At 30.1% G+C, this 57,671-nt stretch carries 55 protein-coding genes and 3 pseudogenes (2 of these 58 cut by a window edge); 35 read left to right on the plus strand and 23 right to left on the minus strand.

The window, feature by feature from the left end; genetic code table 11:
• Nucleotides 1-648: the 3' portion of a tetraacyldisaccharide 4'-kinase gene (gene lpxK, locus PG912_RS04690; protein ID WP_275688668.1), read on the plus strand. The gene continues 390 nt to the left of window position 1, outside the view; only the last 648 of its 1,038 coding nucleotides appear in the window; its start codon lies beyond the left edge, outside the window; its stop codon occupies nucleotides 646-648.
• Here lpxK and PG912_RS04695 read toward each other — a convergent pair.
• The 6 genes from PG912_RS04695 to PG912_RS04720 all read right to left on the minus strand — a co-directional run bounded on the left by PG912_RS04695 (nucleotide 641) and on the right by PG912_RS04720 (nucleotide 5,814).
• Nucleotides 641-2,626, minus strand: coding sequence for a GTP-binding protein (locus PG912_RS04695; RefSeq protein ID WP_275688669.1), 1,986 nt, complete (start codon nucleotides 2,624-2,626; stop codon nucleotides 641-643). The two genes, lpxK and PG912_RS04695, sit on opposite strands and share 8 nt — an antisense overlap.
• 26 nt (nucleotides 2,627-2,652) lie before the next feature.
• Nucleotides 2,653-3,714 (minus strand): mannose-1-phosphate guanylyltransferase, encoded by a 1,062-nt coding sequence (locus tag PG912_RS04700; RefSeq protein WP_275688670.1) that lies wholly within the window; start codon nucleotides 3,712-3,714, stop codon nucleotides 2,653-2,655.
• Nucleotides 3,715-3,753: 39 nt separating this feature from the next.
• Complete coding sequence (locus PG912_RS04705; protein WP_275688671.1) at nucleotides 3,754-4,353, minus strand: SprT-like domain-containing protein; 600 nt, start codon at nucleotides 4,351-4,353, stop codon at nucleotides 3,754-3,756.
• Nucleotides 4,354-4,401: 48 nt separating this feature from the next.
• Nucleotides 4,402-4,590 (minus strand): hypothetical protein, encoded by a 189-nt coding sequence (locus PG912_RS04710; protein WP_275688672.1) that lies wholly within the window; start codon nucleotides 4,588-4,590, stop codon nucleotides 4,402-4,404.
• Nucleotides 4,591-4,678: 88 nt separating this feature from the next.
• Nucleotides 4,679-5,122 carry a hypothetical protein gene (locus PG912_RS04715; protein WP_275688673.1) on the minus strand — a complete coding sequence of 148 codons (444 nt, stop codon included), beginning with the start codon at nucleotides 5,120-5,122 and terminating at the stop codon, nucleotides 4,679-4,681.
• Nucleotides 5,123-5,133: 11 nt separating this feature from the next.
• Nucleotides 5,134-5,814 carry an SDR family NAD(P)-dependent oxidoreductase gene (locus tag PG912_RS04720; RefSeq protein WP_275688674.1) on the minus strand — a complete coding sequence of 227 codons (681 nt, stop codon included), beginning with the start codon at nucleotides 5,812-5,814 and terminating at the stop codon, nucleotides 5,134-5,136.
• A 72-nt stretch (nucleotides 5,815-5,886) separates the two neighbouring features.
• On the opposite strand from PG912_RS04720, the pseudogene PG912_RS04725 reads away from it, so the two are divergent.
• Nucleotides 5,887-7,169: pseudogene (locus PG912_RS04725) on the plus strand (amidohydrolase family protein).
• 72 nt (nucleotides 7,170-7,241) lie between these two features.
• The gene (locus tag PG912_RS04730; RefSeq protein ID WP_275688675.1) at nucleotides 7,242-8,270 is read left to right on the plus strand and encodes a hypothetical protein; all 1,029 of its coding nucleotides are present in this window, start codon (nucleotides 7,242-7,244) and stop codon (nucleotides 8,268-8,270) included.
• Here PG912_RS04730 and PG912_RS04735 read toward each other — a convergent pair.
• Both PG912_RS04735 and PG912_RS04740 read right to left on the minus strand, forming a co-directional pair.
• Nucleotides 8,257-9,759 (minus strand): hypothetical protein, encoded by a 1,503-nt coding sequence (locus PG912_RS04735; RefSeq protein WP_275688676.1) that lies wholly within the window; start codon nucleotides 9,757-9,759, stop codon nucleotides 8,257-8,259. The genes PG912_RS04730 and PG912_RS04735 overlap by 14 nt on opposite strands.
• 46 nt (nucleotides 9,760-9,805) lie before the next feature.
• Complete coding sequence (locus tag PG912_RS04740) at nucleotides 9,806-10,846, minus strand: glutaminyl-peptide cyclotransferase (protein ID WP_275688677.1); 1,041 nt, start codon at nucleotides 10,844-10,846, stop codon at nucleotides 9,806-9,808.
• A 184-nt stretch (nucleotides 10,847-11,030) separates the two neighbouring features.
• Here PG912_RS04740 and PG912_RS04745 point away from each other — a divergent pair, with 184 nt between their 5' ends.
• The 4 genes from PG912_RS04745 (at nucleotide 11,031) to PG912_RS04760 (ending at nucleotide 14,539) form a co-directional block, all read left to right on the plus strand.
• Entirely contained in the window at nucleotides 11,031-11,282 is a 252-nt protein-coding gene (locus tag PG912_RS04745; protein ID WP_218772987.1) for a type B 50S ribosomal protein L31, read from the plus strand.
• 93 nt (nucleotides 11,283-11,375) lie between these two features.
• On the plus strand, nucleotides 11,376-12,890 hold the full coding sequence (locus PG912_RS04750) for an FMN-binding glutamate synthase family protein (protein ID WP_260584706.1): 1,515 nt from the start codon (nucleotides 11,376-11,378) through the stop codon (nucleotides 12,888-12,890).
• 44 nt (nucleotides 12,891-12,934) lie between these two features.
• Nucleotides 12,935-14,023, plus strand: coding sequence for a class I SAM-dependent methyltransferase (locus tag PG912_RS04755; protein ID WP_275688678.1), 1,089 nt, complete (start codon nucleotides 12,935-12,937; stop codon nucleotides 14,021-14,023).
• Between the two features lie 231 nt (nucleotides 14,024-14,254).
• Nucleotides 14,255-14,539, plus strand: a complete 285-nt coding sequence (locus PG912_RS04760; protein WP_275688679.1) for a hypothetical protein — start codon at nucleotides 14,255-14,257, stop codon at nucleotides 14,537-14,539.
• Nucleotides 14,540-14,605: 66 nt separating this feature from the next.
• Here PG912_RS04760 and PG912_RS13785 read toward each other — a convergent pair whose 3' ends face one another.
• Both PG912_RS13785 and gcvP read right to left on the minus strand, forming a co-directional pair.
• The gene (locus PG912_RS13785; protein ID WP_408648408.1) at nucleotides 14,606-15,166 is read right to left on the minus strand and encodes a hypothetical protein; all 561 of its coding nucleotides are present in this window, start codon (nucleotides 15,164-15,166) and stop codon (nucleotides 14,606-14,608) included.
• On the minus strand, nucleotides 15,153-17,453 hold the full coding sequence (gene gcvP, locus PG912_RS04765) for an aminomethyl-transferring glycine dehydrogenase (RefSeq protein ID WP_408648409.1): 2,301 nt from the start codon (nucleotides 17,451-17,453) through the stop codon (nucleotides 15,153-15,155). Before gcvP ends, PG912_RS13785 begins: the two co-directional genes overlap by 14 nt.
• A gap of 131 nt (nucleotides 17,454-17,584) precedes the next feature.
• Between gcvP and PG912_RS04770 the strand changes: the two genes are divergently transcribed.
• Together PG912_RS04770 and serA are read left to right on the plus strand one after the other, a co-directional pair.
• Entirely contained in the window at nucleotides 17,585-18,397 is an 813-nt protein-coding gene (locus tag PG912_RS04770; protein ID WP_275688680.1) for a hypothetical protein, read from the plus strand.
• A 98-nt stretch (nucleotides 18,398-18,495) separates the two neighbouring features.
• Nucleotides 18,496-20,385, plus strand: a complete 1,890-nt coding sequence (serA, locus tag PG912_RS04775; protein ID WP_275688681.1) for a phosphoglycerate dehydrogenase — start codon at nucleotides 18,496-18,498, stop codon at nucleotides 20,383-20,385.
• A 43-nt stretch (nucleotides 20,386-20,428) separates the two neighbouring features.
• Here serA and PG912_RS04780 read toward each other — a convergent pair whose 3' ends face one another.
• Nucleotides 20,429-21,166 (minus strand): IclR family transcriptional regulator, encoded by a 738-nt coding sequence (locus PG912_RS04780; protein WP_275688682.1) that lies wholly within the window; start codon nucleotides 21,164-21,166, stop codon nucleotides 20,429-20,431.
• 153 nt (nucleotides 21,167-21,319) lie between these two features.
• Here PG912_RS04780 and kynU point away from each other — a divergent pair.
• The 12 genes and pseudogenes from kynU (at nucleotide 21,320) to PG912_RS04840 (ending at nucleotide 31,509) form a co-directional block, all read left to right on the plus strand.
• Nucleotides 21,320-22,578, plus strand: a pseudogene (gene kynU / locus PG912_RS04785) (kynureninase).
• 1 nt (nucleotide 22,579) lies between these two features.
• Nucleotides 22,580-22,954, plus strand: a complete 375-nt coding sequence (locus PG912_RS04790) for a hypothetical protein (RefSeq protein ID WP_275688683.1) — start codon at nucleotides 22,580-22,582, stop codon at nucleotides 22,952-22,954.
• The gene (locus tag PG912_RS04795; RefSeq protein ID WP_275688684.1) at nucleotides 22,938-24,362 is read left to right on the plus strand and encodes an FAD-dependent oxidoreductase; all 1,425 of its coding nucleotides are present in this window, start codon (nucleotides 22,938-22,940) and stop codon (nucleotides 24,360-24,362) included. The genes PG912_RS04790 and PG912_RS04795 overlap by 17 nt, the downstream gene beginning before the upstream one ends.
• Before the next feature lie 52 nt (nucleotides 24,363-24,414).
• Nucleotides 24,415-24,936 (plus strand): DUF1697 domain-containing protein, encoded by a 522-nt coding sequence (locus PG912_RS04800; RefSeq protein ID WP_275688685.1) that lies wholly within the window; start codon nucleotides 24,415-24,417, stop codon nucleotides 24,934-24,936.
• A 77-nt stretch (nucleotides 24,937-25,013) separates the two neighbouring features.
• Entirely contained in the window at nucleotides 25,014-25,415 is a 402-nt protein-coding gene (locus tag PG912_RS04805; protein ID WP_275688686.1) for a RidA family protein, read from the plus strand.
• Nucleotides 25,416-25,808 carry a cupin domain-containing protein gene (locus PG912_RS04810; protein WP_275688687.1) on the plus strand — a complete coding sequence of 131 codons (393 nt, stop codon included), beginning with the start codon at nucleotides 25,416-25,418 and terminating at the stop codon, nucleotides 25,806-25,808. It abuts the gene before it with no gap.
• Between the two features lie 17 nt (nucleotides 25,809-25,825).
• On the plus strand, nucleotides 25,826-27,265 hold the full coding sequence (locus PG912_RS04815) for an aldehyde dehydrogenase (protein ID WP_275688688.1): 1,440 nt from the start codon (nucleotides 25,826-25,828) through the stop codon (nucleotides 27,263-27,265).
• Between the two features lie 97 nt (nucleotides 27,266-27,362).
• Entirely contained in the window at nucleotides 27,363-27,581 is a 219-nt protein-coding gene (locus PG912_RS04820; RefSeq protein ID WP_275688689.1) for a DUF6500 family protein, read from the plus strand.
• Between the two features lie 76 nt (nucleotides 27,582-27,657).
• Nucleotides 27,658-28,427: pseudogene (locus PG912_RS04825) on the plus strand (SDR family oxidoreductase).
• A gap of 366 nt (nucleotides 28,428-28,793) precedes the next feature.
• Nucleotides 28,794-29,321 carry a 3-hydroxyanthranilate 3,4-dioxygenase gene (locus PG912_RS04830; RefSeq protein WP_275688690.1) on the plus strand — a complete coding sequence of 176 codons (528 nt, stop codon included), beginning with the start codon at nucleotides 28,794-28,796 and terminating at the stop codon, nucleotides 29,319-29,321.
• Nucleotides 29,322-30,404, plus strand: coding sequence for an amidohydrolase family protein (locus tag PG912_RS04835; RefSeq protein ID WP_275688691.1), 1,083 nt, complete (start codon nucleotides 29,322-29,324; stop codon nucleotides 30,402-30,404). It abuts the gene before it with no gap.
• A gap of 4 nt (nucleotides 30,405-30,408) precedes the next feature.
• Nucleotides 30,409-31,509, plus strand: a complete 1,101-nt coding sequence (locus PG912_RS04840) for a hypothetical protein (protein ID WP_275688692.1) — start codon at nucleotides 30,409-30,411, stop codon at nucleotides 31,507-31,509.
• Here PG912_RS04840 and PG912_RS04845 read toward each other — a convergent pair whose 3' ends face one another.
• From PG912_RS04845 to PG912_RS04860, 4 genes are read right to left on the minus strand one after another with little or no spacing between them, the layout of a single operon-like run.
• Nucleotides 31,510-32,907: a TolC family protein gene (locus PG912_RS04845; RefSeq protein WP_275688693.1), complete on the minus strand. Its 1,398-nt coding sequence runs from the start codon at nucleotides 32,905-32,907 to the stop codon at nucleotides 31,510-31,512.
• Nucleotides 32,907-34,262 (minus strand): HlyD family secretion protein, encoded by a 1,356-nt coding sequence (locus tag PG912_RS04850; RefSeq protein ID WP_275688694.1) that lies wholly within the window; start codon nucleotides 34,260-34,262, stop codon nucleotides 32,907-32,909. The genes PG912_RS04845 and PG912_RS04850 overlap by 1 nt, the downstream gene beginning before the upstream one ends.
• 10 nt (nucleotides 34,263-34,272) lie before the next feature.
• Nucleotides 34,273-35,937: a peptidase domain-containing ABC transporter gene (locus PG912_RS04855; protein WP_275688695.1), complete on the minus strand. Its 1,665-nt coding sequence runs from the start codon at nucleotides 35,935-35,937 to the stop codon at nucleotides 34,273-34,275.
• Nucleotides 35,927-36,607 (minus strand): TetR/AcrR family transcriptional regulator, encoded by a 681-nt coding sequence (locus PG912_RS04860; RefSeq protein WP_275688696.1) that lies wholly within the window; start codon nucleotides 36,605-36,607, stop codon nucleotides 35,927-35,929. Before PG912_RS04860 ends, PG912_RS04855 begins: the two co-directional genes overlap by 11 nt.
• Before the next feature lie 191 nt (nucleotides 36,608-36,798).
• On the opposite strand from PG912_RS04860, the gene PG912_RS04865 reads away from it, so the two are divergent.
• Both PG912_RS04865 and PG912_RS04870 read left to right on the plus strand, forming a co-directional pair.
• Nucleotides 36,799-38,346 carry a peptide MFS transporter gene (locus tag PG912_RS04865; protein ID WP_275688697.1) on the plus strand — a complete coding sequence of 516 codons (1,548 nt, stop codon included), beginning with the start codon at nucleotides 36,799-36,801 and terminating at the stop codon, nucleotides 38,344-38,346.
• A gap of 109 nt (nucleotides 38,347-38,455) precedes the next feature.
• On the plus strand, nucleotides 38,456-39,256 hold the full coding sequence (locus PG912_RS04870; protein WP_275688698.1) for a class I SAM-dependent methyltransferase: 801 nt from the start codon (nucleotides 38,456-38,458) through the stop codon (nucleotides 39,254-39,256).
• Between the two features lie 41 nt (nucleotides 39,257-39,297).
• Here PG912_RS04870 and PG912_RS04875 read toward each other — a convergent pair whose 3' ends face one another.
• Genes PG912_RS04875 through rsfS form a run of 6 tightly spaced genes read right to left on the minus strand, consistent with a single transcriptional unit; the run spans nucleotide 39,298 to nucleotide 43,935 of the window.
• A complete protein-coding gene (locus tag PG912_RS04875; protein WP_275688699.1) occupies nucleotides 39,298-39,927 on the minus strand; it encodes a YceI family protein in 630 nt (209 codons plus the stop codon).
• Between the two features lie 5 nt (nucleotides 39,928-39,932).
• On the minus strand, nucleotides 39,933-40,190 hold the full coding sequence (locus tag PG912_RS04880; protein WP_275688700.1) for an acyl-CoA-binding protein: 258 nt from the start codon (nucleotides 40,188-40,190) through the stop codon (nucleotides 39,933-39,935).
• A gap of 22 nt (nucleotides 40,191-40,212) precedes the next feature.
• Entirely contained in the window at nucleotides 40,213-41,007 is a 795-nt protein-coding gene (locus PG912_RS04885; protein WP_275688701.1) for a phosphatidate cytidylyltransferase, read from the minus strand.
• A gap of 3 nt (nucleotides 41,008-41,010) precedes the next feature.
• Nucleotides 41,011-41,601, minus strand: coding sequence for an LUD domain-containing protein (locus tag PG912_RS04890; protein WP_275688702.1), 591 nt, complete (start codon nucleotides 41,599-41,601; stop codon nucleotides 41,011-41,013).
• Nucleotides 41,602-41,612: 11 nt separating this feature from the next.
• Complete coding sequence (gene ftsH / locus PG912_RS04895) at nucleotides 41,613-43,541, minus strand: ATP-dependent zinc metalloprotease FtsH (protein WP_260585116.1); 1,929 nt, start codon at nucleotides 43,539-43,541, stop codon at nucleotides 41,613-41,615.
• A gap of 25 nt (nucleotides 43,542-43,566) precedes the next feature.
• Nucleotides 43,567-43,935, minus strand: a complete 369-nt coding sequence (gene rsfS, locus PG912_RS04900; RefSeq protein ID WP_260585117.1) for a ribosome silencing factor — start codon at nucleotides 43,933-43,935, stop codon at nucleotides 43,567-43,569.
• A gap of 85 nt (nucleotides 43,936-44,020) precedes the next feature.
• Here rsfS and PG912_RS04905 point away from each other — a divergent pair, with 85 nt between their 5' ends.
• Nucleotides 44,021-44,752 carry a biotin--[acetyl-CoA-carboxylase] ligase gene (locus tag PG912_RS04905; protein WP_275688703.1) on the plus strand — a complete coding sequence of 244 codons (732 nt, stop codon included), beginning with the start codon at nucleotides 44,021-44,023 and terminating at the stop codon, nucleotides 44,750-44,752.
• 1 nt (nucleotide 44,753) lies between these two features.
• Here the strand turns inward: PG912_RS04905 and PG912_RS04910 are convergent, their stop codons facing one another.
• Complete coding sequence (locus PG912_RS04910; RefSeq protein ID WP_275688704.1) at nucleotides 44,754-45,143, minus strand: SRPBCC family protein; 390 nt, start codon at nucleotides 45,141-45,143, stop codon at nucleotides 44,754-44,756.
• 6 nt (nucleotides 45,144-45,149) lie between these two features.
• On the minus strand, nucleotides 45,150-45,800 hold the full coding sequence (gene pyrE / locus PG912_RS04915; RefSeq protein ID WP_275688705.1) for an orotate phosphoribosyltransferase: 651 nt from the start codon (nucleotides 45,798-45,800) through the stop codon (nucleotides 45,150-45,152).
• Nucleotides 45,801-45,807: 7 nt separating this feature from the next.
• Here pyrE and PG912_RS04920 point away from each other — a divergent pair, with 7 nt between their 5' ends.
• The 11 genes from PG912_RS04920 to PG912_RS04970 all read left to right on the plus strand — a co-directional run.
• Nucleotides 45,808-46,431 (plus strand): NUDIX hydrolase, encoded by a 624-nt coding sequence (locus PG912_RS04920; RefSeq protein WP_275688706.1) that lies wholly within the window; start codon nucleotides 45,808-45,810, stop codon nucleotides 46,429-46,431.
• A gap of 113 nt (nucleotides 46,432-46,544) precedes the next feature.
• Complete coding sequence (gene dnaK / locus PG912_RS04925) at nucleotides 46,545-48,434, plus strand: molecular chaperone DnaK (protein ID WP_260585123.1); 1,890 nt, start codon at nucleotides 46,545-46,547, stop codon at nucleotides 48,432-48,434.
• Nucleotides 48,435-48,541: 107 nt separating this feature from the next.
• The gene (locus PG912_RS04930; RefSeq protein ID WP_275688707.1) at nucleotides 48,542-51,427 is read left to right on the plus strand and encodes a sensor histidine kinase; all 2,886 of its coding nucleotides are present in this window, start codon (nucleotides 48,542-48,544) and stop codon (nucleotides 51,425-51,427) included.
• A gap of 126 nt (nucleotides 51,428-51,553) precedes the next feature.
• A complete protein-coding gene (locus PG912_RS04935; RefSeq protein WP_275688708.1) occupies nucleotides 51,554-52,777 on the plus strand; it encodes a sensor histidine kinase in 1,224 nt (407 codons plus the stop codon).
• On the plus strand, nucleotides 52,770-53,510 hold the full coding sequence (locus PG912_RS04940) for a LytR/AlgR family response regulator transcription factor (RefSeq protein WP_275688709.1): 741 nt from the start codon (nucleotides 52,770-52,772) through the stop codon (nucleotides 53,508-53,510). The genes PG912_RS04935 and PG912_RS04940 overlap by 8 nt, the downstream gene beginning before the upstream one ends.
• Nucleotides 53,511-53,637: 127 nt before the next feature.
• A complete protein-coding gene (locus PG912_RS04945; RefSeq protein WP_260585127.1) occupies nucleotides 53,638-53,955 on the plus strand; it encodes a hypothetical protein in 318 nt (105 codons plus the stop codon).
• A gap of 146 nt (nucleotides 53,956-54,101) precedes the next feature.
• Nucleotides 54,102-55,190 carry a S41 family peptidase gene (locus PG912_RS04950; protein WP_275688710.1) on the plus strand — a complete coding sequence of 363 codons (1,089 nt, stop codon included), beginning with the start codon at nucleotides 54,102-54,104 and terminating at the stop codon, nucleotides 55,188-55,190.
• Complete coding sequence (locus tag PG912_RS04955; protein WP_275688711.1) at nucleotides 55,180-55,452, plus strand: S41 family peptidase; 273 nt, start codon at nucleotides 55,180-55,182, stop codon at nucleotides 55,450-55,452. The genes PG912_RS04950 and PG912_RS04955 overlap by 11 nt, the downstream gene beginning before the upstream one ends.
• 321 nt (nucleotides 55,453-55,773) lie before the next feature.
• Nucleotides 55,774-56,151 (plus strand): hypothetical protein, encoded by a 378-nt coding sequence (locus PG912_RS04960; protein WP_275688712.1) that lies wholly within the window; start codon nucleotides 55,774-55,776, stop codon nucleotides 56,149-56,151.
• Between the two features lie 342 nt (nucleotides 56,152-56,493).
• Complete coding sequence (locus tag PG912_RS04965; RefSeq protein WP_275688713.1) at nucleotides 56,494-56,871, plus strand: hypothetical protein; 378 nt, start codon at nucleotides 56,494-56,496, stop codon at nucleotides 56,869-56,871.
• A gap of 196 nt (nucleotides 56,872-57,067) precedes the next feature.
• A protein-coding gene (locus tag PG912_RS04970; RefSeq protein ID WP_275688714.1) for a hypothetical protein crosses the window boundary here: on the plus strand, nucleotides 57,068-57,671 show its 5' portion. It continues 749 nt past the right edge of the window; the window shows 604 of its 1,353 coding nt (coding positions 1-604); its start codon is at nucleotides 57,068-57,070; its stop codon lies beyond the right edge, outside the window.

Genomic DNA, 57,671 nt, shown 5'->3' on the forward strand with positions numbered 1-57,671 from the left:
GTTTCGCCGCAAGTTGTTTTGTTAGATGATGCTTATCAGCATAGAAAAGTAAAAGGAAGCAGTTATATTTTGTTAACGAAATATGACGATTTGTATGTGGATGATTTTATTTTACCTACCGGAAATTTAAGAGAGAGTAGAAGAGGAGCAAAACGTGCAGCTATAATAATTGTTACGAAATGTCCTGAGAATTTATCAGAAGTAGCTAAAGAAAAAATCAAAACAAAAATTAATCTTAGTAAAAATCAACAGTTATTTTTTACGACTATTTCTTACGATGAAAATTTAAAAGGAGCAGAGTCTGAACTTACCATTGCTGATTTAAAGCATAAAGATGTTTTATTGGTTACAGGAATTGCAAAACCTAGTTCGTTATTAAGTTTTTTATCAAAAGAAAATATCAATTATAAACATTTAGAATATGCAGATCATTATGATTTTAATGCGCAAGATATTTTAAAAATCGAAAAAACATTTAATGATTTACCGTCTGAAAATAAGATAATCTTAACAACAGAAAAAGATTATATGCGCTTAAACGGAAAGATTGATAATTTGTGTTATATAACTATTAAAAGCACTTTTTTATCAGATGGAGAAAAGTTTAATCAGTTTGTGGTGAATCATGTTAAAAACAATATTAAATAACGCGTTCATCAGCTTTATAAGCACCACGACGGTGTAAAATCCATTGTGCTTCATCTAAAGGGTTTACCCCTTTAAAATCTTTTGTTTTACCTTCTCCTTCTGGGCAAACAGCATATTTATCAAACACGGTTCTTAAACGAAGCCTTCCGCTACAAATAGTATTTAATTTAATGCTTAAGTCTAAAGAGGTTGCCACGGGTATGGTTCCAGATAAGATTACTAAATCTTGATCAAAAGTAGGAGAACTTATAATAGCTCTTCTATTTGTAAGTTCTGAAATTAATTTACCTAATAATTCTTCATTGGTTTTTATTTCAAAACGCAACAAAGGTTCTAATAAATGTGTACCTCCGTTTTGTAAACCTTTCATTATTCCCATTGGTGTTGCTAAATTAAAATCACCAGGTCTAGAATGTACATTATGATCCTCTCCTTTAATTAAAGTAATTTTTACATCGGTAACATTCCAACCTAAAAGACCTTGTTCTAAAGCTTTTGGAATTGTTCTTGCTATTTCATTTTGATATTTATTATGAACATCATTTTTAGAAACAATTGATTGATAGGTAACTCCAGAATTTAAAAGAGCGGGTTCAATTAAAAATGTCATAATTGCCCAGCAAGGTTTCGGCATCCAATAACGAATATAACCTTCGGCGGCTTTAGTTATTGTTTCTTTATAAACGATTTGAGGATCTGTAAAATTTACAGCAATATTAAAACGTTCTTGTAATAAATGGGTGAGTACTTCTATTTGCATATCTCCCATCAATAAAAGAATTAACTCTTTTTCGGGCTTATGCCATTTAAACTGTAAACTCGGATCTTCTTTATCGATAATTAATAAAGCCTGAGCAAGGGCATTATAATCTTTATCGTTAATGGTAATTACTTGTACGCTTAAAACGGGAATGTTTAATTCAGGTAAGGTTGGAATCTCTGAAGGATTTCCTAAAATATCACCTGCTTTTGTACCTAAAACTCCAGTAATTATGCCAATGTCTCCTGCTGTAATATTAGTATCTAAATGTTTTGTAAGATGAAATACTTTGGTCTGATTAATTTTAGTTTCTAATCCTTGTGTATGATTATTAATAACCGATTTGGCAGATAATTCACCCGAAAAAACTTTTACATGTGCCATTGCGCCATGAACTTTATGATGTTCTAATTTATATACATAAGCAGCAACATCTTCAGAAATATTTTTTTTTCTAGGTTTGATAAAATCAACAATTCCGTTTAATAATTCCTCAACACCAATATTGTTTTTAGCAATACCTGTAAAAACAGGAACTATGATATTGTTTGAAGTACTTTTTGCAATTGTGTTTAAATAGACTTCATCAGAAAAATGAATTCCGTTTAAATATTGTGTCAACAGTTTTTCATCGGTTTCTATGAGTTCTTCAGTAATAGCTTCTTTTTGCTCTTTACTAATTTTATTATTGTTAAAAACTTCGGTTATATACGCAGAAGTTAAACCTTCGTCATGACTCGTAGAAATAGCTACCGTTTTATATTGTAGCTCTTTTTTTATTTGTCGTAAAACTGCTTCTGTATCTGCACCTGGTCTATCTATTTTATTGATAAAAATTAGCACAGGTATTTTTAAATCATGCAAAGCGTCTACTATTGTTAAAGTATGTGCTTGCACTCCTTCAACAGCCGAGATTACTAAAGTTACAGCATCAACAACACAAAGAGTTCTTGCAACCTCACTAGAAAAATCTACGTGACCAGGAGTGTCAATTAAGTTAATTTTAGTGTTTTTCCAATTAAACGAAGTAGTAGCGGCTTTAATCGAAATTCCACGTTCTTTTTCTAAAGTTAAACTATCTGTAACCGCAGATCCTTTATCTACACTTCCTATTTTTCTAATAGCACCAGCATGATATAATAAGTGTTCTGTTAAGGTTGTTTTTCCGGCATCAACATGCGCCAGAATACCTATGTTAAGAATGTTAGAATACTTCATTAATTAGTGTGATGCTTGGTGTAGAGTTAAAATTTCTTAGTAGCGGCTGCGCTTATTTGTTTGATGTCTTGCTCATCTTTTCGCGGACAAATTAAAAGCACTCCATCTTTTTCAACAACTATAAAATCATTTAAACCTTGAATAATAACCTTTTTACCGCTTTCGGTGCGAATCATATTTCCGCTTGCATCTCTAAAAATGGTTTCAGCACCTACAACAGCATTTTTTTGATCGTCTTTTTCTAATTTATTATACAAAGAACCCCAGGTACCAAGATCATTCCAGCCAAAATCTACCGGTAAGATATGCACGTTGTTCGAGCGTTCCATAATTCCGTAATCAATAGAAATATTTTCACATTTTTCGTAATTACTTTTAATAAAGTCAGCTTCTAAATCAGTATTATAAATAGTATTTGTGCCTTCTAAAACCGCTAACATATTTGGTAAGTGCTTTTTAAAAGCGGCTAAAATACTTTTGGTAGACCAAATGAAAATTCCTGCATTCCATAAATAATCACCACTAGCTATAAATTCTTTTGCAGTTGCTAAGTTTGGTTTTTCAGTAAAGTTTTTTACCTTTTTTATATCCGAAGAACTTTCTTTAAACTGAATATATCCATAACCAGTATTTGGGGTATCTGGTTGAATACCTAGCGTCATTAAAGTGTTATTTTTTGCAGATGCTTCAAATGAAGTTTTTATGTTGTTTAAAAACTCGGTTTCATCCTCAATCCAATGATCAGAAGGCGCAACCAACATAACAGCGTCTTTGTTTTGAGCATGAATTTTTAAAGCAGCATATAAAATACAAGGAGCTGTATTGCGCATTGCCGGCTCTAATAAAAGTTGTTTTTTGGTAGTTTTTGGTAATTGCTCTAAAACCAAACTTTCATAGCGTTCGTTTGTAGCAATTAAAATATTTTCAGCCGGAATCAAAGCATTAATTCGGTTAAAAGTACGCTGAATTAACGATTCGCCCGTTCCTAACATATCATGAAACTGTTTCGGATATTCTTCTGTGCTTACTGGCCAAAAACGAGAGCCAATACCACCAGCCATAATTACTGCGTAATAATTTTTATTCATAAAAACGTATTATCATTCCTGAAAAAACAGGTGTTTTGTTTATGTGCTTGAAGCTACTAATTTCACCTCTGCATTTTGATTAAAAAGATATACTCTTTTGTTCGTTAAATTTAAACATTCATAACGAGTTCTGCGTTTGTTTCCTCTTTTATATAAGGTGTCTTTAAACTGAAAAACACTATCAACAGGAATTTGAAAGATAAAATTCTTTCCGTTTTCAGCTTCGCCACCGCGTAGCGCTAATGATAAGTTAACATCAGTATCGGTACTTGCTTTCGGGTTTTTAAGATAGTTAGCCAAATAAGGTAATATTTCCTTCGGATAAATATCTGGTTGTAAAAAAGGCAACATTAAATGCTGAAAAACTGTTTTCCAATGTTTGCCATGAGGTTGTACTCGCCCAAACCTTTTATGCGTAACATGATGCGCAATTTCATGAATTAAAGTTAATAAAAACTGAAATTCGTTCAAATTATTATTAACCGTAATTTGTGTTTGTCCGTTCGGAAAAGTCCTAAAATCACCATGTTTAGTTTGTCGCTGATTTACAATTTTAAGATTGATTTTATGCTCGTTAATTAAATACTCAACTAACGGAATTGCTTTTTCAGGGATATATTTTATAAGTGTTTTGTACAAAAAGTAAACTAGTTTATATTTAGAGAAATAAAGTTTTATAGGTGGTTGTTAATTGCAATACTTTCTTTTTAAATTCTGAGCTTCATCATAACTATTATATCCAATTAATAACAATCCTTCAGTACAATTTATTTTTTTTGCTTTTAATTGTTTCCCGATATATTCTTCATATTCTTTAAACTTTCGGTATTGCTCAGGAATCAATTTAATTGATTTCTTTGAATCTATATTAATCAATTTTTCATTAATAATTATTTCATATAAATTTCTTTCTAATACTTTTAAATGAGTTTTATTTTCAAGTTTAAAATTAAATGTTCGAATTTTAGAGTTGTGAGTTGTGAGTTATAGTTAAAGAATTACTTATACCTAAGCTCCTTTTTTCAATAGGACCTCTATAACTTACATTGATTAGTTGGTCATAATAAGCATCTATTTGTAAATCAAATTGAGTTATTTCTTCATATTTAATTTTTTCATCATAATTTATGATTAACTCATTTTTATCAAATTCTAAGAAACCTTTTTTATTACTTTTAATTTTTTCAAAATCATAATATTGATAAAAATAATTAAATAAATAAGCAGAGAATCCACAGAAAACAATAAGGAATAAAAAGCCATATCCAGTATCAATCAAGAAAATGTCATTATAAATATAAATAAAAAATATTCCAATAATAATTAAAGCTAAACTACATAAATTAATAGTTTCAGTATTAGATTTCTCTCGTTTAATAATTTTATAAACAAATGCTTTGAATGTCAAAAATATTTTTTTTATGGCGTTGAACTAGATACTTCTAGTACTTTTCCGTTGTAAAACTTGTTTCCAGTTAAGGCGAAATCAAAAATATAACTTGCCATTTCTTTTGCTGATAAAGGAGCAACATAACCAGGAAAAGCTTCTTCTAACATTTCAGTTTGTACGGCACCTAAAGCCAATACATTAAAAGCAATTTGTTGCTCTTTGTATTCTTCAGCTAATAATTCAGACAAAGTAATTACTGCTCCTTTTGCAGAGCTGTAAGCGGCTAAACCTGGGAATTTCATGCTTCCTTGTACTCCGCCCATAGAACTAACTGTAACTACATGACTTCCTTTTTTGAAAAAAGGAATCAATAGCTTTGTTAATTCGGCAACAGCAAATACATTTACTTTATAAACCTCCTCGAAATCAGCTGTAGTTAAATCTATAAAAGGCTTATTTACCAGTTTTCCTGCGTTGTTAATTAAAACATCAACAGTTTTCCATTCTTTTTTAATGAATGATGTTGCTTTGTTTAAATCGTCATTATTAGATAAATCGACAGCTATCGTAGTAATGTTTTTATGATTTATTTTTTCTAACGGACTTGTATTTCTTGATAAAGCCAATACTTTATGTCCTTCGTTAGCAAACTGTTGCGCTAGTTCAAAACCAATACCTCTACTAGTTCCTGTAATTACAATATTTTTCATTTAATAGGATAAGTTAAACAAGCAAGCTACTTAAAATTTTCATACATTTATAGTTCAAACTAAATTTTTATCATGAAAAAAAATAGCTTTTTACTTTTGTTTTTATTGATTATAACTTATTCTTTTAGTCAGAACACTTATGTATTATGCGGAAGGTTAATTGATACAGCTTCAGGAGAAATTCAAACAGAAAAAACAATTGTTGTTAATGGCAATAAAATTACACATGTTAAAAATGGCTATATAATGCCAAGAGATAAAACATCTAAAACAATAGATTTAAGAGATAAAGTTGTAATGGCTGGTTTGATAGATATGCATGTGCATATTGAAATGGAATTTGATGCTAAAACACGCTTAAATAAATATACTTTAAACGAAGCAGATGTAGCTTATAATTCTGTTGGTTTTGCAAAATCAACTTTGTTAAACGGATTTACAACGGTAAGAGATTTAGGAGGAACGGGTGTAAATATTTCAATAAAAAAAGCAATCGAAGCTGGAAAAATACCTGGCCTAGAGTTTTTACAGCGGGTAAATCATTAGCAACTACTGGTGGTCATGCAGATCCTACAAACGGAAGCAGTCGAGTTTTAACTGGTAATCCCGGATCCAAAGAAGGAGTTGTAAATTCGGTTGAAGATGCTAAAAAAGCGGTACGTCAGCGTTATAAAAATGGAGCAGATTGTATTAAAATTACAGCTACAGGAGGAGTTTTAAGTGTTGCTAAATCTGGTGATAATCCACAATTTACTATTGAAGAAGTGAAAGCAATATGTGATATGGCTAAAGATTACGGAATGCATGTAGCGGCACACGCACACGGTGATGAAGGAATGCAACGTGCAATAATTGGTGGTGTAAAAACTATTGAACACGGAACTTATATGAGTGATGAAACGATGGAGTTGATGAAAAAGCACAACGCTTTTTTAGTGCCAACAATTACAGCAGGAAAAGAGGTAGAAGAGAAAGCTAAAATAAAAGGATTTTATCCAGATATTGTGGTTCCGAAAGCATTAGCAGTCGATCCTAAAATTCAAGGAACATTTGCAAAAGCATATAAAAAAGGTGTTGGAATTGCATTTGGTACAGATGCAGGTGTTTTTAAACACGGTAACAATGGTAAAGAATTTGGCTACATGGTAGAAGCAGGTATGCCAGCGATAGAAACGATTCAGTCAGCAACTATTACGAATGCTAAAATATTAAAGATGGAGAACGAAATAGGGCAGGTTAAAAAAGGTTTCTTTGCTGATATTATAGCTGTAGACGAAGATCCAACTAAAAATATTAAAACAATGGAAAACGTTGTTTTTGTAATGAAAAACGGAATCGTTTATAAGAAAAAATAGTTGTAAGAAAAGTGTAACAAATTAAGAGATTAAACAACTAACTTATAGATGCTAATTGTAAAGTTAAAGACTATGAAGCAATTGTTTATTTCTCGTAATTATCTGTTAGTTTTTGGAGTTCCATTACTATTAATGTCAATATTATTTTTAGTAGTAAACTCATCAGTATTTGTAAAATATCCAGAAGAACTATCACTAGGTATTACTTTGGATTTATTATTTACAATTCCACTTGTTTACTTTTTAATTATAAGAAAAAAGGAAGTTCCTAAGGTTACTGTTGTTTCTTTATTTATAATCGGAATTGTTATTGCGAGTTTTATTATTCCAAAAGAGCATCAATCGTTTTTATCTCAAATTAAAAATTTCATTTTACCAGTTGTTGAGCTAGGTGTTTTTAGTTTTCTGGTTTTCAAAGGAAGAAGAATAAGGCAAGAATTAAAAAGCAAATCAAGCAATAATTTAGGTTTTTATAACGCTATCCAATTAGCAACTAGTACTGTTTTTCCAAATAAAATAGGAGAGTTGTTAGCTACCGAAATTTCTGTTATTTATTACGGATTTTTAGCTTGGAAAAAGAGAGAGTTAAAAGAAAATGAATTCTCTTATCATAAAAACAGTACTTCAGTTTCAATTCTTTTAGGTTTAATTTTAGTTATTTTAATTGAAACCATTGCTGTTCATGTATTAGTTGAGAAATGGAGTGTTATTGTAGCTTGGATATTGACTGCTTTAAGTGCTTATACATGTTTGCAATTATTTTCTCTAATGCGTTCTTTATCTAAGATTCCTACAGAGATTGATAGAGTAAGCAAGGTTTTGACTTTAAGATATGGTTTTTTTTGTAAAGCAATAATTCCTTTCGAAAATATAAAAGATGTTGAGGTGACTGAGAAGGATTTACCAACTGATAAAAGTATTGTTGCTTTCTCTGTTTTAGGCAGTTTAGATGCTCACAATGTTATTCTTCATTTAAAAGAGAAAGCTGTCTTTAATAGCTTTTATGGAATACAGAAAACGTATACTTCTTTGGCTTTTTATATAGATGATAAACATCAATTTAAAAATGTTTTAGAAGAAGGCTGTATTAATCAAAAGTAATATGCTGATATGCACCAATATCAGGATTTGTTGTTCTATTAACGCCTAAAATATCTTCAGAAATAGCGGATGCTTTTGCTTTGTTAATAGCATCAGAATTTTTACCAATCATAAAATGATTTAAAGAAGTGTCTTTAAAGTTAGGTTCTCCGTTTAAAATAATATTTTGATAATGAGTAGCATCATTAAAATTCAACTCGTTATTGCTAGCAAACGAATCATTAAAATCATTAAACTTAATCATAGAGTTTTCAATATTATAATTAAAATCACTATCGTTATTTTTATCCAAAATAAATTCAATATTATTGTTACCTTCAATAATACAGTTGGTGAAGTTAGCAGCAATTAAATCTCTTGTTGCTGTTACTTCTTCGTTATTTCTATTAAGAAAATTAGTGTAATTATTTACTAAAACTGTTGGTAGCTGACGGAAATTATTGCTCCAATAATTAGCAAAAGTTACATGTGTAAAATTATAAGTCCCTCCAAAAGTACAAGCCAAAGAAGATTGCCCTGCGTTACCTATAACGATGTTTTCTCCTTTAATATTAGTATCTCTTCCTAAGATTCCATAATTAGAATTGTTATAAATTTCAGTATTTTTTATTGTTAGGGTAGGTGAGGTTAAGGTTCCAATGCTATCAACTAAAACACCGATAGTCCCGTTTTTTATTAGTGCATGATTAATTTTATTTTCTTTACTACCAGCACGCATCCAAATAGTACCCCATTGACCAGAAATATTACTAAAACGATGTTCTAATCTATCTCCTTCAAAAACTACTTTTTCGTTAAGTGTTCCGTTAACTTCTAAGCTCCCTTTTGTGTCAACAATTAATCCTGAATTTTTATGAAAATGAATTTTAGCACCTGCATTGATAGTTAATTTTTTATCCGAAGGAATAGCAGCATAACCGTAAATAACATATGGTTTTTCATCAGTAAAAGTTAATTCAGCATCTGTTAAAAAACGACCTTGAATTTTAGAATCTTTTCCATCTATAGTTAAGGTTTCAATTCCCATACTATTTTTTGATGGGAATATAAAAGTAGCATCTTGCACTAAAGTAATTAAATCAACATTTTGCTGCTTATTACCGTTGTCAAATAATAATTTATCTGTGTATAAAGGATCTGAGGTTGTGTTAAAATCAATGGTGGTTTCTATAAAAACATAAATGCTGTCATTCGCTAAAATATCAATGTCGTTAAAGTTTTTACCAGGTATTCCGTCAACATTTAAACGATAGTTAGAGTTGTTTCCGTTCTCTAATTTAATTTCAGGAATTGTAATCGGTTTATTACTTCTATTGTATACTTTTAAATTATAGGTAGCTGAACCTATGTTAGAAAAAACAGTATCTAAAAAAATGGTGTCTTTAGAAAATTCAAGTTTACCAAAATTAGGAACAGTGTTAAAATCTTTTCTACATGAGCTTATAGCAACTAAAATAAAGATAGCTAAAATTTGAAGGGAATATCTCATATATAAAAGTCGACAAGTATTTAATAAAGGTTAAAAGATAAAGATATTATTTTTTAATTAATTCGATTTCAAATAGTTTGCCCCAATGTTTTCCAGTTACAAACAAACGGTTGTTTTCTTTATCGTATGCAATACCATTTAAAACATCATCGCTTGGTTCTAGTTCCTGATCTTTAGCAACGATATCTCTTAGTCCATTTAAATTAGCAACCCCCTCAACAATTCCTGTTTTTGAGTTGATGATTACAATTGAGTTTTGTTGCCATTTATTGGCATAAATTTTTCCGTTGATTAATTCGATTTCATTTAAGTTGTCAACAGGGTATTTATTGGTATATACTTGAATATTTCTTTTTTCAGTTTGATTTTCAGAATTTAAAAACCAAATTTTATTTGTTCCGTCCGATTTTATTAACTCAGTTTGGTTGTGCGTTAATCCCCAACCTTCGTTACTGTGATTGTAGTCAAATTCCCCAATTTGTTTAAAAGTATTTAAATCATACACAAAACCTTTGCGAGCTTGCCATGTTAACCAATACACTTTATTGTTAAAGATTGTCATTCCTTCACCGAAGTATTCTTTATCTAAATCAATTTTTTGAAGAACCTCACCTGTTTTTAAATCAACTTTTCGTAAAGTTGATTGTCCTTTACGACCTGTAGTTTCGTATAAAAACCCATCTTTATATTCTAGTCCTTGTGTATAAGCATCTTTGTCATGAGGAAAAGTATTTATAATATTATAAGAGTAGACAGCAGGAGCGTTTTTTGCTAAAATTTCAATAGCATTTTTAACTTTTTTAGATTTGTTAGGATAAAAAGCCAATGCAGTAACCGCATGTTTACCAACACCAAAATCGGCTGTATTAACTGTTAAGCTTGTTTCGTTTTTGTTTACACGCTTATTATTAACAAATAAATGAACAGAATCAATTTTTTCACCTTTAAGTTGTTCAAATTTAATTGCAGCCTTTTGTCCTAATATAGTTTTTTTAGAAGTATTTAACTTAAATTTGTACTCAGAATTACTACAAGAAGTAATTGTAATTATTGATAAAGCTATAGCAAAGTATGTATAAATGCGCATATTTTATAGTTTGAATTCTAATTTATTCGTTTACACTACAAATTAAAACAATTTATTTGTTTGAAAATTAAAAAATATGGTTAAATTTGCATCCTCAAACAGCTAAAACCATTTTTAGTGTAAAACTTTACCATTTTTACAACGTTTGATAAAAAAACAAAACAATATTTAAAAGTCATTTAAGATGCGTAAAGGAATACATCCAGAAAATTATAGAATGGTAGCTTTTAAAGATATGTCTAACGGAGATGTATTTTTAACACGTTCAACTGCTAACACTAAAGAAACTTTAGAAGTAGAAGGAGCTGAATATCCATTAATCAAATTAGAAATTTCAAGAACTTCTCACCCTTTTTATACAGGTAAGTCTAAATTAATTGATACAGCAGGACGTATTGATAAGTTCAAAAATAAATACTCGAAATTTAAAAAATAATTTCAAGTATCTACAATATTTAAAAGCTCTAACTCATGTTAGGGCTTTTTTTGTGTTAAAAAACACGTATTTTAGCCTATAAAATTTTCAAAAATGAGAGATACGATTCTAGCTGTTGTTATTGTAATAAATGTACTGTGCGGAGTATTAGTTTATTTTATTCCAGATATGGGAAATTATATTCTGTTAACCATTGCATCAGCGGTAACTGTATTAGCTTTGTACGATGCATTTATTCAGCAAAAGCATTCATTAATGCGTGCTTTTCCAATAGTAGCTCGTTTACGTTGGGTTTTTGAAGAAGAACGTGAAAAAATTCAACAATACTTTATTGAAGATGATTTAAGCGGAACGCCGATTAATCGTGAAAAAAGAAGTATTGTTTATCAACGCTCTAAAAAAGAAATAGAAACGGTTCCTTTTGGTACGCTTCATAATGTGTATAAAAAGGGATATGAATTTGTAAAGCATTCCTTATTCCCTAAAGATCATCATCATATTAAAGGGGAAAGAGTTTTGATTGGTTCTGATAAATGCATCCAAAAATACGATGCTTCTATTGTTAATATATCAGCAATGTCTTTTGGGTCGTTAAGTAAGAATGCTATTAAAGCTTTAAATCAAGGAGCAAAGATGGCTGGTTTTGCGCATAATACTGGTGAAGGTGGAATATCACCATATCATTTACAAGGAGGAGATTTAATTTTTCAGGTAGGAACAGGTTATTTCGGTGCAGGAAAAAGTGTAGATGGTAAGCGTGTTTTTGATGCTGCTATTTTTAAAGAAAATGCAATTCGTCCAGAAGTAAAAATGATTGAAATTAAATTTTCACAAGGAGCAAAACCTGGGCATGGAGGTATTTTACCAGCTAAGAAAAATACGGAAGAAATTGCAAAAATACGGTCGGTAATTCCTTTTACAGATGTGAATTCGCCTCCAGGTCATTCAGCTTTTTCTAATTATAGAGAAATGATTGTTTTTATTCAGGAAGTAAGAGATTTATCCGAAGGAAAACCTGTAGGAATTAAATTTTGTGTAGGAGATAATGATGAAATTGAAGCAATGATAAAAGCTTTTGCTGAAGCTAATAATTATCCTGATTTTATAGCAGTCGATGGAGGAGAAGGAGGAACAGGAGCAGCACCCTTAGAGTTTTCTAATTATATCGGTACTCCGTTGTTAGAAGGATTGGTTTTTGTAAGTAAAACATTGCAAAAGTATCAGTTAAAGGAGCAGATAAAAATAATAGCAAGTGGTAAGGCAATTGATGCTTTTGATATTATTAAATACAAAGCCTTAGGTGCTGATGTTGTTGGTATGGCACGTAGTTTTATGCTGAGTTTAGGTTGTATACAAGCGCGTGAGTGTAATTTAGATACTTGCCCTGTTGGGGTGGCAACACAAGATGAAGATTTGGTAGCGGCTTTAGTGGTTGGCGATAAAAACATCCGTGTTAAAAATTATCACGACAATACTATTGCAGCAGTAAAAGAAATTGTTGCAGCAATGGGAAAAGAATCGATTGCAGATGTAAAAGCGCAGCATGTTTTTAGAAGAGATAAAGCAGGCGATATTACATCGTTAGATAAAATTTATGAGTTACATTAAAGTTATTTCTTTATTAGGAATAATATTTTCAAAATAAAAGAGTATTGGAAACAAAATTAGAGTTTAATTCAAAAGAATATCAATTAGAGCGCTATCCGAAAACCGATGATAAGTCTTTGCGTGCCTGGAGTAATGCTGAGTTGTTAATTCTTGATTATATTTCGGATAAAAAGATAGCTAATATTCATTTGTATAATGATAGGTTTGGTGTTTTTAATACTGTTTTAAATGATAAAAACCTCACCACTGTTTGGACGTATGCAAGTCAGCAAAAAGCAATTAACCAAAATTTAAAGTTAAATAACCTGGTTTCAGATAGTGTTTACAAAACACCTTTAGATGATTTAGATAAAGTGTCGTTTGCGTTATTAAAAGTTCCGAAGTCGTTGGAATTATTTGAGTTGTTTTTACAGCAGATTCATAAAGCTTCAGAGGAGGAAACAATTGTTGTGTGCGGATTTATGACCAAATACTTTTCAGTGTCATTTTTAAAAGTTGCTGAACAGTATTTTGATGAAGTAATCCAAAGTAAGGCTTGGAAAAAGGCACGTTTATTAATTCTTAAAAAGCCTAAAAAAATAGTTAAGTATAGAGAATTGATAAATGAAATACAGTGGAAGAAAGACTTATGTCAATTTTACGGAGTATTTTCTGCTGGTAAGGTTGATATTGGTACTCAATTTTTATTAGAAAATTTAAAAGTGCAACCCAATGAACTTAAAGTATTGGATGTTGCTTCTGGTAACGGAATTATTGCTTGTGAGGTTGTGTTGCAAAACTCTAATGCAGAGGTGACTTTAGTTGATGATTTTAATTTAGCAATTGCTTCTTCTCAATTGAATTTAAAAGGGGAAAAAGCACAGTTTATTTGTGGAGATAATTTAGAGAGTTTAGGGAAAGAGAGTTATGATTTAGTAGTTTCTAACCCACCTTTTCATTTTGAACACGAAAATAATATAGAAGTAGCGTTATCCCTTTTTAAAGGAGTGAAAAATTGTTTAAGATCCAACGGACGTTTTGTATTGGTAGCGAATAAGCATTTGAATTATAAAACGCATCTAGAAATTCTCTTTAAAGAGATAATTATTGTCGCTGAAAATAAAAAATTCGTGGTGTATGAATGTGTATCGTAATATATGAGAATTTAAATAGAACAAAAAACAGCTTTTAGTGTGCTTCTAAAAGCTGTTTTTATTTACGAATTTAATTTTATATTATTAGGTTTAATAAATTCAATAATATTTTAAGTGAAAGTTGTTAACAATTAATTTCATAAGTTATCAACACTTGTTAATAAAAATTGTATATTTGTGGATTGATAGTAGCGTTATACGTTACGATAACCCCCAAATTCCCCCAGTTATATGTTTTTAGAGAAAACAACATTAGTTGATAATAAGCAGAGTAAAATTTTAGAGTTTCCTAAAATTAACGTGTTAGAGCATAAAATAGAACAGGTAAACGAATTTATAAGGCAACGGAAAGTCTTTTTTTTAAGAAATTTAAATAAAGAAAAATTCGAAATATTTTTTACCGACCATACTGGACTAAAAAGAGTAGAAGCCTCTATTTGGACTGTTTCTGAAAAAGCAATTATTCTTAAGAATACAACAGTAGTTCCGTTTAGTGATATTGTTGCCGTAGCTTAAAAATAAAAATCCCACTCTTTATAAGAATGGGATTTTTTTATTATTATAAAAAGATTTATTGTCTTTTTAGTCCATGTAATCTTCAATAGGGTTACAAGAACAAATTAAATTTCTATCACCAAAAGCATCGTCTACTCTACGAACAGAAGGCCAAAACTTATTGTCAGCAATATATGGTAAAGGAAATGCCGCTTGCTTACGAGTATATGGTAAAGTCCATTCATCAGCAGTTAACATCTCTTGTGTATGTGGTGCATTTTTTAAAGGATTATTAGCATCTTCTTTAGTCGCGTTTGTAATTTCTTTTCTGATAGCAATCATTGCATCGCAAAAACGATCTAATTCAGCAACACTTTCAGATTCTGTTGGCTCAACCATAATAGTTCCTGCAACAGGAAAAGAAACGGTTGGAGCGTGAAAACCGTAGTCCATTAAACGTTTTGCAATATCAACAACTTCAATTCCATTTTCTTTAAAAGAACGACAATCTAAAATCATTTCATGTGCAGCTCTGTTCATTTCTCCAGAATATAATGTTTGGTAATGCTCTTGTAAACGCTCTTTAATGTAATTTGCATTTAAGATGGCGTTATGAGTAGAATCGGTTAAACCATCAGCTCCTAACATGGTAATGTATCCATAAGAAATTAAACAAGCTAATGCAGATCCCCAAGGAGCAGCAGAAATTGCAGTAATTGCGTTTTCGCCTCCAGTTGAAACTATAGGGTTTGTTGGTAAGAATGGTACTAGTTGCGGAGCAACACAAATTGAAGCCAACTCCAGGATCACCACCACCATGTGGAATAGCAAAAGTTTTATGTAAGTTTAAGTGACAAACATCAGCACCAATCGTTGCAGGATTTGTCAATCCTACTTGAGCATTCATATTTGCACCGTCCATATAAACTTGACCGCCGTTATCGTGAATAATTTGCGTAATTTCCATAATGGCTTTTTCGTATACTCCATGTGTTGATGGGTATGTAACCATTAAAGCAGCTAAATTATCTTTATGTTTTTCAGCTTTAGCGCGTAAATCTTCTACATCAATATTTCCTCTTTCATCTGTTTTGGTAACCACTACTTTCATCCCAGCCATAACTGCAGAAGCAGGGTTGGTACCGTGGGCAGATGCAGGAATTAAACAAATATTTCTATGAGCATCGTTGTTAGATTTGTGATAAGCTCTAATTACCATTAATCCAGCAAATTCTCCTTGTGCACCAGAATTTGGTTGTAAAGAAGTACCCGCAAAACCAGTAATTACATTTAATTGATCTTCAAGATTTTTTAAAACTGTTTGATATCCTTCTGCTTGATTTAATGGTACAAAAGGGTGAATATTTCCCCATTGAGGATTGCTTAAAGGTAGCATTTCAGAAGCTGCATTTAACTTCATAGTACATGATCCTAAAGAAATCATTGAGTGATTTAAAGCTAAATCTTTACGTTCTAATTTTTTAATATAACGCATCATTTCAGTTTCTGATTGATACGTGTTAAATACTTCGTTATCTAAAAATGAAGTATTTCTTTTAATATTAGCAGGAATTACATCCGAAGAAGTAAATTCAGTAATTGTAATATCTTGAATATTAAAGGCTTGTTCAAAACAATCAACAATTGCATTGATTTCTTTTAAGCTAACAGTCTCGTTAACAGAAATTGAAATATGATTATTATCAATATAGTTAAAGTTGATGTTGTTAGCTTCTGCAATAGGGCGCAATTTACTTGCTTCAACTTCAATTAAAATAGTATCGAAATAAGCATTGTTTTTTTGCTTAAAGCCTAAACTTTCTAAAGCTGTAGCTAAAGTATTTGCAGTAGCATGAACTTTATCAGCAATGTACTGTAAGCCATCTTTTCCGTGATAAACAGCATACATACCCGCCATAACAGCTAATAAAACTTGTGCAGTACAAATATTAGAAGTTGCTTTTTCGCGTTTAATATGTTGCTCTCTAGTTTGCAATGCCATACGTAAAGCACGACCGCCATCAACATCTTTAGTAACACCAATAACACGACCAGGAAGGCTACGTTTGTAAGCTTCTTTTGTTGCAAAATAACCTGCGTGAGGTCCTCCATAACCTAACGGAATTCCGAAACGCTGAGTAGTACCTACTACAACGGCAGCACCAAATTCAGCAGGAGCTTTTAATTTTACTAATGATAAAATATCAGCAGCAACGGCTACTTTTATGTTCTTTGCGTTACAGTTTGCAACAAAGTCAGTATAATCACAAACTACACCATGTTTTCCTGGGTATTGAATAATCGCACCGAAAAATTCTTCAGAAAAGTCAAATTCTTCATGGTTTCCAATCACTAACTCAATTCCGATAGGAATGGCACGTGTTTGTAAAACCGATAATGTTTGTGGTAAGATCTCTTCAGAAATAAAAAATTTATTTACGCCTGCTTTTTTCTGAGCACGTTCACGTACATCAAACAATAAAGCCATTGCCTCGGCAGCAGCAGTTCCTTCATCTAATAAAGAAGCATTTGCTAATTCCATTCCTGTTAAATCACAAACCATTGTTTGGAAATTTAACAAGGCTTCTAAACGACCTTGTGCAATTTCTGCTTGGTAAGGAGTATAAGCGGTATACCAACCCGGATTTTCTAATATGTTACGTTGAATAACACTGGGTACGATTGCCTCATGATATCCTAAACCGATATAACTTTTAAATACTTTATTTTTAGCACCTAATTCGTTAATATGATTTAAATATTCATATTCGCTCATTGCAGGAGCTAAATCTAATCTGTTTTTAAGACGAATATCATCGGGGATGGTTTCGAAAATTAGTTGTTCTATGCTGTCAGCTTTAATAGTTTCTAGCATTTGTTTATGATCCTTTAAACGTGGATCAATATGTCTTAGTTGAAATGAATTTGTGTTCATTCTGTGTTGTTTGTTTTTAGTGGCTCAAAAATACTGAAAATTGTATAATTTTTATAGTATATTTTTTCTTTAAAACTGATATTTTATTAACTAAATGCAGGGGTTATAAACATAAAAACTATTTTTGTGTAATGAAGGTTTTAAAAAAACTACTCGATTTTTATATAAACGCTAGTCTTCATGTGGCTTTTGCTGTATATGCTTTTGTAAGAATTACTGAGTTATATTTTGGTTTGGCATATAATGAACCGTTAGATTTTTTTCTTTTTTTCGGAACAATTACTGGGTATAATTTTGTAAAATATGCAGGAGTTGCCAAATTACATCATAGAAGTTTGACAACACATTTAAAAATAATTCAAATTTTTTCTTTGATTTGTTTTTTAATGATGTGTTTTTATGCCAGTAAATTAAGTATTAAAACCTTACTTTTTTTTACACCTTTTTCGTTGTTAACATTGTTGTATGCAATTCCTTTTTTAAGCGGATTTCAAAAAAATCTAAGAAGTATCGGATATTTAAAAATTGTAATTGTAGCTTTTGTTTGGGTAGGAAGTACTATTTTTTTGCCTCTTTTTGATGTAGGCATAGATTTTTCAATATCGTTTTATTTAAGTGCAATGCAACGATTTTTATTAGTGATGGTTTTAATTTTACCTTTTGATATTAGAGATGTAAAGTACGATGCAATTTCATTGCAAACAATACCTAAGAAAATTGGCATAAAAAAAACAAAAAAACTCGGATATATATTGTTGATTTTTTGCCTGTTATTAGAGTTTGTGATAGTACCAAATGCTAGTTTTAGAACTGTTTTTTTATTGGTTTTTATAACTGTTTTAATATTGCTGATGCGATCTTCAGAAGAGAAATCTAAATATTATAGTTCCTTTATAGTAGAATCGATTCCTATAATTTGGTGGTTATTATTGTTAATAGCTTAGTTTTTTTGTTAACAAAACAACGCAAACCTTTTCGAAGATTAATGCCTTTTTTATTAATTTGATTTGTATTTTTGGTTGCTTATCAGTAATAAATTACGATGGCACCAAAAAGAAGTTTTGTTTTCGATTTTGATAGTACGTTAACAAGCGTAGAAGCGTTAGATGTTTTAGCAGAGATTACTTTAGAGAAAGATCCGAAGAAAGAAGCAGTTATTCGAAAGATTATCGAAATAACGAATCAGGGAATTGATGGAGAAATTTCCTTTCCGCAATCTTTAGAAAAACGCATCCAGCTATTAAATGCTAAAAAGGCAGATTTACCAATTCTTATTAACGAATTAAAAAAGCATGTTTCCACATCAATCGAAAGAAACAAAGAATTTTTTGAAAACTTTTCAGACGATATTTATGTGATTTCAGCAGGATTTAAAGAATTTATAGATCCGATTGTAGCTGAATATAATATTCCTTCCGAAAGAGTATTTGCCAATACTTTTCAGTTTGATGAAAATGATTTAATTGTTGGTTTTGATGCTGAAAATTCACTTTCAAAACACAACGGAAAAATTGAATGTTTACAAAATTTAAACTTGCCAGGAGAAATACAAGTAATTGGTGACGGTTATAGTGATGCAGTAACAAAAAAAGCAGGTGTTGCAGATACTTTTTTTGCGTATACCGAAAATGTATCTAGAGAAAAAACAGTAGCCAATGCCGATCATATTACACCTAATTTAGACGAATTTTTATACCTAAACGATTTGCCAAGAAATATCTCATATCCAAAGAACAGAATTAAAATATTATTATTAGAAAACGTACATGCTGATGCTTTTACAAAATTAACTGCTGATGGTTTTTCAGTAGAAACAGTTTCAAAAAGTTTGTCAGAAGATGAATTAATTGATAGGTTAAAAGATGTGCATGTTTTAGGTATTCGATCTAAAACACAAGTCACCAAAAAAGTAATTGAAGCAGCCGAAAAATTAATGGTTGTTTCAGCATTTTGCATTGGTACAAAACAGATTGATTTAGAAGCTTGTAAAGAAAACGGAGTGGTAGTTTTTAACGCTCCATATAGCAATACACGTTCGGTTGTTGAGTTGGCAATTGGCGAAATTATTATGCTAATGCGTAGCGTTTTTCAAAGAAGTACCGAATTGCATAACGGTCAGTGGAATAAAACAGCGCAAGGTTCTCGTGAAGTTCGTGGTAAAAAATTAGGAATCGTAGGTTATGGAAACATAGGTAAGCAACTATCTGTTTTAGCAGAAGCTTTAGGAATGGATGTGTATTACTATGATGTTGAAGATAAATTAGCCTTGGGTAATGCAACTAAAATTTCAACATTAAAAGAACTATTAAATTTATCAGATGTTGTTACTTTACATGTTGATGATAATGCTGCGAATAAAAATTATATAGGAAAAGAAGAAATTTCGCAGATGAAAGACGGAGTTCATTTTGTGAATCTTTCTCGTGGATTTGTAGTGGATATTGAAGCGTTGGTTGATGGATTAAGATCTGGTAAAATTTCAGGTTGCGCAGTAGATGTATATCCAGAAGAGCCAAGAAAAAATGGTGATTTTTACACCCAATTAAAAGGTTTAGATAATGTGATTTTAACTCCGCATGTTGGAGGAAGCACAGAAGAAGCTCAAAAAGATATTGCCGATTTTGTTCCGAGTAAAATCATGGCGTATATAAATTCAGGAAATACTGTAGATGCCGTAAATTTTCCAAATATAAGACTGCCACGTCAAACAAATGCACACCGTTTTTTACATATACATAAAAATGTACCGGGTGTAATGGCAAAAATTAATAAAGTTTTGGCTGAGTATGAATTGAATATTACTGGGCAGTACTTATCAACAGATGCTAAAGTAGGGTATGTAATTACGGATATTGATAAAGAATATAATCAAGAAGTATTAACAGCGCTTCGTAAAGTAGCTGGAACAATAAAATTTAGAGTTTTGTATTAAGATTCTTTTTATAAAGAATCAAAATCTTGTAGTGGTTTTTCAATTAAGGATGCGCCTTTTTGTAAGATTGAAATGTAGTTTTGTACGTTTTCGATTTTAAAACGACTTGAAGGCTCGAAGCACTAATACTTGCAATAGTATTTCCTTTTTTATTATAAATAGGAATTGCAATACAGATTAAGCCTAATTCTAACTCCTCTAAATCTAAAGCATACCCTTGTTTTTTTATAATATGTAATTCTGTTTTTAGATCTGAAATTTTGGTAATTGTTTTTTTAGTAAATTTAGTAAAATTGTTGTTTTTAAAATATTTTTCTTGCTTATCAATAGAAGAAAAAGCTAATAATAATTTTCCTGAAGCAGTTGCGTGAATTGGTTGATAAGAACCAATTGAAGTACTTATTTTTAATCCTTGAAGGCTATCTGCTTTATTAATATAAAAAACCTGATGCTCTTTTAAGATGCTAAGTAAAACTGTTTCTTGAATTTCTAAGGCAACATTTTTTATTGGTTGATTGGTAGCTGTAATAAGTGATTTATATAGTGACACGCGATTACCTAACTCAAAAAGTTTGCTACCTAAACAATATTTTTCATTTTCATTTTGATGTATAACATTTAAATAAACCAAAGTGCTTAATAATCTATAAGTTGTACTTTTGTTGTAACCTGTTTTATTAGCTAATTCGCGTACACCCCATTCTTTTTTATCATCTGTAAAAGCATCTAAAACCGTAAAAGCTTTTATAATTGATTGGTTTAAATTTTTGTTCTCAATCATTATTTTTTGAAATCATTTTTGCTAATATAATAAAAAAGTGTAAATTTATAAAACACCGTTTCATTTAATGAAACACTTTTGTTTTTTTGATTTGTTTATAAATCAAGTATCTTTAGTGTTTAAAAGAAAGGTTTTTTAGAAATAAAAAGAAGCATGTACAAAGCAACACTCGATTACGCACAACAACAAGATAAAAAAGATAAATTAGCGCATTTACGCAATCAGTTTCATATACCTAAAGATAAAGAAGGTAACGAATGGTTGTATTTTACAGGAAATTCGCTGGGTTTACAGCCTAAGAATACTCAAAAATACATTCAACAAGAACTAGATGATTGGGCTAATTATGGAGTAGAGGGGCATTTTGAAGGAAATACACCTTGGTTGCCTTATCATGAGTTTTTAACGGAGAATATGGCGAAAATAGTGGGCGCAAAACCACTAGAAGTTGTGGTGATGAATACGCTAACAACTAACTTACATTTGTTAATGGTATCTTTTTATCAGCCAACAAAAAAGAAATATAAAATTGTAATTGAGTCGGATGCTTTTCCTTCGGATAGATATGCAATGCAATCGCAATTAAAATTTCACGGATTTGATGCCGAAGAAGGTTTGATTGAATGGAAACCGAGAACGGGAGAAACATTATTAAATATTGAAGATTTAGAAACGATCGTTGCTGAGCAAGGAGATGAAATTGCGTTACTATTAATAGGAGGCGTTAATTATTATACCGGTCAATATTTAGATTTAAAACGAATTGCTGAAATAGGACATTCAAAAGAATGTTTTGTAGGGATTGATTTGGCACACGGAGCTGGTAATATTTCTCCTAATTTACACGATTCTGGAGTAGATTTTGCAGCTTGGTGTACTTATAAGTATTTAAATTCAGGCTCGGAAGTTTAGGAGGATTGTTTGTGCATGAAAAGCATGCACATAATAAAGAATTACCACGTTTTGCTGGTTGGTGGAATCATAATAAAGAAACACGTTTTAATATGCGTCAACCTTTTGATGTAATGGCAGGAGCAGAAGGATGGCAATTAAGTAATCCGCCAATATTATCAATGGCTGCGATTAAAGCTTCTTTAGATATGTTTGCTGAGGTAGGAATGGAAGCATTACGAGAAAAATCAGAAAAATTAACAGGTTATTTTGAATTTTTAATCAACCAAATTGATTCAGACGATATTAAAATAATTACGCCAAGTAATCCAAAAGAGCGCGGTTGTCAGTTGTCTATTCAAGTAAAAAACGCTGATAAAAGTTTACATAAAAAATTAACAGAAAACAATATTATAACCGATTGGCGAGAGCCAGATGTTATTCGTTGCGCGCCAGTGCCAATGTATAATAGTTTTGAAGATGTGTTTAGAATGGTTTCGATTTTAAAAGGATTGTTGTAGAGTGAGTGTTTTCAATAAAATTACTAAAGATGAAAATGTTTTAGTTAAGGTTAAAGTAAAAAGCGATATTGGTTTTTGGCAATATCAACTATTTGGAATCCTTAGTTTATTCATGGAGAAAAGGAATGATTATTTCATAATTTCGGATAAACGAATTCTATTATCAATCAAAGAAAAAATAAAAGTAAATGTTATTTTTAATGATTTTTCTAAAATAAAAATTAATACAAAAACAGACTTATTAAGTTTTCTAAATGAAAATAATGAAATGCAACAAATTTCATTATCAAGTATAAAATTAGAATATGAAGATTATCAATATTTAAAAAGTAAGTTGAATCATTCTGAAAAAGTAATTAATGAACAAACAAGATAATATATTAATTATAGGAGCAGGTTTGTGCGGAAGTTTATTGGCTTTACGATTGGCGCAAAGAGGTTTTAAAGTAACTATTTACGAAAGTCGTCCAGATTTACGAACTACAGATATTTCTGCAGGAAGATCTATTAATTTAGCATTGTCTGATCGTGGATTTAAAGCTTTGCGTTTATGCGGAGTAGAAGAAAAAGCACGTGAAATTTGTATTCCGATGTACGGACGTTTAATGCATGATAAAGAAAGCAATACGTTTGCGTCAAATTATTCGGGAAGAGAAAATGAATACATCAATTCAATTTCTCGTGGCGATTTAAACGGGATTTTACTAACTGAAGCCGAAAAGCACGAAAATGTAACCATTCATTTTAATAAAAAATGTACTTCGGTGGATATTGAAAATACCGTTGCTCATTTTAAAGATTATAAAACTAAAGAAGATTTCTCTATTAATGCAGATGTAATTTTCGGAACAGATGGAGCTGGTTCGTCACTTAGAAAAAGTTATTATTTAGAGAAGAAGTTTTTGTTTAGCTATTCGCAAAACTATTTATCTCATGGATATAAAGAATTAGAAATTCCGGCAGATAAAGTTGGAAATCATCAAATAAGTAAAGATCATTTACACATTTGGCCACGAGGAGAATATATGTTAATTGCCTTACCAAATATGGATGGAAGTTTTACGGTAACACTCTTTTTAAGTTATGATGAAGGTGAATATAATTTCGAAAATTTAACATCCGAAGAAAAAATTTCCACATTTTTTGAAGAGCAATTTCCCGATGCTTTAAAATTAATTCCGAGTATAAAAGACGAGTTTTTTAACAATCCGACTGGTTCGTTAGGAACCGTAAAATGTTCACCTTGGAGCTATCAAAATAAAACCATTTTAATGGGTGATGCTGCGCATGCAATTGTACCGTTTTACGGACAAGGAATGAATGCTTCGTTTGAAGATGTAACTATTTTTGACGAGGTTTTAAATAGTTTCGAGAGCAGTCGAGAAACAGCTAGCTGGGAAACAATTTTTAAAAGGTACGAAAAAGCAAGAAAAGAAGACACCGATGCCATTGCTGATTTAGCGATCGATAACTTTTATGAGATGAAAGATCATGTGGCAAATCCATTATTCAAGCAAAAAAGAAAAATAGAAATGGATTTGGAGAAGAATTTTCCAACCGAGTATTTTTCTAAATATTCTATGGTAACTTTTAACGAAAATATCCCTTATAAAGAAGCCATGAAAAAAGGACGCGCACAAGACAAAGCTTTGTTGAATTTAATTGCTGATAAAGATATTTCAACTTCATTAAATATGACAAAAGATGAATTAAAAATTGTTTTAGAAAAAGTGCGAGAAGAAACCAATGAGATTTTAAATGACGATAAAATTGCTGGTTTGTAATGTGTAAAATACCTCACAGGTTTTCAAAATCTGTGAAGTCTCAAAAATAAATATGAAAACATATATCGTTTTACTTCGGGGAATTAATGTGTCAGGAAAAAATAAACTTCCGATGGCTGAGCTATGTGAATTATTAAATGATTTAGGTTTTAAAAATGTTGAAACCTATATTCAGAGTGGTAATATTATTTTAAGTTCAGATGAAACAAAAGTTGAGGTTTGTAAAAAAGTAAATAAAGGAATTGCTGATAAGTTTGGTTATGATATTCCTGTGTTAGTAAGAACACCACAAGAATGGAAAGCGGTAATAGATAAATATCCCTTTTCAATAGAGAATGAAAAAATAGTTGCTTTTACTTTTTTAGATAAAACAACAAGTGAAACAGAAATTGAAATAAAAGGAATTAAAGAAGATAAATATAAAATAGCTGGTGATGTAGTTTATTTAAACTGTCTGTCAGGTTTCGGAAAAACAAAATTGACGAATAATACGATTGAGAAAAAACTCAATGTTATAGCAACTACCAGAAATTTAAGGACAACACTTAAACTGTTGGAATTAGTAAGAGAATAGCGTCATTCTGAATTTATTTCAGAATCACATCATGAGAAGCTGAAACAAGTTCAGCTTGACGAGTAAAATATAAAAAAATGGAAAAAAAAGTAACACCAAGAGGCGCGTATCCACATGTAAAAGTTGTGGGTGATTTTATTTTTGTGTCAGGAACAAGTTCAAGGCGTTCAGACAATACAATTGCAGGAGTTGAGTTGGTTGATGAAATGAATACTAAAAAGTTAGATGCAGAAATTCAAACACGAGAAGTTTTAAAAAATATCGATAAAACATTACAAACCGTTGGTGCAAGTATTAAAGATGTGGTTGATGTAACCTCATTTTTGGTAAATATGAACGATTTTGCTGGCTATAACAAAGCGTATGCTGAGTTTTTTGAAAAAGAAACCGATTCCACAAGAACCACTGTTGCAGTGCATCAATTACCACATCCTGATTTAGTTGTGGAGATTAAAGTAATGGCGTATAAAGAGCAATAGATGTGTATATTAAAAAGAAGTATCAATATAAAAAAGATAATTTTTTGTTTCTTTATTATTGGTTTATCATCGTGTAAGTCTAAAACGAAACTGCCAGACCCTTTAGAAGCTGGTTGGAATGGAGAAAAGGTTTGTGAAGTACTAAAAGACAATGCTGAATTAAGAGTGTTAAAATGTACTTTTCCACCTGGAGTCGGCCATGAAAAACATTATCATAACAACCATTTTGGTTATACGCTTGCTGGAAGTAGATTTAAAATTAAAGATGCTAAAGGAACTAGAGAAGTTAATGTGCCAACAGGATTTAGTTTCTCCAAAGATGAGAGATCATCACACGAAGTTTTAAATATTGGTGATGAAACAGCCATCTTTTTAATTATTGAATATAAATAGATTAATAAAAAAATAAAGTGAATATACAAAACTACATAAACGGTAAACTCATTTCTCCTGTTGCTGATAGATGGATTGATAATTACAATCCATCAAATGGAGAAGTATATTCTCAAATTCCGAATTCAACCAAAGAAGATGTTGAGTTGGCTTATAAAGCAGCAGCAGATGCTTTTCCCGCTTGGTCAAACACTACTTTAGAAGAAAGAAGTGAAATTCTGATTAAAATATCAAACTTGTTAGAAGTAAATTTAGAGCGTTTTGCATTGGCAGAATCTAAAGATAACGGAAAACCGTTAAGTTTGGCTAAACAAATTGATATTCCGAGAGCAGCAAGTAATTTTCGTTTTTTTGGAAACGCGATTACACAGTTTGCTTCAGAAGCACATGAAAGTGTAGGGTTGAATGCCGTAAATTTTACGTTACGTCAGCCAATTGGTGTGGTAGGTTGTATTTCTCCTTGGAATTTACCTTTGTATTTATTCACATGGAAAATTGCTCCAGCTATTGCTGCAGGAAACTGTGTAGTTGCTAAACCGAGTGAAGTGACTCCAATGACTGCTTATTTATTAGGAGAAATTTGTAATGAAGCTGGCCTCCCAAAAGGTGTTTTAAATATTGTTCACGGATTGGGAACTACTACAGGGCAAGCAATTGTTGAACATCCAAATATTAAAGCAATTTCTTTTACAGGTGGAACAACCACAGGAGCGCATATTGCACGAGTGGCGGCGCCAATGTTTAAAAAGTTATCGTTAGAGTTAGGTGGTAAAAACCCGAATATTATTTTTGCAGATTGCGATTACGATAAAATGTTAGCAACCACAGTTCGTTCATCATTTGCTAATCAAGGGCAGATTTGTTTATGCGGAAGTAGAATTTTTGTAGAAGAAAGTATTTACGAGCAATTCAAAAAAGATTTCGTTCAAAAAGTATCAGAATTAAAAGTAGGAAACCCAGCAAATAATGATACAAATATCGGGGCTTTAGTATCAAAACCACATTTAGAAAAAGTAAAAAGTTATATAGATATTTCGGAACAAGAAGGCGGTAAGATTCTTTTTGGAGGTGAAACTGTGACTGTTACCGAAAGTGAAAACGGATATTATTTACAACCTACAATAATTGAAGTAACGGATAATAAATGTCGATTGAATCAAGAAGAGATTTTTGATCCCGTAGTTACCATTATGTCATTTAAAACGGATAACGAAGCATTGCATTTAGCAAACGATGTTAAATACGGTTTATCTGCAACACTTTGGACAAATAATTTAAATAGAACCATGCAATTTTCTAAACAATTACAAACCGGAATTGTTTGGGTAAATACATGGATGTTACGAGATTTAAGAACTCCTTTTGGAGGAGCAAAAGCAAGCGGCGTAGGGCGTGAAGGTGGTTTTGAAGCATTGCGCTTTTTTACAGAACCTAAAAATATTTGTATTAAATATTAAAGATACCAGTTTTGTATTTTAATACACAGTGATTACATAATGTCAATTCGAGTGATTTTGAGGAACCAAAAATTGTATCGAGAACTAAATAAAAATGATGAATAAAGAAATAAGACAAAAAATAATTGAAGTTTGTGATGAAAAAATCGCAAAAAAAGGAACCAATGTAGGGTTGTCTTTTTACGCATTTTTTAAAAACAAAAATGACAATCCAAAACTGTTAATGGGAGTCGCAAAATGGTGGATTGAAACTCATGAGTTAGACCACTTTGAAAAAGCAGTGAAAATTAAAGCAATGATTTTAGAAAATAAATAAGAACCAAGAGAAAAGAATCAAGAAAAAAGATGTAAAAGTCTTTTTTCTAACATCTTTTTTCTTTCATCTATAAAAAATGAATTTAAACATACAAAATAAAAACGCCTTAGTTTGCGGTAGCACACAAGGTATCGGAAAAGCATCAGCAATTGGTTTGGCTACAGAAGGTGTAAACGTAACATTAATTGCGCGTAACGAAGAAAAATTAAAAGCAGTTTTGGCTGAATTACCAAAAGGAAATCACAGTTATATCGTTGCCGATTTTTCAAATCCATCAGAATTAAAAGAAAAGATTGAAGCAAGTAATTTAAACTTTCATATTTTAATAAATAATACTGGTGCACCAGCTGGTGGCCAGTTTTTAATGCACAATTAGATGAGTTTGAACGCGCTTTTACACAACATTTAAAATGCAATCATGTATTGGTGCAAGCAGTGGTTCCGTTTATGAAAAAAGCAGGCTTTGGTCGAATTATCAATGTAATTTCTACTTCGGTAAAACAGCCTTTAGATGGTTTGGGAGTGTCGAATACGATTCGTGGTGCCGTAGCCAATTGGTCTAAAACACTGGCAAACGAGCTTGGGCAGTTTAATATTACCGTAAACAATGTATTGCCTGGAGCTACAGGAACAGAGCGTTTAAAAGAAATTATAAACAATAAAGCTGCCAAAACAGGATTGTCTGTTGATGAGGTTTCTAAAAATATGATGAACGCATCGCCAGCAAAACGTTTTGCAAAACCAGAAGAAATTGCCAACGCAGTGGTGTTTTTAGCAAGTGAAAAAGCAAGTTTTATTAACGGAATTAACGTTCCGGTTGATGGTGGAAGAACAAAGAGTTTGTAAATTTATTAGTAGCTATTTCCTGCTTTCACTACTCGCTTTTTTTGCTGTTAGTTCGAGTAAATTTGTTCATACTTTACAAATTTACTCGAACTAACAGCAAAAAAGAGCTCAAACAAACCGCTCAATCAGGGCTAAGCTTGTTTGCTGAGGTTTGTTATAAAAGTGAATTGGAGGATTGTTTATAAAGAGATAAAAAGTTTGTAATTTAAAAATAAAATTTGCGTTAGGGATTGCAGCGGCATCCTTTTTATGTTAATTCGAGTGTTTTATTTTGAAGTGATAACGAAAAAAATAAAATGTATCGAGAATACATAAAAAGATACAGCGAAAAGCCCGACCTTTAGGGAACGCCCAAATACTATATATATGAATTTAGTACAGCCTTTAAATTTTAAAAAATGGATTGATGAAAACCGTCATTTATTAAAACCACCCGTTGGTAATAAACAAGTTTGGGATAATGGCGAATATATTGTAATGGTTGTTGGTGAGCCTAATAACCGAAAAGATTATCATTATAACGAAACACCAGAGTTTTTTTACCAAGTAGAAGGTGATATGGTTTTAAAAATCATTGATGCTAACGGAAAAATGATTGATGTAGAAATTAATGAAGGCGATATTTATTTGTTGCCTGCTAAAGTACCGCATTCGCCACAACGTAAAGAAAATACGGTAGGTTTGGTAATTGAATATCCGCGAGCTAAAGAGATGATGGATGCCTTAGAATGGTATTGCGAAAATTGTGGAAATCAGTTATACAGAGAAGAATTTGCTTTGGATAATATAGAAACAGATATGCCAATTATTTTTGATAAATATTATTCTGATACTCAAAAATGTACTTGTAATAATTGCGGAACAGTAATGCAAGCACCAAATAAAATTAAATAAATGAAACGTAAATTACGCATAAACGGGCATTCACATTTATTACCATATCCAGAGCAAATTCCTAGTTTTATGAAGGAAAAAGAAATCTTTTGGGTAGATGATGAGCGAAAACATATGTTGCAAAAAGGATGGAAACGACCTGTTACAGATTCGAGTTTCTTTTTAGATGAAAAGTTACTTTGGATGGAAAAAAATAAGTTAGACCATGCCGTAGTTTTAAATCTTTCTCAGTTGTACGGAAACGGATTGCGTTTAGAAGAAATGAAAAAAGCATTGCGTTTTCAAAATGATTTTAACGCAAAGGTACAGCACGATCACCCAGGTAAATTTACTTGTGGTTTTGTGGTGCATCCTGGTTTTATTTACGGAGCATTATATGAAATAGAGCGTTGTGTAGAAGAATTAGGTTTAAAAGTATTGTGTTTGCCAACACATTTTATGGATTCGATTGGGCAGTGGCGTTGTGTTTTTGATAAAGAAAATGATCCAATTTTCGAATTGGCAAATAAATATAAACTAGCCATTGAAATTCATCCGTATGACGGAGATAAAATGATTAAGTTAGAAAATACCAATTGGCGTTTTCATTTAATTTGGATGTTGGCTCAATGTGGTGATGCGTATCATTTTTATACTTTAAACGGTATGCAAGAACGTTTTCCGAATATAAGAACTTGTTTTGCGCATGGTGGTCAGTTGGCGCAAATGAATTTAGGACGTCGTATTCAAGGATTTGACGGAAGACCCGATTTGTTTGAAGGAAAAACGCACCCAAGAAAAGCAGTAGGGCACCCGAATATCTTTTTTGACACTTTGGTTCATGATACAGATTCTTTAAAATTAATGATCGACCGACAAGGATCTAATCAAGTAATAATGGGATTAGATGATCCATATCCGTTAGGAGAAATGGAAAGCGACGCGCAATCTTCGTATCCAGGTAAATTGTTAGATTTAGCAATTGATAGAGATATTATTAATCAAAAGCAATATGACGAAATTTGGGAAGATAATACGTTACGTTGGTTGTTTGGAGATGATGAAAAAGCGAAACAAGATTTGATTTCGAAAATTTTAGGATAAAAGTATGTCTGAACTTAACCAATTTCATAATTTATTGCACATTTTTATTTCTTTTATAGGCGCAATTTTATTGTTAGCTATTTATTATAATATAAGAAAGCGATTTAAGCAGGTTTTGGAAGAGGGGAGTATATTAAAACGTGTAGATAAAGGTTTACTGTATTTAAGTTTTGGAATGTTAATTTGGGTAATTTCTGGTATTTGGGCATATACAGCGGGTTATTTTAAATTTATAGAAACAAGTATTTATCAAATAGGTGTAAATATTTTATCAACCATAAATAATTTATTTTGGTTACTGGCATTATATTATGTGTATGACGCGCCAAAATTTATTTATAGAAATGAAAAAAACGTAAAAGTTATTGGAGTTATTATACTTATAGTAGCTTCAATCACACTTATTTTGTCCTCGTTTATAGGAAATGAAATTTATTTCGGAATGAAAATAGCAGCAATTCCGGATGTGTTATTAACTACTTTTTTGTGTTATTTAATGGCAGTTTCGTTTTTTAGAACTTTTATGTATCGAGATTTAAAATTGGTAGCTATTATTTCGATCGTTTCAATTTTATTATTATTTCTATCGCAATTATATGATGTTTTTGTAAGTTTAGATAATGATTTTGTGAATCTGATGATTAGGATTATAGCAAAAACATCGTTGGTTTCGGTGTTTTTAGTTTTGGCAACAAGCTGGGTAATTCAATTAGCACATACGCCAAAGCCTAATGAGATTCGAATCAAATTTTTAGACTGGTCTTTAATACAATTAAGTATACCATCTAAAGGAATATATGAAGAAAGAATAGATTTTGGATCGAAAACAACACAGTATAAAAATTTATTAAACTTTGCATATAGAAGAAAATTTGCTGATGCTTGTAACCAATCTATTGTTGTAAATTTAGGCGGAGAAATAAAAAGTCAAACCTACTTAACAAGAATAGCGGATAATATAAATTCGATACTTCAATTAGAAGGAAACGATAAACTAGAGCGTAAAGATTTAATCACATTTATTGGTGAAAGTAAATATCGATTAAGAGTTTTACCAGCGCATATTTTTATTGATAAAGCTTTGCTAGAAGAATATAAAGAATAATTATAACGTATTTAGCTGCCCTAGTAACTGAATAAGTGCACTTTTTGTTTTGGCATATTCATAGTTGTTTTTTACTTCTTTTAAATTGCTTTCGATTAATTTTACTTCGCGGTAATTAATTAGAAAAAGAGAACTTTCTCCTAATGAAAATTTTCTTTCTTCGCTTTTAACAATTTTCTTGTAACCGTTAACTAAGTCTTCAAATATGTTCTTTTGCTTTTCGTACGAAACTATTTGTTGCCTTGTGACGTTGATTTTATTCTGTAATCTTATTTTTGTAGATGATATTTCAAAATTTAAATCTTGTAATTTAAGTTTTGCTAATTTTAATTCTCCGCGAGATTTTCTTAAAAATAAAGGAACACTAACTTGTAGTGAGTTTTTGTAGTTGGATACATTAAAAGCATCTAAATTATCCACTTTAGAGCTTAGTAAATTGTATTGAAAATCAATTTTAGGAAGTAAGTTATTTACTTTTAATTGTTTGTTGATTTCTAGGTTTCTTCTCTTTAATTCTAATAATTTTACTTTAGGATGATCATTTAAGTTATTCTGAACAATAGCATTTGCTGTCGATTTTAAAAGTACATCCATCTTGCTAAAAGTTGTAATATCAGGTATCATCTCATCTTTTAACTCCATCGGAATATTAGTATCAATCCATAAATAATTAGAAAACTCTAATTTTGATTTTATGTATTTGATATTGGCTTTTTCTAAATCTAACTTTCTGCTTTTTAAATTAATACTAGCTTCTAAAGTATCTACCGCAGCTTTATCACCAGCTTTAAAACTGGTAATTACGTTTTTTAGTCGAACCTGTGCATTGGTATAATAATCCTTATAAATGATATGTTGTTGGTAATACAAAGTCCAATTTAAATAAGCATCAATAGCATTAAATAAAATGGCATTTATAAGTAGCTGCTGTTCTAATTTACCTTGTTTGGTGTACAATTTAGCTTGTTTTAAGGTAGCCATTCTTTTATTAATAAATAAGTTTCTGGCTAACGGAATAGCGACTCCAACATTGTATAACCCATTTTTAGGGGTTTTAGATTGTGGATTTAAAAATTGACCTGAATTGTTTTCATAACTAGCTTTTAATTCAATTCCGTACCAGGTTGGTATTTTAAAGGTTGAGGTTAATTTTTTGTAGTAATCCGTATCCTTAAACTCTTTTTTGTCGTAGTCAATTGCTATTTTAGGATCAAAAGCGCCACGCGCTTTCATTAATTTAGCTTCGTTTGTGTTTGTAATAAGTTTAGCCTGTTTTAAAACAGGATGGTGTTTTTTTACATAACCTAAACTTTCCTCTAAAGAAAGCGTGTTGATTGGTTTATTTTGAGAAAAAGAAATAAAGCTGATAAATAGATATAGAAAAGATAATTTTTTCATTATTTCTTATTATTTGAACTGTTTTTAGTGTCTTCTGGTTGATAAAAATTAGGAGGAAAGCTGTTAATTTGTCTCCATAATTCATACCAAATTGGTACATTTTCTAATAGAGCTATTGTTTTTGCACCCGAACCAATTCTAATGGCTTTTGGCCAAGGTTCTAGTTCATTATTTGGAGCAATTAAAACTCGATATTTACCATTATTACTAATGAAATTTTCAATAGCAATTATTTTTGCTTCAAAAGTTCCGGTAGACATGTTAGGCCAACCACTAAAAACTAATGCAGGCCAACCATCAAACTGAACACGAACTTTTTCGTTAACATGTATCAGCGGTAAGTCAATCGGTTTTATATACATTTCTACAGCTAAATCGTATATAGCAGGCATAATATTAACTAATTGTTCGCCTTCTTTAAAAGTTTCTCCAATACCAGATTTTATAGCTTTATTAATATAACCATCTTGCGGAGCTGTAACATATAATAAAGAGTTTCTTTTGTTATAATTAGCAAGGTTTGTTTCTAATTTAGAAACTTGTATTGCAGTTTCATAGGCTTCAGATTCTGCAGAGTACAGGCTGCTTTCTGCCTTAGAAAGTTTATCGATATAAGAAGCACCAATACTAGAAATAGAGAGTCTCGTGTTAATAATATTATTTTTAGATGTTAATAATTTATTATTTTGAGAGATAACTTTTGCTGAATATTCCTGAAGCTTCGCTTTCTTTTCTTCTACCTCTTTAACAGCTTTTAAGCCTTCTTCTTGTAAAGTAAGTGTTCTGTCGTATTGAATTTTAGCAATGCCTTGTTTTATAACAATAGTTTCTAAATCTATACTATCGCTTTTAACCTTTAAATAAGCTTGTTGTAGTTTGTTTTTGGCTTGTTGTAATTTTAATTGACGTTCATCTTTTAAAGCATAAATTTGTCTTTTTAGTGCTGCAATTTTATTAGTATAAGATTTGCCAGAAAGATTTTTCGAGTTTAATTGATTCCCTGTTCTTTCTGCAAGTTTTATATCGAAATAATCACTTTTTATTTCAGATATTCTTAAAATAGTATCGCCTTTTTTTACAAAATCACCTTCCTGAATAAACCATTCTTCTATACGACCTGGTATTTGAGACTGTAATGTTTGTGGTCTTTGGTTAGGTTTTAAAGTAGTTACGTTACCAGAACTAGTTACGTTTTGTGTCCACGGTAAAAACATCGTAACAAGTAGTATAAGTAAAAATAAAAGAAGAAATTTTCGAAATAATTTATGATGTTCTTTTCTAAATACTTTTTTACCTGATTTAAAATTAGATAAATTTAGTTGATTAGAAACCGAATTATTAGAGATATTTAACATTGTATCTTATTTAATTATTAACAATAATTCCTTTTTTAAGGGTAATTAGCTTGTTGCATTTTTCTTTCCAATTATCATTACTGCTAACAATAATTAAGCTCCATGCTTGAGATGGTTTTGTTATAAAATCGATAATGTTTTTGGCTTCTTGTTTTTCTAATTGATCTAAAGGATCTTCTAATATTAAAAGTTGAGGCTTTTTAATAATAGCTCTTGCTAAAATTATTTTTTTAGAAATAGTATAGCCAATAAGTTTTCCTTCGGGTTTTAAATGGGTGTCTAAACCATTGGGCTGATGTTTTAAAAAATCTGTTAAACCAACGATATTAAATATCGAGTAAATTTCATCATCCGTAATTGAAAGGTCACCAAAAGTTACATTTTCTCTAATCGTTCCTTTAAAAGGAGTTTCTTCAGATAATGATAAGCCTAAATTAGCCCTGTAGTCATTAATTTGAATGCTTTCTAATGATAAATTATTCACAAATATATTTCCTGATGTAGGTTTTATAAGACCACAAATTAATTGTACTAAACTCGATTTTCCAGAGCCACTTTCACCTTGAATTAATATTCGGTCTTTTGGATTAACATTAAATGATATATCATTTAAAATAGCGAAATTTTTTTTATCAGCATTATATGAAAGATTCTGAATCTCAACTTTAAAAGGTGTTGTTTTACTAATCTTATTTCCTTCTTGGTTTTCAATTGGTTTATCTATTACTTGGCCTAACTTTTCAATAGAAGTAAGAACATCATAAAAAGATTCTAAGCCAAGAATAAGCTTTTCAACGGAAGCAATTACTAACAATATAATTATTTCTGCAGCAACAAACTGACCAATATTCATTTGTTGATTTAATACTAAAAAACCACCCATTAGCAATAAACCTGCAGTAATAATAACTTTAAAACTAATCATTTGAACATATTGAATGATTAATATTTTAAAATGACTTTCTCTCGAGTTTAAATAATCATTAACCAATACATCACTTCTTTCTAAGGCATGTTTTGTTTTTCCTGATAACTTAAAACTAATAATTGTTCTTGCTATTTCTTGTAACCAATGTGCTACTTTATACTTGTCTTTAGATTCATTTAAACTTGTTTCTAAACCTATTTTTGCGGTATATTTAAATACAATATAGATTAATAGCAATAATAGAAAACCAAATAATATAAAAAAACCGTGATAAAATGATAGCAAAAGTAGGGCAAAAATAATCTGTAAAAATGCTGAAGGAACATCAATTAAGATCTTTGAAATTCCTTTTTGAATTGTAAGTGTATCAAAAAAACGATTAGCCAATTCAGGTGGGTAATAATTTCTTAACTCGCTCATTTTAATTTTAGGAAATCGATAACTAAGTTCTATAGATGCTCTAGTGAAAATACGTTGCTGTATGGTTTCTATAATCCTAATTTGCATTAGTTTTAAAACGCCACTGAAAGCAACGCCTATTGTAACCAATATTACCAAAACAATCCATGAAGCAGAAACCTGTGCGCCTTGTAATAAATTTATAATGGCTTGTATTCCTAATGGAAGAGATAAAGCTACGATACCTTCAAAAACGGCATAGTATGATATTTGTAAAACATCTTTTCTCTCTAGTTTTAAAAGGCCTAAAAAACGTTGCCAAGGAGTTAATGGGGTATTATCTGTCATTCGAAAGAGTGTTTAATGTTAGATCAAGAAAAAATGAAGTAATAGAAATAGTATCATTACAATTAGTTAATGATTTAAAATGTTGCTTAACAAATTGTTGATGTAAAGCACCTTCAATAACAGTACTAGCCAGTGTTAAAGGATGCTGATAAGAGTTTTTATAATTAGTAACAATATCGGCCAAACGTTTTACTACTTCTTTATATAGTTTAAAGAAGCCTTCTTTATTTTCTAAATCTACTTCTTTTGTAGAATATGATTTAGAGTTTTCATTAATTACAATTAAATTTAGTAAAACCTCATTTATATGTGAAAAATTACTGTCTTGTTCTGTTGTTTTAGTAACTATATTTATAGCTCTAACTAATTTTTCTTTCGGATCATTTATGCTATATGTTTCTATTACTAATTGATATTGTATCCAACCCCAATACCATGAAGTTAAGTAAATTAAAAGCTTATGTTTACTTTCAAAATATCTATATATAGAGCTTTCATTAGAGCCAATTAATTTCCCCAACTTTTTAAAAGTAAAGTTTTCAAAACCAACCTCTTCTATTAACTTAATACTGTTCTCTACAATTCTTTTCCCTAAATCAGATGTTTCAGGGTCTTTGATATATATTCCACAAGGAATTTCAATTTTAATATTAGCTAATAAACTTTTCATAAAATAATATTTACATGTGCAAATATAATAGTAATACTATTATAAAAGAAAGTATATGTGTTATTTTATTTTAAAGTTGATATTATTGCCAATAACAAAAACTCACAAACACTTATTTTTTAGTACAATTAACTACAAAGCTTTTTAAACGGTTGGTGTAAAAATACATTTGTAAAAACATATTTATTTTTATGAAAACACACACATCTACATCCGATTTTATAGGACATCCTAAGGGATTGTTATATTTATTTTTTGCTGAACTATGGGAACGATTTTCGTTTTACGGTATGCGAGCACTACTTGTTTTGTACATGACAAAGCATTTATTGTATTCTGATGAAATGTCATTCGGAGTATATGCGGCATACATGTCACTCGTATATGTAACACCAATGATTGGAGGTATTCTTGCTGATAAAATATTAGGTTTTAGAAAAGCTATTTTATTAGGTGGTGTATTAATGGCGTTGGGTCATTTCTTACTAACCGTTGAGCATCCAATTTTTTTCTATGGATCATTAGCTTTAATTATTGTAGGAAACGGATTCTTTAAGCCAAATATTTCATCGTTTGTAGGTGATCTATATGAAAAAGGAGATGTACGTAGAGATGCAGGGTTTACTATTTTTTATATGGGAATAAATATTGGTGGGGCAGTAGCGCCGTTAGCTTGTGCTTGGTTTGCCGAAACTTATGGTTGGCATTATGGTTTTGTATTAGCAGGAATTGGTATGTTATTAGGATTGCTTGTATTTCAAAGAGGTCTTAAAAATAATACTTTTGAAGATAAAGGTTTGGTTACAAATAAGGAGTTGTATAATGAATCGATCTTCGGAATAAAAAAAGGGAATGCTATTATTATTGCCACATTTTTGTCGGTGCCAATTTTTGCATTAATTGTGCGATTCCATCAGTTTGAACATTACTTAGTTTGGATAGTTTCATTATTTTTAATCGCCTACATCACCCATATTTTAAAAAAAGTAAGTAAAACCGAAAAGCAGCGTTTATTAGTTGCTGTATATTTTACTGTTTTGTACACACTCTTTTCTGCAATCTTTGAGCAAGCAGGTAGTTCATTAACGCTCTTCGCAGATAGAAATGTGAATTTAATAGGAATGAGTGCAGCAGGTACCAATAGTATCAACTCTGGATTTATTATTTTATTAGCAGTTCCGTTTTCTATATTATGGACATTTTTGAGTAAAATAAATAAAAATCCTAATTCGGTAATTAAATTCGGACTTGGATTATTATTTCTTGGACTTGGTTTTGTTATTTTCGGAATGTCAGCAAATCAAGTAGATGCATTTGCAAAAACTCCGATGTTTTACTTAGTGATTGGTTATTTAGTATTAACAATAGGAGAACTATTTTTATCACCTATCGGTTTGTCAAAAATGACAGAATTATCGCCAATTAAATATGTTTCTTTTATTATGGGAGTATGGTTTTCTGCAAATTTTTATGGTCACTTCTTCGCAGGAAAAATAGCCAAATTAACTACAGTTTCAGAAGGTGATTTGGGAGTGTTTTCAGAGGGGCTTTTTGGAGAAATCACTCAGTTTATAACAGGATTATCAAGTAGTGTAGTTTTAGAAAAAGGAATTGTATTTCAGCAGTTGTACACGTATGTTTCTGTATATGCAAGTTTTGGAGTTATGGCTTCGATTGTAGGTGTTTTAGTAATTGTTTTTTCTTCATCTATAAAAATAATGATGAATAGTATTCACTAAATGTATTAATTTTATTTCTTATTGATTAACAATAAAGTCAAAATAAAGTCAAAATAAAGATGAAAAGTATGAGACAGAATAATTTCAATATTTTTAATATCTTAGTTCTATGGAAAATAAGGAGCAATATTTTGTGACAAATAAGGAAACTTGGAATAAGAAAGTTGCTGTGCATGCTAAAAGCGATATGTATGATTTAAAAGCATTCAAAAAAGGTAAGAATTCATTAATGAAATATGAATTAGATACTTTAGGAGATATTTCAGGAAAATCATTATTGCATTTACAATGTCACTTCGGACAAGACACATTGAGTTTGGCAAGAATGGGGGCAAAATGCACAGGAATTGATTTGTCAGATGAAGGAATAAAATTAGCAGAAGAATTAAATACAGAATTAAACTTAGATGCTAATTTTGTATGCTGTAATGTATATGATACAAATGAATATGTTTTAGAAACTTTTGATATTGTATTTACAAGCTACGGAGTTATTGGTTGGCTACCGGATTTAAAGCCTTGGGCAAAAGTGGTGGCTTCTAAATTAAAAAGTGGTGGAACGTTTTTTATAGCTGAATTTCATCCGATTGTATGGATGTTCGATTATCAGAATGATGATGTGAAAATGAGATACAAATACAATCAGAAAGAAGTGGTTTATGAAGAATATTCTGGTACATATGCAGATACTAATGATGAAATGATAACCAAAGAATATGGTTGGAATCACGGGTTAGGTGATGTAATTACTGCGTTAACTTCTGAAGGTTTACAGATAGATTTTTTAAAAGAATACGATGAATGTCCTTACAATGTATTACCAAATTTAGAAGAAACAGAAAACGGTATGTTTGTAACAAAAGATAAACTATATCCTTTAATTTTTACACTTAAAGCAACAAAGCCTTAGATAAAATCTAAGGCTTTGTTTTTATGCAAGTAAATTGAGTATTACTTAAAAGTAGAAGTAATGTTTATTGCAACATCATCCCACGTTTTAGAAACACCGTCAGCACCTTTATGTAAATCTTTACAAGCGTCATTTAAAGATATTAATGCTTTTTCTGCGCTAAAATCAGTAATTTTTAAGTTACCAGTTAAGTTGAAAACCTTTCCGTTTATAGTGTACTTAAATGGTAGTTTCTTCGTAACTCCATTCATAGTTATATCAGAATACCCAATAGAATCATTTTCTAAAACTAATTTACCAGAAAGTAATTTTGTGTTATCCATAAGACCAAAAAAGAATTTTTTAATCTTAAAATCTCTACTTGTATCTTTTGTAAAAACACTGCTCACTGGAATTGAAAATTCAGCATTATTAATAGCTTCTTTAACCGTATTTCCTTGTCCATTAGATGTAACGTTTACTTTTTGAAATTGTCCTTTTACAGGCAGCTTTTCAGTTGTTTTATAAGCTGTCCAATTTATAGCATTGTCTGCATCTTGTAAGATAAAAGCAGCTTTCTGTATTGCTTCAACTTTTTTATTTTCTGTTGTTTCTTTTTTTGCTTCTGACTTGCAAGAAACAAAACTTCCTATGGCTGTGAATACAAATAATGAATAAATGATTTTTTTCATGGTAATTATTTTATAATTGAGTTAACTAAATTGATGTATTCTTGTTTGGCTTCATTTTCACTCATACCTTGTAATTGAATCCAAGCATTAAATTTAAAAGCATTTCTCAAATCATGATTACTATTAAAAGTAAACTTATCTCCTTTTACTGCTTGTTTATAATAAGCATAGAATTTAAGCATAACATCAGGAGGTAACTTTTCTTTATAACTAGAAGCTTTTTTATAAGCTTTATTAAACTGTATATCTAAATCACTTATCATAAATAATAATCAAGTAGGGTAATTATATTAAATAGTGTACATACAAATATACGAAAGGAGCAAGGAAAAACAAACTATCAAGTCTGTCTAGTAAACCTCCATGACCTGGCATAATAGTACCACTGTCTTTTACATTTGCCTGTCTTTTAAATTTCGATTCAACTAAATCACCTAAAGAACCAAATACAGCAACAATAATAGCAATGATCATCCAGTTTAAGATTGAAAAATAATCAGAGTAATTACCAATTAAAAATCCAGCTAAAACAGCAAATAGTAATCCGCCAATAAAACCTTCAATCGTTTTTTTAGGAGACACAGATTCAAATAATTTATGCTTTCCAAAATTTTTCCCTACAAAAAAGGCAAAGCTGTCATTAATCCAAATCATTAAAATGATAAAAACAATAATGTTAGGATGATAGCTGTTTTCAATAAAAGGTAGTTTTATTAAAAAGTAAAAAGGTAATATCAAATAAATTACTTGTAAGAATAATTTTTGCCCTAAATTATCTGTTTTTATAGGTTTAGTACTAATTAATAAGTAGAGTAGTATAAGTAAGCCTGCTAATGAAAAACCTATTAAATTATTAGCAAATGATAAAGGTAACTCGATAACAGACAGGTATACAATTCCTGCTAAAATTAAATAAGGTGTAATATTTTTTAATTCCAGTATTCTTGAAAATTCAAAAACACATATACCTGCAAAAACTGCAATTAATCCGATATATGATTCTGCTGAAAAAAGAATGGCTGAAATAAAAAGGATAGCATAAACAAGTCCAGAAATACTTCTTGTTATAAGGTTGCGCATGGTTTATAAATCTTCAAAGAGCAGCAAATATAAGTTTTTTGTATTACTATTACCATAACTTAAAAAACTATCATCTTCTACTTCTAATTTGTAATTTGTGATTGCGCTAATATTGGTAGGAATGTTGCCACTAAAATGCGTTTTTATACCTGTTAAACCTTCTCCCATATTTTTGACTAACTGACTGGTAGTCGCATACACGATAAAATGCTCTGAATGAGAAGGCAGTTTGTTGCCTCCTAGTTGATTAGATGAAAATAAAATATTTCCATTATTCGCAATTAAATGCTCACAAGATGTAAAAAAAGGAATAGTTTCAGAAGAATGCTGCTGAATATTAAGGTCTACTTTTTTTGTTATTTTTAATAAATCAAAATCAGAACACGTTATTTTTTTCCAATTATTTTCTTGTAAAATATGTTTCAAATTGTTGGAAACTTCATCTATAGTGGTGCAGTATAAAAATTTACCACCTTTATTGATAAAATTATGAACAAAAGAATCATCTAAAGATAAGTTAACTTCCTGTTCGTTAATTAACTTTTCTTCAGATGATTTTTTATATGATTTATATAATTTTTTTATAAAATTCATTCAAATAAAAACTATTCTTCAGTTATTGGATTAGTTTTAGTTTCTTTTTTCTCAAATGGTCTTTCACCAAATACCTTTACTAAGTCATCTTTAAACATAACTTCTTTTTCAAGTAATAACTCAGCAAGTTGACTAAGTTTGTCTTTATGTTCGCTTAAAAGATCAATAGCTCTTTGGTACTGAACTTCAATCATTTTAGAAATTTCTTCATCAATAATTTTAGCAGTATCATCACTATATGGTTTTACAAAAGAATCGTTTCCTGATGAATCGTAATAAGTAACGTTACCTACTTTTTCATTTAATCCATAAACAGTAACCATAGCACGAGCTTGTTTTGTAACTTTTTCTAAATCACTTAAAGCACCTGTAGAAATTTTATTAAACATCAACTTTTCTGCAGCTCTACCACCCATGGTAGCACACATTTCATCAAGCATTTGTTCTGTTTGAATAATTTTTCTTTCTTCAGGAAGATACCAAGCTGCACCTAATGATTGACCACGCGGTACAATGGTAACTTTTACTAACGGAGCAGCATGTTCTAACATCCAGCTTACGGTAGCATGACCAGCTTCATGAAAAGCAATAACTTTCTTTTCTTTAGGCGTGATTACTTTATTTTTCTTTTCTAAACCACCAACAATTCTGTCAACAGCATCTAAGAAATCTTGATGTTCAATTGCTTCTTTGTTATTTCTAGCAGCGATTAAAGCAGCTTCGTTACATAAGTTTGCAATATCAGCACCAGAAAACCCTGGAGTTTGTTGTGCTAGCAATTCTAAATTAGCATTTTCGGCTAATTTTAAAGGTTTTATGTGTACCTCGAAAATTTCTCTACGCTCATGTAAATCAGGAAGATCAACATATATCTGACGGTCAAAACGACCCGCACGCATTAAAGCCTTATCTAATACATCTGCACGGTTTGTAGCGGCTAATACAATAACATTTGTATCAGTACCAAAACCATCCATTTCTGTTAAAAGTTGATTCAATGTATTCTCACGTTCATCATTACCACCTGTCATGCTATTTTTACCTCTTGCACGACCAATAGCATCAATTTCATCAATAAAAATAATAGAAGGAGATTTTTGCTGTGCTTGTTTAAATAAATCTCTTACACGAGAAGCACCAACACCAACAAACATTTCTACGAAATCAGATCCTGATAAAGAGAAAAAAGGAACACCTGCTTCACCTGCAACAGCCTTAGCTAATAATGTTTTACCTGTTCCTGGAGGTCCTACTAATAAGGCTCCTTTAGGTATTTTACCACCTAATTTGGTGTATTTTTCAGGTGTTTTTAAGAAGTCTACAATTTCTTGAATTTCTTCTTTTGCACCTTCTAAACCAGCAACATTTTTAAAAGTTGTTTTAACTTTGGTATTCTCATCAAATAATTTTGCTTTCGATTTACCGATGTTAAATATTTGACCACCGCCTCCGGCTCCAGATCCACCACCAGACATTCTTTTCATAAAGAAAAGCCAGATACCGATTAATAAGATAAAAGGTAAAAAACCAATGATAGTATCCATCATGCTGGTTTTACTGTCATTTCCTTTATCAAAATTAAGATTGTACGTTTCTTTGGCTTTTTGTAACTCTTTTTCAAAGTTTTGTAAATCACCAAAGTTATAGGTATACAATGGATCTCCTTTTCTGTAAAAAGGTGAATTACTTAACTTTTGATGCGCTTCTTTTTTTAAAGATTCGTCATTAATAAAGATTTCAGCAAAAGATTTATTGTAAATAAGTATTTTAGATACATCTCCTTTTTTAAGAATTTCATTAAACTCATTTTCAGATAATTTTTTCGAACCCAAGTCATTCGAGTTTAAAAAACTTAATCCTAAAAGAACAACTAATATCGGAATGTATATCCAAAATGAATTAAAAGTAAATTTTGGTGCATTTTTTTTCTTATCACTCATAAATATGTGTCTAAATTAATAGTAATTACGCTGGGTTAATTTCCGTGATTTTTGCATCACCCCAAAGACTTTCAATATCATAATAATCACGTATTTGTTTTTGAAAAACATGAACAACAACGTGTACATAATCCATTAAAACCCATTCAGAATTTCCTTGCCCTTCAATATGCCAAGGTTTATCTTTAAGTTCTTTACTTACCATTTTCTGTACCGAGCCAGAAATAGCGTTTACTTGTGTGTTTGAGTTTCCTGAGCAAATTATAAAATAATCGCAAACAGTGTTTTCTATTTCTCTTAAATCTAGTAGTTGGATGTTTTCTCCTTTTACCTCTTCAATCCCTTTTATAATCACAGCGATTAAATCGTCTGTGCTTGCTTGTTTTTTAGTCATCAAAAAAATTAATTTTTAGCAAAGTTATTCTTTTTTTGCGAGTATATTGCTTAATATTGATACTTGTTTTACTCGCAAAACTTATATGAAAATAATCAAACTTGATGCCATTGATTCTACCAATTCTTTTTTAAAGGATATGGCAGTAAAAGTAAATGTGGATGACTTTACTGTAGTGGTTACAAAAGAGCAAACATTGGGTAGAGGACAAATGAATTCGAATTGGAATGTGCAGGGAGGTAAGAGCTTGACTTTTAGTGTTTTTTGTAGGTTTGAAAATTTTAATGTAGTTGATTATAAATATTTAAATTTTTGTATTTCTTTAAGCGTTTATGATGCTGTTAAATATTTGAAACTACCTCGGTTAGCTATTAAATGGCCTAACGACATTATGTCAGAAAATAAAAAAATAGCAGGTGTTTTAATTGAAAATACTTTAAGTTTAACTAAAATTACTTCTACTGTTATCGGAATCGGACTTAATGTGAATCAGGATAGTTTTTCGGTTGATTTACCAAATGCGTCTTCAATAAAAATGATTTTAGGTGAAGAAATCGATTTAGATTTTTTATTAGATAAAGTTTTAGTCAGCTTGAAAGAGAACATTAAATTGTTACGAAAAAAAGAATACGCCGTTTTAGAAAAGCAATATTTAAGTGTTTTGTATAAAAAAAATGTTCCGAGTATGTTTAAAACAAACCAGAACATTTTATTTATGGGTAAAATCATAGGAGTATCCAAATCAGGAAATCTCCAAATCGAACTAGAAAACGAAACAGTAAAAGAATTTGGTATTAAAGAAGTTTCGTTTGCCTAATTTATATTTTAGCAATATTCTCAGTTAAAGTTTCAATAAATTTAGTTAATGGTTTTTTAACCATCATTGCCATCATCGCATTAAATTCACCATCAAACTTTAAAATAACTTCACTTTCGTTTTCAGAAACTTCACTAATATCTGATGATAAAGTAAAAGGTAATTTACTACTAGCAGCACCTAAAGTTATATTAGAATACTCAGTTTTTTCTTTCATTACCAATCTTATTTCTGGCATTCCTTTTAAACCAAAAATAAAACTATCACCATCTACTTCAAATTTTTGAGTATTTTCTGGCATTAATTGTTCGAAGTTCTCTAATTTGATTAAAAAATCAAATACTTCTTTAGTCGATTTTTTTACAATTACTTTGTTTCCTTCAATATTCATTATTTCTTATTTTTCGTTTTGTTTCCATCTGCTAGGTGCTACTCTCCAATCTTCTAACATTCTTAATTCTTCATTGGTAATGTATTTACTATCTAAAGCTTGTTCAAGTAAACATTCGTAGTTACTTAATGTTGTAAGTTCTACATTATCATTTTTAAAGTTTTCGGTAGCAATATCAAATCCGTAAGAAAAAATAGCAATCATACCTTTTACGGTTGCATTTGCTTCTTTTAAAGCTTTTACTGCATTTAAACTACTTTTACCAGTACTAATTAAGTCTTCAATAACAACTACGTTTTGTCCGCTTTCTAAATGTCCTTCTATCTGATTTTTTCGTCCGTGTTTTTTAGGTTCTGGACGAACATATATAAAAGGGACTCCTAATTCTTGAGCTACAAGCATACCAATAGCGATTGCTCCGGTAGCAACACCAGCAATTACATCTGGTTTACCATGTTTTTCTTCAACTAGTTTTGCAATTTTCTCTTTTAAGAAATTTCTAACTGGCGGATAAGATAATGTAACTCTATTGTCACAGTATATTGGTGATTTCCAGCCAGAAGCCCAATTAAAAGGTTCGTTAGGGTTTAATTTAATAGCTTTTATTTGCAGCAAAAGTTCAGCTGTTTTTTTTCCTGTATCTTTGTTAAAATCCATAACGCAAATGTATAAAGTTTTTGTTAATGATAAACCAATAATCTTTACAACTTCAGTAAAAAATGAAGAAGATTATATTGTTTTTACTTACAAAAATGTAATTATGGAAGAACTTATTTATAAGTTGAAACTGGGTAAGTTAAATGGAGTTTACTTATATACGCCTAATTTACTTGAAACATGGGAGGTGTTTAAGGAGAGTTTTAATGTGAAAATTGCAGCTGGCGGACTGGTTTTAAATGATAAAAAAGAGATGCTATTTATTTATAGAGCTAGTAAATGGGATTTACCAAAAGGACGGGCAGAAAAAGGAGAAAAGATAGAAGAAACAGCTATTAGAGAAGTTGAAGAAGAATGCGGTATAACAAATCTTAAAATTGATAAAAAGCTAATAGAAACCTATCATTTTTTTATTCAAAATGGAAAATACAGATTAAAAGAAACGCATTGGTATTTAATGTACTCTTCTTATAAAGGTAAATTAACGCCTCAACTTGAAGAAGGAATTACTAAAGTAATGTTTAAAGATACCGAAGCAACAGAAATAGCTTTAAGAAAAACGTTTTCTAATATCATTTTAGTCTATAAACATTATAAAAATCAATTAAAAAATGACACTCTGTCATTGTAGTTTCATAACGGCACTTTTTTTTCTGCCAAAACAAATATAAAAACCAGTTGGCACACACTTTGACTAACACTACTTGTAAAATTGAATTAAAAATTTAAGATAAATAGTTAGTTATGAGTAAAATTATAGGAATTGATTTAGGAACCACAAATTCATGTGTTTCTGTAATGGAAGGGAATGAACCAGTTGTTATTCCTAACGCAGAAGGAAAAAGAACAACACCATCTATCGTAGCATTCGTAGAAGGAGGAGAGCGTAAAGTTGGTGATCCAGCAAAGCGTCAAGCAGTTACTAACCCAACAAAAACAGTTTATTCTATTAAACGTTTTATGGGTAATAAGTTTTCTGATTCTTCAAAAGAAGCAGGAAGAGTACCTTATAGTGTTGTAAAAGGAGATAATGATACACCTCGTGTAGATATTGATGGTCGTTTATATACGCCACAAGAAATTTCTGCAATGGTATTACAGAAAATGAAGAAAACAGCTGAAGACTATTTAGGTCAAGATGTTTCTGAAGCTGTAATTACTGTACCAGCATATTTTAACGATGCACAACGTCAGGCTACAAAAGAAGCTGGTGAAATTGCAGGTTTAAAAGTTCGTAGAATTATTAACGAACCAACTGCAGCTGCTTTAGCTTATGGTTTAGATAAATCTCACGATGATAAAAAAATAGTTGTTTTTGATTTTGGTGGTGGAACACATGATGTTTCTATCTTAGAATTAGGAGACGGTGTATTTGAAGTATTAGCTACTGATGGTGATACACACTTAGGAGGAGATGATGTTGATGAAAGAATCATTAACTGGTTAGCAGAAGAATTTATTGCTGACGAAGCAATGGATTTACGTAAAGATCCAATGTCTTTACAGCGTTTAAAAGAAGCTGCTGAAAAAGCGAAGATTGAATTATCTAGCACAACTTCATCAGAAATTAACTTACCATATATTACAGCTACTGCTTCAGGACCAAAGCACTTAGTTAGAACATTAACAAGAGCTAAATTTGAGGCTTTAATTGATGATTTAATCAAAAGAACTATTGAGCCTTGTGCAACTGCTTTAAAAAATGCTGATTTATCTATCGATGAAATCGATGAAATCGTATTAGTAGGTGGATCAACTCGTATTCCTGCAATTCAGGAAGCTGTTGAAAATTTCTTTAAAAAATCACCAAGTAAAGGAGTAAATCCTGATGAAGTAGTTTCTTTAGGAGCTGCAATTCAAGGTGGAGTTTTATCTGGAGATGTAAAAGACGTATTATTATTAGATGTTACGCCTTTATCTTTAGGAATCGAAACAATGGGTAACGTATTCACAAAGTTAATCGATGCGAATACTACTATTCCAACAAAAAAATCTCAAGTATTCTCTACAGCTGTAGACAATCAACCATCTGTAGATATTCACGTTTTACAAGGTGAAAGAGCAATGGCAGCAGATAATAACACAATTGGTCGTTTCCAATTAACGGATATTCCACCAGCACAAAGAGGAGTTCCTCAAATTGAAGTAACTTTTGATATTGATGCAAACGGAATCATTAAAGTATCTGCATCTGATAAAGCTACAGGGAAAACTCAAGATATTAAGATTGAGGCTTCTTCAGGATTATCAGAAGAAGAAATTGAAAAAATGAAAGCTGATGCAGAAGCAAATGCTGATGCTGATGCAAAAGCAAAAGAAACTGCTGAAAAAATAAATGAAGCAGATTCAATGATTTTTCAAACAGAAAAGCAATTAAAAGAATTTGGTGAAAAATTATCTGACGATAAGAAAGCGCCAATTGAAGCTGCCTTAGTTGAATTAAAAGCTGCTCATGAGTCTGCAGATTTAGCACAGATTGATACTGCAATGACTACAATTAATGAAGCATGGAAAGCTGCTTCTGAAGAAATGTATGCAGATCAAGGTGCTGCAGGAGCTCAACAAGCTCAACCAGAAGCAAACAATGCTCAGGAAGATAATGTTGAAGATGTAGACTTCGAAGAAGTAAAATAATAATACATTACATGTACTAAAAACCCATTACAAGAAATTGTAATGGGTTTTTTATTTTCATTATTTTATAATAACTACATTTGAAAATATAGATTAAAAAAAATACTGTGAAGAAAATTTACACATACCTGTTTTTTATTTTTTTATTTTTTACGACTAAAGTAGTTTCTCAACAACCTGTTTTTACGCACTTAACAGAGAAAGATGGGTTACCTGATATAGAGTTTTACAGTATTGTAGAAGATAATAAAGGTTTTATATGGTTGGCGGCCGATAAGGGACTTTTTCGTTATGATGGTAAAGAGTTTAAAAACTATAGTCATATAGAAAAAAGAGGATTATCTGTTTTTGGTTTAAAACTAGATTCAAAAGGAAGGGTTTGGTGTAATAATATTTCGGGACAATTTTTTTATATAGAAAATGATAAATTACTTCTTTTTAAAGATTTAAAAGAAGAAGTAAAAGGACAATTAGCACTTTTTTCATTCTATCAAAATGATTTGGTGGCGAGTACTAGAACAGGACTTTATAGGATTGGCTTAAATAGTTTACATCAAAATAAAATTTTTGATATAAAAGCAGGGTTTTACCCATTTTATGTAGAAAATGATGCATTAGTAAATTTACATGACCATGAAATAAAAGAAACAATTAAAGGTAGAAATACAATAGTAAAGTATGAATTAAATCAATTTAAAAAATATGAGTTTAACAAATGGCAAATAACATCTTTTAAAAATAAATATTTAATATATGCGTATAACTCAAATAATTTAAAAGTACACCCTAAGTTATTCTATGAACAGGAAGGGAAACTTGAAGAAGTTGATTTAACTAAAACCCTTAAAAAAAATGAAGTTATAAAATTTTATGAAGAATCGGATCAGTTGTGGGCGTGTACCAGAAATGGTTTGTTTATTTATGATTTTAATAATGGAGAATTAACACATAAAAAAACATATTTTAAGGGAAAAGAAATTAGTGCAGTTTTAAAAGATAGAAATAATAATTATTGGTTTACTACTTTAAGAAACGGAATATATATAGTACCCAATTTGTTCATCGAGAAATATACAATAGCTGAAGAAAAACAAAATATAAGTGCAATGAGTCGTATTGGTAACGATTCATTAATCATTGGTACAACTAAAGGTGATATTGCTATTTTAAATAGAAAAACTAAAAAAATAGAATTTACAAAACAGATACATAAAGAAAAGGTGTATTCTATTTGTGATAGTGATGAAAAAGTATATTTGAGTTTAGGTGGAGGTTCTTTTGTATATGATAAAAAAAATAAAAATATTTATGAAGATAGTTTTTGCTCGAATGCGAAAGATTTATCATTAATAGATAAAAACAATATATTGTATGCAACCCATAGCTCTGCATCGATTATAAACGTTAAAAATAAAAATGTTTTTAATCTAAAAGGAGCAAGAGCATACACAACTTATTATAGTAGTAAAAAAGAAATGTATGTAGGTTATGTTGATGGGGTTGAAAAATATAATATAGAAAAAAAAGCATCAAGAGTTTTATTTAACAATAAGCCAATTTTTGCAATTGATATTGATGAAACTGCAAATGGTATTATTTGGATTTCAACCTTTAAAGATGGAATCATCGGTCTTGAAAATGGAGAGGCAACAATAAATTATACGAAAGAAAACGGTTTGTTATCTAGCAAAACAGGTAAAATAAAAGGAGATGGTGAGCTTCTTTGGATAACTACAGATAAAGGATTACAAGTATTAAACACTAAAACAGGTACATTTAAAAATTTAACTAAAAAAGATGGTATAAACTCTTTTAATATATCAGAAATAATTCCTTTTAAAGATGCTTTGTTCTTTAGTTCAAATAAAGGGTTGTTTAAGATAAATAAAGAAAAAGTTTTTAAAGATAGAAGAGTTTTAAATTTTAATTTTACGTCAATTTTAATAGATGATAAAAAAGTAGAAGAAAAAGAGGAATACGAATTAACATCTGATATTAAAAAAATAAAATTCACCTTTCTTACCAATGGTTTTTTAGCAGAAGATAATATTGTTTATCAATATAAATTAATAACTGCTTCAGCTAATAGTAAATGGAATAGAATTGATAAAGGGATAAATCAAATTACATTTAATAACCTTGCGGCAGGAGAGTATGTTCTAAAATTAAAAGCAACAGAAGTAAATGGTAAAAAAGAAACAAAAGAGAAAGTTATAAAGTTAGTAATAAAATTGCCCTTTTATAAAGAATGGTGGTTTCTGTTAATAATAGGAACATTTTTATTCATTTTGATTTGGTTGCTTTTTAACATGAAATTAGAGAGGTTAGAAAAAAAACAAGAGGTAGCTATTGAAAAAGAACGAATGCAAAAGGCGTTGGTAGGATCAAAATTAGAAACATTGCAATCTCAAATGAATCCACACTTTACATTTAATGCCTTAAATTCTGTTCAAAATTTAGTGTTAAAAGGAAGTAAACTAGAAGCATATAATTATTTAACGAAATTTTCGTCTTTGTTAAGAGAAAGTTTGCTGTTAAGCACTAAAAGCTTTGTGTATTTTGATGAAGAATTATCATTGATAGAAAAGTATCTAGAGCTTGAGAAACTTAGATTTAGAGAAGGGTTTTCATACGAGATAAAAGGAGCGGAGTTTATAGACGATATTAAAATACCAACGATGGTAATTCAACCATTTATAGAAAATGCAATAAAACATGGTTTGCTTCATAAAACAAATGGGTTAGGTAAAATAAAAATTGAATTTTCTCAAGAGAAACTCTTTAAGTGCGAAATTACAGATAACGGAATTGGGTTGAAAGCAGCAGCCGAAATAAATAAAAAAACAAATAATAAAAGTGCTTCTTTTTCAACAAAATCAATAAAAGATAAGTTAAAAATATTGAAAGATTTTTATAAAACAGATATTGGTTTTGAATATAAAGAACTCGACATAGGAACAAAAGTTATAGTCAAAATTCCTTTTCATTTTTAAATAATTATCTTTCGGAAAGTATTTAGTGTTATCTGAAAGTTAAATATGAGTTTTGTAAAAAAAAGTTAAATATTTAAAATCTAGTGTTCCTTATGAAAAAGGAACTTTTTCCCCTTTTTTAATTACATGAATAATTTTTTAAAAATATATCACTCTTTCTTAAATGTAGGAGTAACGTCTAAAAAAGACAACGAATACAAAAAAATAAGACTTTTAAATGCTTTTTGTAGTACATGGTGTATTATGATTATTATCATAACAATGTTTGATTTGTTATTTGATAGAGAAATTAAAGAGAGTTTAATTTTACATGGAATTTCTTATGTTTTAATCGGTGTTATTTTTTATTGTCAAAAAATTAAAAAGTATACATTGGCAAGGGTTGTTTTTATAGCTTCTATAATAGGGATAACATTTGTTTTTGCAAACTTTACTACACCATTATTATTAATAGAAAATTTTTATTTTGTTTATCCGTTAATAGGAATATTGTTTATTGAAAAAAAATGGATAAACATTCTTTTTTTATTGCTGTGTTTTTGTTTGTACTTTATTCCTAATTTATTTTTAAATATTTATCCTAAAAACATGATACTACCTGTGTTAGTTTTTTGTGTTTTTTTAGGAACCTTTGTTATTTTAAATTATTCAGAAGCATTAAATAAAAAAAAGGAAGAGAAGCTATTAGTAAGTAAAATTAAATTAAAAAAAGCTTACTTAAAATTAGAAAAGCAGAAAGAAAATGAATTAAACCTATTAAGGTTGCAAACGTTAAAAGCGCAAATGAATCCTCATTTTATGTTTAATACAATGAATTCAATTCAGAATTTAATTTTAAAAGATGATAAAATAGAAGCCTATGATTTTTTTACAAAATTCTCATCTCTTATGCGACAAAATTTAAAAACAAGTAACGATAGTTTTGTAGAGTTGAACACAGAGTTATCTATTGTTAAAAATTATTTAGAATTAGAAAAGTTACGATTTGGTGATCAATTTTTATTTACTATTGAAGAACTCGATTTCGATGGAGAAATTAAAATTCCATCAATGATAATTCAACCCTATATAGAAGAAGCAATTCGATATCGATTATTACACGTTGCTACAGGAGATAAAATAATAACAATAAGCTTTTATTTAGAAAAAGAGACATTAGTTTGTAAAATACTCGATAATGGAATTCGAAATATTTCTCAAGAACAAGAAATGTCATCAAGAGAAATACTTAATAAAAGATTGGTACTGTTAAAAGAATATTATAAAACAGATATTGGTTTTAGTTATGAAACTACAAAATTTGGCAACAAAGTACTCGTAAAAATACCATATACTTTATTAGATGAATAAAATTAGCGCAATACTCGTAGACGATGAAATAAACGCAAGAGAAAATTTAAGATTTTTATTAAATGACTTTTGCGGTAATGTAAATATTTTAGCTGAAGCCGCTAATGTTGATGAGGCTGTAAAAGCAATAAAGAAACACCAACCTCAAATTGTTTTTTTAGATATTGAAATGCCTCAAAAAAACGGATTTCAATTATTAAGTGAATTTGATGAAATTAATTTTCATATTATCTTTATAACAGCCTATGACAGTTATGCTATAAAAGCATTTCAAGTAACTGCAATAGATTATCTTTTAAAACCGATTGATATATCGTTGTTAGAAAAGGCTATAAAAAAAGCCGAAAAAAGTATTGAAAACAACACGCAATCAGCTAGAATTGATTTATTACAAGAGAACAGAAAGAAAATAACCAAAATAGCAATACCATATAAAACAGATTATGCAATTGTAAATATAAACGATATATATAGTATTGAAGCAGATAGAATGTATTCTATATTGCATATGAAAAATAACAAAAAATATATGGTTGCAAAGAAGTTAAGTTATTATGAAAACCTATTATGTGATCATACAGAGTTTATAAGACTGCATAGGTCATGGATTATCAATACAGAGAAAATTGAAACATATTCAAAAAAAGAAAAAGAAGTAATACTAGATTCTCAATTTAAAGTACCGGTAAGTAAAAGTTATAAAGAAGCGTTTGAAACACTTTTTTATACGTAATTTAAAAAGCACGAGTTTTAAAGTAATTGGGTTTTTCTTTGGAAAGAATATTAAACTATTGGGAAACAATATTGATTGCTTTTGATTTAAAAAAGTCATTTTTGAGTGATAATTAAAAATAATAAAAATGAAAAAAGTAATATTAGTAATAGTAGCTGTAATAGGTTTAATGTCATTTAATGTAGTAAGTAATTCTACCATAGAAGAAAACAGGGTAAAAGAAGTAGAACTAGGTAGTGGTATTTATTTAATCAATGATACAAAAGGCAAAGTTTCTATTTATACAGGTACTGGTTTTGTAAGTCTAAACAGAGGGTCTAAAACAAGTATTTCATGTAAAGTAGGTAAGGAAGTACGTTGGGCAAACAAAGGAAGAAAAGGAAATGTTATTTTCAAAATAGAAAGTAAGCATTGTGGTAAAACATTAAAGCTTTCAAAATTATAATTTAAGGAATTATTTAACCTTGTTAAAACCAAAACTAGAAATTAGTTTTGGTTTTTTTTCTTTGGAAATATTATTGATTCATTCGGAAATAAGAGGATGAATCTTATAACAAATTCCTTCATTTTTGAACCATAATTTAAAATAGAATGAAATCAATATTTGTAAGCGCTATTTTTACTTTAATAACAACTACTGGATTTAGTCAAAACAAAGCTTATATTTCAACTGAAAAAGCAGTTGCAGATATTAACTATCTGATAAAAACTATAGAAGAAATTCACTATAATCCTTACTTTAAAATAGAAAAAGAACAATTCAACCAAAACAAAAATGAATTGTTGAACAATTTCAATAAAGATTCAATTTCTCTTAAAAGTTTTGTAGCAACAGGAATGAAACTAGCAGCACAAATGAGTAGTGGGCATACTGCTATGGATTGGCAAAATGAGAAATTATTCCCTGAATTAATGTCGCATAAATTCATTCCTTTCACGGGGAAATTATCAGATAACTATAAATATCTAACCGTTACACGGTCTGCTAATCAAGATATAATGAAAGGTGTATTTGTTGAATCAATAAACGGAGTTCCAATAGTTAAATTATACAAAGAATGTTTGACCTATATAGGAGGGCTTAAATCCTTTAAAGACGTCTCTTTAGAAAAAGTATTCCCTTTGTATTTGTTTTTTATGGATGAAATTTCAGCGCCATATTCCTTGAAGTTATCTGATGGTGAAATAGATGTGCCAGGTATAGGAGTGTCGGAATTGAATGCATTTATAAGCCAGAATCAACAAAAGGAGAATTACATTTTTGAGATAGTCAAAGACGACATTGGACTTATTACTTATAATAGTTGTACAGACTATCATGCTTTTAATAAATTTCTAGAACAAACCTTTAAAGAAATTAAGGATAAAAGTATTAATAAACTTATAATCGATATTAGAGAAAACTCTGGTGGAGATTCTAGACTAAATGATTTATTACTGTCTTACATTACTAGAACCTACTATCAGCAGTCGAGTGGTAGATATTGGAAAGTTAGTAATCAAGCTAAACTAGCTTACAGAAATGCTAACTACGAAGATAATTTTGGAGAAGAGTTTATGACACAATATTATCAAGCTAAAAACCAATCAATTATAGAATCGTTTGAGAAAGGGTTAATTCAACCATTAAAGCCTAAAAACTATTTTACTGGCAAAACATGTGTTCTAATTGGTACCTAGCACTTTTTCTAGTGCTAATTTTTTAGCAGATGCTATAAAAACGTACAAATTAAGTACTTTAATTGGCTCGGCAACAGGAGAACTAACAAATGACTTTGGAGAAGTAATTGATTTTACTCTTCCCAATTCTGGCAATTACATTTATGTAAGTTCAACTTATGATATTGGAGCAAATGGTAATGTAAACCTTTTAGAACCTGTTTATCCAGATATTCAAACTAAAAAAGATGCATTAAAAGATGCACTATATTGGATAAAGTAAAAAAAGGCTAACAAAGTATATGATAAATAGGCAAAATAGTGTTCATTGAAAATTCTTAAACATATTAGAGATAAAGCTATAAGGTTTGGGAATGGCAGAAAAGGATAATCAAATGTTTAATAAGAACATTATTAACTTCGTTTTTATAAACGGAGTTTTTTTATAAAAATGTAATGATTATAAATTATAATTGTGAAATATAGGGTGTAAAATTATAGCTGTTTGTTATTCGGAAAGATTTATGTTTCGTTAGGAAACAAAATAAGAAGTACCATGATTAATAGCTGCACCTTTGATTTTATTATTTAAAAACCCACAAAGATGAAAAATTTAAAAGCATTATTAATATGTTTTAGTGTATTTGCCTTCATGTCATGTAGTGATGATGATGTAAATAGAGCACCAAGAGAGTTTACAGTTACTTTATCGGATGTTAGTAGTAGAACATCTTCGCCAACTCCAGTTCGTTATCTAGGAGTAATATGGACAGAAGCTGTTGATCCAGATGGAGATGATGTTGTTTATGATATTTATGTAAATGATGTTATAGAAGAAAGTGATTTAAATGGTAAAAGAGAAGCCACAGTATCTTACGAGGTAACTGGAGATGATGTAATTGTAAAAGTTGTTGCAAAAGATGAAAATGGAGCCAAAACAACAGCACAGGCTACAAAAGTGGTAAATGTTATTCATCCTTAGTTTTAAAACTATTTAGCCAAATTAGTTATCAATGTTTATAACTTAACTCATTAACTAATATTCATTGAAAATTCTTAAACATATTAGAGATAAAGCTATAAGGTTTGGGAATGACAGAAAAGGATAATCAAATGTTTAATAAGAGCATTATTAACTTCGTTTTTATAAACGGAGTTTTTTTATATAAAAATGTAATGATTATAAATTATAATTGTAAAATATAGGGAGTAAAATGATAGTTGTTTGTTATTCGGAAAGATTTATGTTTCGTTAGGAAACAAAATAAGAAGTACCATGATTAATAGCTGCACCTTTGATTTTATTATTTAAAAACCCACAAAGATGAAAAATTTAAAAGTATTATTAATTTGCTTTAGTGTATTTGCCTTCATGTCATGTAGTGATGATGATGTAAATAGAGCACCAAGAGAGTTTACAGTTACTTTAACAGATGCTAATCAACCTAGAACCGTAATTGTATCACCAACTCCAGTTAGTTCTTTAGTTGTTTCATGGACAGAGGCAGTTGATCCTGATGGAGATAAAGTAGTCTACGACTTGTATGTAAACGACGAGTTAGAGGGAAGCGATTTAGAAAGTGACCACGATTTAACAGTTACTTATGATAGAGATGGTAAAGATGTAATAGTAAAAGTTGTTGCAAAGGATGGCAATGGAGCAACAACAACAGCTCAAGCAACAAAAGTACAAGATCTTTAAGCACTTCTTTCTTAACAAGAATAAATCAACTCCGTTTTTTATAAACGGAGTTTTTTTTGTTTTTAAATGATAACTAGCTGTTTTTCAGTTTTTAACTCGGAAGTAAAAAAGGTTCATTGGGAAGTAATTTAATGCTATTTATCTAAAATTAAATTTTATTTGCCTCGTAGTAATCAAATAGATAACAATAGTTAAAATGAAAAAATTTCTTTCAATCCTTTTAATGTTTTTGGCAATTGTAGGTCAGGCACAAAAAAATCAAAATGAAATTGTAGCAACATTCCAATCAGGAAAATATACCGTTTTTAAAGTAGAGAAAATATCGTATGGTAAATATAAAATGGTTAAGGTTAAAAAACAGTGGCCAATTCAAATTACCAAGACAGCAAAAAACGTAAGTAACGTTTTAGTAAAAAGAGCAGGTATTTTAGATGAAAATTTTAAACCAGACGTACCAGGTCATCCAGCTTATTTTAATTTTTCTACTTATCGATTAACATTTATAGATGATATAGGTATTTATTATAGTTGGAATGGAAAAGAAGAAGCGACTACAAAATATGTGTTTTCTAAAAACGGAAGTTTATCTAAAAACTATAAAGAGTTAAATAAACTGGTAGCAAGCTATGCGACAGCAGTATTTAAAAATCAAACAAATGCAAGAGCAGAGGTAAAAGAACAGAAAGGAGCCATTGCAGAAGCCGAAAGAAAGAAAAATTCACTGCAAAACAAGCAGGTAAGTAAAATTGAAATCAAATTGTTAAATAGTCCTAAAAAAGTAGCTCATTTTTCAGAAGCTA

The sequence above is a fragment of the Tenacibaculum retecalamus genome (assembly GCF_027941755.1).
GTDB classification, from domain to species: Bacteria; Bacteroidota; Bacteroidia; order Flavobacteriales; family Flavobacteriaceae; genus Polaribacter; species Polaribacter haliotis_B.

Excerpts from the sequence above, each read along its gene's own strand:
- PG912_RS04695 (WP_275688669.1), bottom strand. The coding sequence starts at position 2,626 with ATGAAGTATTCTAACATTCTTAACATAGGTATTCTGGCGCATGTTGAT.
- PG912_RS04700 (WP_275688670.1), bottom strand. The coding sequence starts at position 3,714 with ATGAATAAAAATTATTACGCAGTAATTATGGCTGGTGGTATTGGCTCT.
- PG912_RS04720 (WP_275688674.1), bottom strand. The coding sequence starts at position 5,814 with ATGAAAAATATTGTAATTACAGGAACTAGTAGAGGTATTGGTTTTGAA.
- PG912_RS04730 (WP_275688675.1), top strand. The coding sequence starts at position 7,242 with ATGAAGCAATTGTTTATTTCTCGTAATTATCTGTTAGTTTTTGGAGTT.
- PG912_RS04735 (WP_275688676.1), bottom strand. The coding sequence starts at position 9,759 with ATGAGATATTCCCTTCAAATTTTAGCTATCTTTATTTTAGTTGCTATA.
- PG912_RS04740 (WP_275688677.1), bottom strand. The coding sequence starts at position 10,846 with ATGCGCATTTATACATACTTTGCTATAGCTTTATCAATAATTACAATT.
- PG912_RS04745 (WP_218772987.1), top strand. The coding sequence starts at position 11,031 with ATGCGTAAAGGAATACATCCAGAAAATTATAGAATGGTAGCTTTTAAA.
- PG912_RS04750 (WP_260584706.1), top strand. The coding sequence starts at position 11,376 with ATGAGAGATACGATTCTAGCTGTTGTTATTGTAATAAATGTACTGTGC.
- PG912_RS04760 (WP_275688679.1), top strand. The coding sequence starts at position 14,255 with ATGTTTTTAGAGAAAACAACATTAGTTGATAATAAGCAGAGTAAAATT.
- PG912_RS13785 (WP_408648408.1), bottom strand. The coding sequence starts at position 15,166 with ATGTTAGGAGCTGATGGTTTAACCGATTCTACTCATAACGCCATCTTA.
- gcvP (WP_408648409.1), bottom strand. The coding sequence starts at position 17,453 with ATGAACACAAATTCATTTCAACTAAGACATATTGATCCACGTTTAAAG.
- PG912_RS04770 (WP_275688680.1), top strand. The coding sequence starts at position 17,585 with ATGAAGGTTTTAAAAAAACTACTCGATTTTTATATAAACGCTAGTCTT.
- serA (WP_275688681.1), top strand. The coding sequence starts at position 18,496 with ATGGCACCAAAAAGAAGTTTTGTTTTCGATTTTGATAGTACGTTAACA.
- PG912_RS04780 (WP_275688682.1), bottom strand. The coding sequence starts at position 21,166 with ATGATTGAGAACAAAAATTTAAACCAATCAATTATAAAAGCTTTTACG.
- PG912_RS04795 (WP_275688684.1), top strand. The coding sequence starts at position 22,938 with ATGAACAAACAAGATAATATATTAATTATAGGAGCAGGTTTGTGCGGA.
- PG912_RS04800 (WP_275688685.1), top strand. The coding sequence starts at position 24,415 with ATGAAAACATATATCGTTTTACTTCGGGGAATTAATGTGTCAGGAAAA.
- PG912_RS04805 (WP_275688686.1), top strand. The coding sequence starts at position 25,014 with ATGGAAAAAAAAGTAACACCAAGAGGCGCGTATCCACATGTAAAAGTT.
- PG912_RS04810 (WP_275688687.1), top strand. The coding sequence starts at position 25,416 with ATGTGTATATTAAAAAGAAGTATCAATATAAAAAAGATAATTTTTTGT.
- PG912_RS04820 (WP_275688689.1), top strand. The coding sequence starts at position 27,363 with ATGAATAAAGAAATAAGACAAAAAATAATTGAAGTTTGTGATGAAAAA.
- PG912_RS04830 (WP_275688690.1), top strand. The coding sequence starts at position 28,794 with ATGAATTTAGTACAGCCTTTAAATTTTAAAAAATGGATTGATGAAAAC.
- PG912_RS04835 (WP_275688691.1), top strand. The coding sequence starts at position 29,322 with ATGAAACGTAAATTACGCATAAACGGGCATTCACATTTATTACCATAT.
- PG912_RS04840 (WP_275688692.1), top strand. The coding sequence starts at position 30,409 with ATGTCTGAACTTAACCAATTTCATAATTTATTGCACATTTTTATTTCT.
- PG912_RS04845 (WP_275688693.1), bottom strand. The coding sequence starts at position 32,907 with ATGAAAAAATTATCTTTTCTATATCTATTTATCAGCTTTATTTCTTTT.
- PG912_RS04850 (WP_275688694.1), bottom strand. The coding sequence starts at position 34,262 with ATGTTAAATATCTCTAATAATTCGGTTTCTAATCAACTAAATTTATCT.
- PG912_RS04855 (WP_275688695.1), bottom strand. The coding sequence starts at position 35,937 with ATGACAGATAATACCCCATTAACTCCTTGGCAACGTTTTTTAGGCCTT.
- PG912_RS04860 (WP_275688696.1), bottom strand. The coding sequence starts at position 36,607 with ATGAAAAGTTTATTAGCTAATATTAAAATTGAAATTCCTTGTGGAATA.
- PG912_RS04865 (WP_275688697.1), top strand. The coding sequence starts at position 36,799 with ATGAAAACACACACATCTACATCCGATTTTATAGGACATCCTAAGGGA.
- PG912_RS04870 (WP_275688698.1), top strand. The coding sequence starts at position 38,456 with ATGGAAAATAAGGAGCAATATTTTGTGACAAATAAGGAAACTTGGAAT.
- PG912_RS04875 (WP_275688699.1), bottom strand. The coding sequence starts at position 39,927 with ATGAAAAAAATCATTTATTCATTATTTGTATTCACAGCCATAGGAAGT.
- PG912_RS04880 (WP_275688700.1), bottom strand. The coding sequence starts at position 40,190 with ATGATAAGTGATTTAGATATACAGTTTAATAAAGCTTATAAAAAAGCT.
- PG912_RS04885 (WP_275688701.1), bottom strand. The coding sequence starts at position 41,007 with ATGCGCAACCTTATAACAAGAAGTATTTCTGGACTTGTTTATGCTATC.
- PG912_RS04890 (WP_275688702.1), bottom strand. The coding sequence starts at position 41,601 with ATGAATTTTATAAAAAAATTATATAAATCATATAAAAAATCATCTGAA.
- ftsH (WP_260585116.1), bottom strand. The coding sequence starts at position 43,541 with ATGAGTGATAAGAAAAAAAATGCACCAAAATTTACTTTTAATTCATTT.
- rsfS (WP_260585117.1), bottom strand. The coding sequence starts at position 43,935 with ATGACTAAAAAACAAGCAAGCACAGACGATTTAATCGCTGTGATTATA.
- PG912_RS04905 (WP_275688703.1), top strand. The coding sequence starts at position 44,021 with ATGAAAATAATCAAACTTGATGCCATTGATTCTACCAATTCTTTTTTA.
- PG912_RS04910 (WP_275688704.1), bottom strand. The coding sequence starts at position 45,143 with ATGAATATTGAAGGAAACAAAGTAATTGTAAAAAAATCGACTAAAGAA.
- pyrE (WP_275688705.1), bottom strand. The coding sequence starts at position 45,800 with ATGGATTTTAACAAAGATACAGGAAAAAAAACAGCTGAACTTTTGCTG.
- PG912_RS04920 (WP_275688706.1), top strand. The coding sequence starts at position 45,808 with ATGTATAAAGTTTTTGTTAATGATAAACCAATAATCTTTACAACTTCA.
- dnaK (WP_260585123.1), top strand. The coding sequence starts at position 46,545 with ATGAGTAAAATTATAGGAATTGATTTAGGAACCACAAATTCATGTGTT.
- PG912_RS04935 (WP_275688708.1), top strand. The coding sequence starts at position 51,554 with ATGAATAATTTTTTAAAAATATATCACTCTTTCTTAAATGTAGGAGTA.
- PG912_RS04940 (WP_275688709.1), top strand. The coding sequence starts at position 52,770 with ATGAATAAAATTAGCGCAATACTCGTAGACGATGAAATAAACGCAAGA.
- PG912_RS04945 (WP_260585127.1), top strand. The coding sequence starts at position 53,638 with ATGAAAAAAGTAATATTAGTAATAGTAGCTGTAATAGGTTTAATGTCA.
- PG912_RS04950 (WP_275688710.1), top strand. The coding sequence starts at position 54,102 with ATGAAATCAATATTTGTAAGCGCTATTTTTACTTTAATAACAACTACT.
- PG912_RS04960 (WP_275688712.1), top strand. The coding sequence starts at position 55,774 with ATGAAAAATTTAAAAGCATTATTAATATGTTTTAGTGTATTTGCCTTC.
- PG912_RS04965 (WP_275688713.1), top strand. The coding sequence starts at position 56,494 with ATGAAAAATTTAAAAGTATTATTAATTTGCTTTAGTGTATTTGCCTTC.